The 55,508-nt window shown below is 70.9% G+C and carries 52 protein-coding genes and 2 pseudogenes (1 of these 54 running past the window's edge); 19 read left to right on the forward strand and 35 right to left on the reverse strand.

The genetic code is table 11. From position 1 onward, the window contains the following. Positions 1–95: pseudogene (locus ACWCQ1_RS15420) on the forward strand (carbohydrate ABC transporter permease); the annotation flags it as partial. Positions 96–152: 57 nt separating this feature from the next. On the opposite strand, the gene ACWCQ1_RS15425 reads toward ACWCQ1_RS15420, so the two are convergent. Further along, positions 153–1,031: an alpha/beta fold hydrolase gene (locus ACWCQ1_RS15425; protein WP_358602443.1), complete on the reverse strand. Its 879-nt coding sequence runs from the start codon at positions 1,029–1,031 to the stop codon at positions 153–155. Between the two features lie 128 nt (positions 1,032–1,159). Between ACWCQ1_RS15425 and ACWCQ1_RS15430 the strand changes: the two genes are divergently transcribed. Further along, a complete protein-coding gene (locus tag ACWCQ1_RS15430) occupies positions 1,160–3,085 on the forward strand; it encodes an AfsR/SARP family transcriptional regulator (RefSeq protein WP_451026681.1) in 1,926 nt (641 codons plus the stop codon). A gap of 53 nt (positions 3,086–3,138) precedes the next feature. On the opposite strand, the gene ACWCQ1_RS15435 is transcribed toward ACWCQ1_RS15430, so the two are convergent. From ACWCQ1_RS15435 to ACWCQ1_RS15465, 7 genes are all read right to left on the reverse strand, one after another. Next, positions 3,139–4,176: a cation diffusion facilitator family transporter gene (locus tag ACWCQ1_RS15435; protein WP_133049819.1), complete on the reverse strand. Its 1,038-nt coding sequence runs from the start codon at positions 4,174–4,176 to the stop codon at positions 3,139–3,141. A 195-nt stretch (positions 4,177–4,371) separates the two neighbouring features. Next, positions 4,372–6,219, reverse strand: a complete 1,848-nt coding sequence (locus ACWCQ1_RS15440; protein WP_451026682.1) for an RICIN domain-containing protein — start codon at positions 6,217–6,219, stop codon at positions 4,372–4,374. 38 nt (positions 6,220–6,257) lie between these two features. Further along, positions 6,258–7,991, reverse strand: coding sequence for an amylo-alpha-1,6-glucosidase (locus ACWCQ1_RS15445; protein ID WP_358602451.1), 1,734 nt, complete (start codon positions 7,989–7,991; stop codon positions 6,258–6,260). Positions 7,992–8,081: 90 nt separating this feature from the next. Continuing rightward, positions 8,082–8,906, reverse strand: a complete 825-nt coding sequence (locus ACWCQ1_RS15450) for a carbohydrate ABC transporter permease (protein WP_358602454.1) — start codon at positions 8,904–8,906, stop codon at positions 8,082–8,084. After that, on the reverse strand, positions 8,903–9,886 hold the full coding sequence (locus ACWCQ1_RS15455; RefSeq protein ID WP_133049815.1) for a carbohydrate ABC transporter permease: 984 nt from the start codon (positions 9,884–9,886) through the stop codon (positions 8,903–8,905). Before ACWCQ1_RS15455 ends, ACWCQ1_RS15450 begins: the two co-directional genes overlap by 4 nt. Positions 9,887–9,896: 10 nt before the next feature. Further along, complete coding sequence (locus tag ACWCQ1_RS15460; protein ID WP_358602460.1) at positions 9,897–11,144, reverse strand: sugar ABC transporter substrate-binding protein; 1,248 nt, start codon at positions 11,142–11,144, stop codon at positions 9,897–9,899. Between the two features lie 132 nt (positions 11,145–11,276). Continuing rightward, positions 11,277–12,290, reverse strand: coding sequence for a LacI family DNA-binding transcriptional regulator (locus tag ACWCQ1_RS15465; RefSeq protein WP_358602463.1), 1,014 nt, complete (start codon positions 12,288–12,290; stop codon positions 11,277–11,279). Between the two features lie 293 nt (positions 12,291–12,583). Between ACWCQ1_RS15465 and ACWCQ1_RS15470 the strand changes: the two genes are divergently transcribed. Next, positions 12,584–12,880, forward strand: coding sequence for a hypothetical protein (locus ACWCQ1_RS15470; protein ID WP_451026683.1), 297 nt, complete (start codon positions 12,584–12,586; stop codon positions 12,878–12,880). A gap of 245 nt (positions 12,881–13,125) precedes the next feature. Continuing rightward, positions 13,126–14,892 (forward strand): glycoside hydrolase family 15 protein, encoded by a 1,767-nt coding sequence (locus ACWCQ1_RS15475; RefSeq protein WP_451026684.1) that lies wholly within the window; start codon positions 13,126–13,128, stop codon positions 14,890–14,892. 70 nt (positions 14,893–14,962) lie between these two features. Here ACWCQ1_RS15475 and ACWCQ1_RS15480 read toward each other — a convergent pair whose 3' ends face one another. From ACWCQ1_RS15480 to ACWCQ1_RS15490, 3 genes are all read right to left on the reverse strand, one after another. Then, the gene (locus tag ACWCQ1_RS15480; protein ID WP_451026685.1) at positions 14,963–15,943 is read right to left on the reverse strand and encodes an alpha/beta fold hydrolase; all 981 of its coding nucleotides are present in this window, start codon (positions 15,941–15,943) and stop codon (positions 14,963–14,965) included. 288 nt (positions 15,944–16,231) lie between these two features. Continuing rightward, positions 16,232–16,852: a hypothetical protein gene (locus ACWCQ1_RS15485; protein WP_358602474.1), complete on the reverse strand. Its 621-nt coding sequence runs from the start codon at positions 16,850–16,852 to the stop codon at positions 16,232–16,234. Between the two features lie 101 nt (positions 16,853–16,953). Next, positions 16,954–17,922 carry a Dyp-type peroxidase gene (locus ACWCQ1_RS15490; RefSeq protein WP_358602477.1) on the reverse strand — a complete coding sequence of 323 codons (969 nt, stop codon included), beginning with the start codon at positions 17,920–17,922 and terminating at the stop codon, positions 16,954–16,956. Positions 17,923–18,584: 662 nt separating this feature from the next. Here ACWCQ1_RS15490 and ACWCQ1_RS15495 point away from each other — a divergent pair. Then, the gene (locus ACWCQ1_RS15495) at positions 18,585–19,010 is read left to right on the forward strand and encodes a hypothetical protein (RefSeq protein WP_451026686.1); all 426 of its coding nucleotides are present in this window, start codon (positions 18,585–18,587) and stop codon (positions 19,008–19,010) included. Between the two features lie 7 nt (positions 19,011–19,017). Here ACWCQ1_RS15495 and ACWCQ1_RS15500 read toward each other — a convergent pair whose 3' ends face one another. Continuing rightward, positions 19,018–19,497: an ATP-binding protein gene (locus ACWCQ1_RS15500; protein WP_133049809.1), complete on the reverse strand. Its 480-nt coding sequence runs from the start codon at positions 19,495–19,497 to the stop codon at positions 19,018–19,020. A 238-nt stretch (positions 19,498–19,735) separates the two neighbouring features. On the opposite strand from ACWCQ1_RS15500, the gene ACWCQ1_RS15505 reads away from it, so the two are divergent. Beyond that, entirely contained in the window at positions 19,736–21,649 is a 1,914-nt protein-coding gene (locus tag ACWCQ1_RS15505) for a glycoside hydrolase family 15 protein (protein ID WP_358602484.1), read from the forward strand. 91 nt (positions 21,650–21,740) lie between these two features. Continuing rightward, positions 21,741–23,063: an MFS transporter gene (locus ACWCQ1_RS15510; RefSeq protein WP_451026785.1), complete on the forward strand. Its 1,323-nt coding sequence runs from the start codon at positions 21,741–21,743 to the stop codon at positions 23,061–23,063. Here the strand turns inward: ACWCQ1_RS15510 and ACWCQ1_RS15515 are convergent, their stop codons facing one another. Both ACWCQ1_RS15515 and ACWCQ1_RS15520 read right to left on the reverse strand, forming a co-directional pair. Next, positions 23,064–23,588 (reverse strand): ATP-binding protein, encoded by a 525-nt coding sequence (locus tag ACWCQ1_RS15515; RefSeq protein ID WP_358602490.1) that lies wholly within the window; start codon positions 23,586–23,588, stop codon positions 23,064–23,066. Between the two features lie 128 nt (positions 23,589–23,716). After that, on the reverse strand, positions 23,717–24,952 hold the full coding sequence (locus ACWCQ1_RS15520) for a GNAT family N-acetyltransferase (protein ID WP_358602493.1): 1,236 nt from the start codon (positions 24,950–24,952) through the stop codon (positions 23,717–23,719). Positions 24,953–25,205: 253 nt separating this feature from the next. On the opposite strand from ACWCQ1_RS15520, the gene ACWCQ1_RS15525 reads away from it, so the two are divergent. Together ACWCQ1_RS15525 and ACWCQ1_RS15530 are read left to right on the forward strand one after the other, a co-directional pair. Further along, positions 25,206–25,613, forward strand: a complete 408-nt coding sequence (locus tag ACWCQ1_RS15525) for a RidA family protein (protein WP_133049805.1) — start codon at positions 25,206–25,208, stop codon at positions 25,611–25,613. A gap of 224 nt (positions 25,614–25,837) precedes the next feature. Next, positions 25,838–26,482 (forward strand): DUF1707 SHOCT-like domain-containing protein, encoded by a 645-nt coding sequence (locus ACWCQ1_RS15530; RefSeq protein ID WP_451026687.1) that lies wholly within the window; start codon positions 25,838–25,840, stop codon positions 26,480–26,482. A 39-nt stretch (positions 26,483–26,521) separates the two neighbouring features. Here ACWCQ1_RS15530 and ACWCQ1_RS15535 read toward each other — a convergent pair whose 3' ends face one another. The 4 genes from ACWCQ1_RS15535 to ACWCQ1_RS15550 form a co-directional block, all read right to left on the reverse strand. Continuing rightward, on the reverse strand, positions 26,522–27,493 hold the full coding sequence (locus ACWCQ1_RS15535; protein ID WP_451026688.1) for a threonine ammonia-lyase: 972 nt from the start codon (positions 27,491–27,493) through the stop codon (positions 26,522–26,524). A 59-nt stretch (positions 27,494–27,552) separates the two neighbouring features. Then, positions 27,553–28,539: a L,D-transpeptidase gene (locus ACWCQ1_RS15540; protein ID WP_358602505.1), complete on the reverse strand. Its 987-nt coding sequence runs from the start codon at positions 28,537–28,539 to the stop codon at positions 27,553–27,555. Between the two features lie 111 nt (positions 28,540–28,650). Beyond that, complete coding sequence (locus tag ACWCQ1_RS15545; RefSeq protein ID WP_358602508.1) at positions 28,651–29,073, reverse strand: arsenate reductase ArsC; 423 nt, start codon at positions 29,071–29,073, stop codon at positions 28,651–28,653. Positions 29,074–29,216: 143 nt separating this feature from the next. Next, positions 29,217–29,591, reverse strand: a complete 375-nt coding sequence (locus tag ACWCQ1_RS15550; RefSeq protein ID WP_358602511.1) for an ArsR/SmtB family transcription factor — start codon at positions 29,589–29,591, stop codon at positions 29,217–29,219. A 104-nt stretch (positions 29,592–29,695) separates the two neighbouring features. Here ACWCQ1_RS15550 and arsM point away from each other — a divergent pair, with 104 nt between their 5' ends. Then, complete coding sequence (arsM, locus tag ACWCQ1_RS15555; RefSeq protein ID WP_358602514.1) at positions 29,696–30,571, forward strand: arsenite methyltransferase; 876 nt, start codon at positions 29,696–29,698, stop codon at positions 30,569–30,571. A 26-nt stretch (positions 30,572–30,597) separates the two neighbouring features. On the opposite strand, the gene ACWCQ1_RS15560 is transcribed toward arsM, so the two are convergent. The 6 genes from ACWCQ1_RS15560 to ACWCQ1_RS15585 all read right to left on the reverse strand — a co-directional run bounded on the left by ACWCQ1_RS15560 (position 30,598) and on the right by ACWCQ1_RS15585 (position 35,443). Beyond that, positions 30,598–30,891 (reverse strand): SCO5918 family protein, encoded by a 294-nt coding sequence (locus ACWCQ1_RS15560; protein WP_133049798.1) that lies wholly within the window; start codon positions 30,889–30,891, stop codon positions 30,598–30,600. Positions 30,892–31,084: 193 nt separating this feature from the next. After that, entirely contained in the window at positions 31,085–32,539 is a 1,455-nt protein-coding gene (locus ACWCQ1_RS15565) for a DEAD/DEAH box helicase (protein WP_451026689.1), read from the reverse strand. A 187-nt stretch (positions 32,540–32,726) separates the two neighbouring features. Then, the gene (locus ACWCQ1_RS15570) at positions 32,727–32,930 is read right to left on the reverse strand and encodes a cold-shock protein (protein ID WP_007383480.1); all 204 of its coding nucleotides are present in this window, start codon (positions 32,928–32,930) and stop codon (positions 32,727–32,729) included. Between the two features lie 233 nt (positions 32,931–33,163). Next, positions 33,164–33,502, reverse strand: a complete 339-nt coding sequence (locus ACWCQ1_RS15575) for a helix-turn-helix domain-containing protein (protein ID WP_208777759.1) — start codon at positions 33,500–33,502, stop codon at positions 33,164–33,166. 474 nt (positions 33,503–33,976) lie between these two features. Next, complete coding sequence (locus ACWCQ1_RS15580) at positions 33,977–34,387, reverse strand: (R)-mandelonitrile lyase (RefSeq protein ID WP_451026690.1); 411 nt, start codon at positions 34,385–34,387, stop codon at positions 33,977–33,979. Between the two features lie 39 nt (positions 34,388–34,426). Beyond that, positions 34,427–35,443 (reverse strand): zinc-dependent alcohol dehydrogenase family protein, encoded by a 1,017-nt coding sequence (locus ACWCQ1_RS15585; RefSeq protein WP_451026691.1) that lies wholly within the window; start codon positions 35,441–35,443, stop codon positions 34,427–34,429. 209 nt (positions 35,444–35,652) lie between these two features. Between ACWCQ1_RS15585 and ACWCQ1_RS15590 the strand changes: the two genes are divergently transcribed. Then, positions 35,653–36,543, forward strand: a complete 891-nt coding sequence (locus tag ACWCQ1_RS15590) for a helix-turn-helix transcriptional regulator (RefSeq protein WP_358602533.1) — start codon at positions 35,653–35,655, stop codon at positions 36,541–36,543. 10 nt (positions 36,544–36,553) lie between these two features. Then, positions 36,554–36,688 (forward strand): annotated as a pseudogene (locus ACWCQ1_RS15595) (TetR/AcrR family transcriptional regulator); the annotation flags it as partial. 34 nt (positions 36,689–36,722) lie between these two features. On the opposite strand, the gene ACWCQ1_RS15600 reads toward ACWCQ1_RS15595, so the two are convergent. Then, entirely contained in the window at positions 36,723–38,375 is a 1,653-nt protein-coding gene (locus tag ACWCQ1_RS15600) for an FG-GAP-like repeat-containing protein (protein WP_133049793.1), read from the reverse strand. A 15-nt stretch (positions 38,376–38,390) separates the two neighbouring features. Next, positions 38,391–40,142 (reverse strand): alkaline phosphatase D family protein, encoded by a 1,752-nt coding sequence (locus ACWCQ1_RS15605; RefSeq protein ID WP_451026786.1) that lies wholly within the window; start codon positions 40,140–40,142, stop codon positions 38,391–38,393. A 193-nt stretch (positions 40,143–40,335) separates the two neighbouring features. Between ACWCQ1_RS15605 and ACWCQ1_RS15610 the strand changes: the two genes are divergently transcribed. Further along, positions 40,336–40,983 carry a DUF4232 domain-containing protein gene (locus ACWCQ1_RS15610; protein WP_358602539.1) on the forward strand — a complete coding sequence of 216 codons (648 nt, stop codon included), beginning with the start codon at positions 40,336–40,338 and terminating at the stop codon, positions 40,981–40,983. Between the two features lie 102 nt (positions 40,984–41,085). On the opposite strand, the gene ACWCQ1_RS15615 is transcribed toward ACWCQ1_RS15610, so the two are convergent. The 7 genes from ACWCQ1_RS15615 to ACWCQ1_RS15645 form a co-directional block, all read right to left on the reverse strand. After that, on the reverse strand, positions 41,086–41,880 hold the full coding sequence (locus tag ACWCQ1_RS15615; protein WP_451026692.1) for an enoyl-CoA hydratase/isomerase family protein: 795 nt from the start codon (positions 41,878–41,880) through the stop codon (positions 41,086–41,088). Continuing rightward, positions 41,877–43,127 carry a cytochrome P450 gene (locus tag ACWCQ1_RS15620; RefSeq protein WP_358602542.1) on the reverse strand — a complete coding sequence of 417 codons (1,251 nt, stop codon included), beginning with the start codon at positions 43,125–43,127 and terminating at the stop codon, positions 41,877–41,879. The genes ACWCQ1_RS15615 and ACWCQ1_RS15620 overlap by 4 nt, the downstream gene beginning before the upstream one ends. Before the next feature lie 121 nt (positions 43,128–43,248). Further along, positions 43,249–44,619, reverse strand: a complete 1,371-nt coding sequence (locus tag ACWCQ1_RS15625; RefSeq protein WP_358602545.1) for a cytochrome P450 family protein — start codon at positions 44,617–44,619, stop codon at positions 43,249–43,251. Positions 44,620–44,629: 10 nt separating this feature from the next. Next, on the reverse strand, positions 44,630–45,190 hold the full coding sequence (locus tag ACWCQ1_RS15630) for a GTP-binding protein (RefSeq protein ID WP_133049788.1): 561 nt from the start codon (positions 45,188–45,190) through the stop codon (positions 44,630–44,632). Between the two features lie 3 nt (positions 45,191–45,193). Continuing rightward, positions 45,194–45,583, reverse strand: a complete 390-nt coding sequence (locus ACWCQ1_RS15635) for a DUF742 domain-containing protein (protein WP_133049787.1) — start codon at positions 45,581–45,583, stop codon at positions 45,194–45,196. Further along, complete coding sequence (locus ACWCQ1_RS15640; RefSeq protein WP_207930061.1) at positions 45,576–46,421, reverse strand: roadblock/LC7 domain-containing protein; 846 nt, start codon at positions 46,419–46,421, stop codon at positions 45,576–45,578. Before ACWCQ1_RS15640 ends, ACWCQ1_RS15635 begins: the two co-directional genes overlap by 8 nt. Then, complete coding sequence (locus ACWCQ1_RS15645; RefSeq protein WP_133049786.1) at positions 46,418–47,608, reverse strand: ATP-binding protein; 1,191 nt, start codon at positions 47,606–47,608, stop codon at positions 46,418–46,420. The genes ACWCQ1_RS15640 and ACWCQ1_RS15645 overlap by 4 nt, the downstream gene beginning before the upstream one ends. Positions 47,609–48,070: 462 nt before the next feature. Here ACWCQ1_RS15645 and phoU point away from each other — a divergent pair, with 462 nt between their 5' ends. Next, on the forward strand, positions 48,071–48,745 hold the full coding sequence (gene phoU, locus ACWCQ1_RS15650; protein WP_133049785.1) for a phosphate signaling complex protein PhoU: 675 nt from the start codon (positions 48,071–48,073) through the stop codon (positions 48,743–48,745). 29 nt (positions 48,746–48,774) lie between these two features. Here phoU and ACWCQ1_RS15655 read toward each other — a convergent pair whose 3' ends face one another. Then, a complete protein-coding gene (locus ACWCQ1_RS15655) occupies positions 48,775–50,163 on the reverse strand; it encodes a glycoside hydrolase family 43 protein (RefSeq protein WP_451026693.1) in 1,389 nt (462 codons plus the stop codon). A 262-nt stretch (positions 50,164–50,425) separates the two neighbouring features. Between ACWCQ1_RS15655 and ACWCQ1_RS15660 the strand changes: the two genes are divergently transcribed. From ACWCQ1_RS15660 to ACWCQ1_RS15680, 5 genes are all read left to right on the forward strand, one after another. Further along, positions 50,426–51,847, forward strand: a complete 1,422-nt coding sequence (locus tag ACWCQ1_RS15660) for an amidase (RefSeq protein ID WP_451026694.1) — start codon at positions 50,426–50,428, stop codon at positions 51,845–51,847. Between the two features lie 26 nt (positions 51,848–51,873). Further along, positions 51,874–52,092 (forward strand): hypothetical protein, encoded by a 219-nt coding sequence (locus ACWCQ1_RS15665; RefSeq protein ID WP_207929898.1) that lies wholly within the window; start codon positions 51,874–51,876, stop codon positions 52,090–52,092. Positions 52,093–52,258: 166 nt separating this feature from the next. After that, on the forward strand, positions 52,259–53,746 hold the full coding sequence (locus ACWCQ1_RS15670) for a flotillin family protein (RefSeq protein WP_358602554.1): 1,488 nt from the start codon (positions 52,259–52,261) through the stop codon (positions 53,744–53,746). Between the two features lie 191 nt (positions 53,747–53,937). Beyond that, complete coding sequence (locus ACWCQ1_RS15675; RefSeq protein ID WP_358602557.1) at positions 53,938–54,150, forward strand: antitoxin; 213 nt, start codon at positions 53,938–53,940, stop codon at positions 54,148–54,150. Between the two features lie 43 nt (positions 54,151–54,193). After that, complete coding sequence (locus tag ACWCQ1_RS15680) at positions 54,194–54,640, forward strand: type II toxin-antitoxin system PemK/MazF family toxin (protein WP_208777716.1); 447 nt, start codon at positions 54,194–54,196, stop codon at positions 54,638–54,640. Between the two features lie 249 nt (positions 54,641–54,889). Here the strand turns inward: ACWCQ1_RS15680 and ACWCQ1_RS15685 are convergent, their stop codons facing one another. Further along, positions 54,890–55,508, reverse strand: the 3' portion of a protein-coding gene (locus tag ACWCQ1_RS15685) for a TIGR02452 family protein (RefSeq protein WP_451026695.1). 206 nt of this gene lie beyond the right edge of the window; 619 of the gene's 825 nt are visible here — the last part of the coding sequence; its start codon lies beyond the right edge, outside the window; its stop codon occupies positions 54,890–54,892.

The following is a 55,508-nucleotide window of genomic DNA, read 5'->3' on the forward strand; positions in this document are numbered from 1 at the left end:
GCGCCCTCCTCACCGCCATCCCCACCCTCATCGTCTACTTCGTCCTGCAACGCCAGTTCGTCAGCGGCCTCACCCTCGGCGCCAACAAGGGCTGAGTCACAGGGCGTTCAGCAGGGGCCGCGTGGCGCCGCCCCTCACGGGTGGGCCGGCGATCATCGTTTCAGCAGGCTCAGGATCAGCGTGGTGATGTCCTCCGGCGCCTCCTCCGCCATGAAGTGGCCCGCACGGGTGGTGAAGTGCTGGAGGTCGGTGGTCCACGGACGCCAGATCGCCGTGGCGTCGAACCCCAGCTGCCGTCCCCAGTCCTGCTGGATCACCGTCACCGGCATCGTGAGCCGGTTGCCGGCGTCGAGGTCGGCCTGGTCGTGTGCGATGTCGACGGTCGCCGTGGCGCGGTAGTCCGCGACGATCGACGGAACGGCGTTCCGGCAGGCACGCAGGTACTCGGCGCGCACGTCGGCCGGGATCGCGTCGGAGCTCGTGGCCCAGACGTCGAGGAAGTGGCCGAAGAACGCGTCGGCGCTGCTCGCGATCATCCGCTCGGGCAGGCCGGGCGGCTGCGCCATCAGATACAGGTGGAAGGCCACCGCCGCGCCCACCCCGTGCAGGACGTTCCAGGTGTCCAGCGTGGGGACGATGTCCAGCAGGCCCAGGTGGCTGACCCGGTCGGGGTGATCGAGACCGGCCCGGAAGGCCACGTGCGCGCCGCGGTCGTGCCCGACGAGGGCGAACCGCTCGCACCCCAGGGCGTCGGCCAGACGGACGACGTCCGCGGCCATCGTCCGCTTCGCGTACGTGTCCTCGGTGACCGCCTCCGGTTTGCCGCTGGCGCCGTAGCCGCGCAGATCGGGACAGATCACGGTGTGCCGCTCGGCCAGGGCGGGAGCGACGTGCCGCCACATCAGATGCGTCTGGGGAAAGCCGTGCAGCAGGACGATCGCCGGCCCCTCGCCGCCGACCGCCGCGTTCAGCTCGATCCCGTCCGCCCCTGCGAACGACCGGGTCTCGAACCCCGGGATGGTGATGCTCATCGGTGCCGTCTCCTTCTCCCGCGTCCGAAGCCGTGAGCCACCGCGGCTCACCGGTCGGTGCGGGGACGAGAAGAGCCTCGGCGAGGCCGGTCAGCAGTGGGTCAGCGCCCGCCGATGACAATGGATGCATGAAGATCGTGGTCAGGGTGCTCGGTCCGATCGAGGTCACGGATGCCGAGGGCCGCCCGCTGCCGGTGGGCAGTCGGCGCCGCCGTGAGCTGCTGGGCCGGCTGGTCGCGGCCCGCGGCAGGGCCGTCCCGCTGGCGGTGCTGGCCGACGATCTCTGGGCGGACCCTCCGTCCACCGCGGCCGGGACGATCCGTACGTTCGTGGCCGAGGTGCGGCGAGCCCTCGAGCCGGATCGTCCCCGGCGAGGCCGTTCGTCCGTCATCGAGACCGTCGGCAGCGGATACGCCCTGCGCGTTCCGCGGACGGACATCGACGCCCACCGGTTCGAGGACGCCCTTCGCACGGTGGCCGACGTACCGGACGGCCAGGTCGTCGACGTGCTCGGCGAGGCGCTCACCTGGTGGCGGGGGGAGCCGTACGGAGACCTCGACTCCTCGCCCTGGTTGACCTCGGAGCGTGCCCGGCTGGCCGAACTGCACAGCCAGGCCGTCGAGTTGCGGGCCCGGGCCCTGCTCGACCTTGGACGAGGCGCCCCGCTCGTCCCGGAACTGGAGGCTTTCACCGCCGCGCACCCTTGGCGGGAGCATCCCTGGGGACTGCTGTCCCACGCGCTCTACCAAGCAGGCCGCCAGGTCGACGCGTTGGCGGTCCTGCGTGACGCACGAGCCCGGCTCCTCGAGCAGTTCGGGCTCACCTCGGCGGACGGCCTCGACCATCTCGAACGTGACATCCTCCGGCAGGCTCCCCATCTCACGCCCGCGTCGCGGGACGAGGACCGGTGGCGCCTGCTGACCCGCACGGAGGCGACGGGGACCTACACGCGGCTGCGCACGATGAGCACCGTCGCCGGTGCCGCCGCGATCACCGGGGGCACCAACCTGGTCCTGGCCCAGGAACAGCGCGCCGCGGCCGTCGCGGAGGCGGAACGGACGGGCGATGCCGCCCTCACCGCCCGGGTCATCGCGGCGTACGACGTCCCCACCGTCTGGACGCGCGCCGACGACGCCGTACGCGCCGAGGCGCTGGTCACGACCACCCGCCGCACCCTGCGGCGGCTCGGACCGCAGGCGCCGGCCGCGCTGCGGGCACGGCTGCTGGCCACCCTGGGGCTCGAACATCGCGGGAGCCGGGACCGCTGGGCCGCCGAGGCCGCGACCGAGGCCGAGCGTCTCGCCCGGGAGCTGCACGACCCGAGCCTGCTGGTGCTCGCGCTCAACGCCCGTTTCGTGCAGTCCTTCCAGCGTCCCGGGCGCACCGCCGAACGGGACGCCATCGGCGGCGAGCTCATCGACGTCGCCACGCGGCACGACCTCCCGTTGTTCGAGATCCTCGGCCGGCTGATCCGGATCCAGGTCTGCGCGGCCCGCGGTGACGCCGAGACCGCGCACCACCACGTCGTCACCGTGGAGCGGCTCGCCGACCGTCACGAGACGCCCCTGGTCCACGTCCTCACCGCCGGGTTCCGGACGATGCTGCTGGCGGCGCGATCGAGCGACCCCGCGGAGGTCGCCCACGCCTATCGCGGCCTCGCCGCCGATCTCGCGGGGGCCGGTATGCCCGGAGTGGAGGCGGGCCTGTTCCCGCTGGCGCTGCTGTCGGTCCGCATCCGCCATCGGCGCCCCGCACCGACCGACCCCGGCCTCGACTGGGGTCCGTACCGACCATGGGTCCAGCCGCTCCTCGACCTCGCCCGCGGCGACCGTACGGCGGCCCACCGAGCCGCCGCCGCCCTGCCCGTACCTCCTGCCGATCACCTGTACGACTCGCTGTGGGCCGTGAACGCCCATACGGCCACCCTGCTGGGGGACGGCTCACTCGCCGCCCGGTCGCGGGAGGCCCTGTCGCCCCTGCGCGGCGAGATCGCGGGCGGTGTGACGGCCATGGTCACGTTCGGGCCCGTGGACGACATCCTGCGGCGCGGATGAGCCGTCCGTGCGCCGGTCGGACCGCGTAGGCCCGGACCGCCGCGGGCCCCGGGTCAGTGGTCGTGCGGGCCCGGGCGGTGGACCGGGCCGTGGGCGTCGTCGCAGTGTTCGGGGGCGTCCGCGGTGGGGGCGGTGATCTGCAGCAGGGTTCCGGCTCGGGCTCCCTCGCCGAGGTGGTCGACCTGGAGCGTGGTGTGGGTGATGCCGTGGTCGTGGCGCAGCAGGTCCTCCAGGTCGCGGCGGACGGCGTGACAGTCGCCGCCGGGTTCGACCAGGACGTGCGCGGAGAGCGCGGACTGGCCGGAGGTGATCTGCCAGACGTGCAGGTCGTGCACCTCGACGACGGACCGCTGGGCGACGAGCTGGTCGCCCACGGCATCCGGGTCCATGCCGGCGGGCGCCGCCTCCAGGAAGATGCGGCCGGACTCGCGCAGCAGCCCGTAGCCGGCCTTCACCATGAGGGCGACCACCACGAGGGTGGCGATGGGGTCGGCGCGGTCGAAGCCGGTCAGGACGACGATCAGGGCGGCGACGGCGGTGCCGACGAAGGCGAACAGGTCGTTGAGGATGTGCTGGTAGGCGCCCTCGACATTGAGGGAGCTGCGGTTGGCCCGGGAGATGCACCAGGTGGCGACCACGTTCACGGCGATGCCGGTGAGGGCGGTGGCGAGCATCAGGCCGCCCTCGACCTCGGGCGGGCTGATCAACCGCCGTACCGCCTCGTACGCCAGCCAGGCACCCAGCAGGAGCAGGGTCAGGCCGTTGGCCTGGGCGGAGAGGATCTCGGCGCGCTTGAGGCCGTAGGTGTAGCCGCCGCGGGCCGGGCGGGCGGCTAGGCGCATCGCGATCAGCGCGAGGACGATGGAGGCGGCGTCGGTGAGCATGTGCGCCGCGTCCGAGATCAGGGCCAGGGACCCGGCGATGACACCGACGACGACCTCGACCGCCATGAAGGCCGCGATCAGGGTCAGGGCGATGCCCAGCCAACGGCGGTCCGCGTCCGCCGACACACCGTGGGAGTGCCCGCCGTGCCCGTGCCCGCCGGCCTCGTGGTCGTGCCCCGGCCCGTGACCGTGGCCGTGATCGCTCATGTCGTACGCCTTCCCCCTCGCGGCGGGTGTCCTCGCCGCAGTGAAACTCATGGTGCAGCGAATCACCAAAGGCTGCACCGGTGACCGTTGTCATCATCGTTAAGATGTCGCTGACCTGGGGGAATGCAGGGCGTCTCGGTGGGGATGGGATCGGTTTCCATGAGCGGCGGACCGGGCTGTCCGCGCGGGCGGGTCTCAGCCGGTGATGCCGGAGAGGCGCCAGATCTGGTTCTTCTTGGTGGCGAGGGCGCTCGCGGGATCGCAGGTCCACTGGTGGATCGGGGCGCCGGCCGTGGTGGAGACGTTGCTGACGTCGACGCACTTGCCGCTGTGGACGGCGACCAGCTGGTAGTCCTTGCCGTTGCCGAGCGCGGTGACGGGGTTGAGGGTGAACTGCTGGTTGGTGCCGCCGTTGCAGGTGTACTGGATGACGGCGGCGCCGTCGGCGGTGGAGGCCCCGGAGACGTCGAGGCACTTGCCGCTGAGCTCGTCGACCACGGTGTAGGTGTTGGCCTTGCCGCCGACCGGCTTGAGGTCGAGCATCTGCTGGTAGCCGCCCTCGCAGTACCACTGCTGGTACTGGGTGCCGTTGGCGGTGCTCAGGTTGGTGTCGTCCAGGCACTGGCCGCTGTTCTCGCTGACGGCGACCGTGGAGACGGTGGTGTTGGACGGCGGGAGCAGGGTGACGGTGTAGCCGTCCTTGGCGTTGGACCAGGGGATGGCGACCGAGGCCGCGTTGTTGCCGACGCTCAGCGTGGTGTCGGAGACCGTCTCGGGTCCGGCGACGGCGGCGCCGTTGTTGTAGGGGACGCGCTGGACGACCGCGCGGACCTTGCCGCTCTCCACGACCGACGTGGTGTTCAGTCCGGTGAGGTTGACGGTGACCGTGCCGGTGTTGCCGCTGCTGCCGAGCAGGATCTTCGCGTTCTTCGCGGTGTTGTCCTTGACGGCGAGGCCGTCGGTGCCGGTGCCCGGGACCAGGTTGACGATGTTGCCGGTCTGGGAGCCGTAGTAGCGGTACATGAACCACTCGCCCAGCGGCAGGTACTGGCCCGCGCTGTTCTTGGTGAGCAGGTTGGCCTCGTCGTCGTGCAGGTGGGTGCCGGAGGCCCAGTTGCCGCGCAGGCCGTCGGCGCCGGCGCGCTCCAGACGGCCGATGAACCAGGCGCCGCCGCCCGGGGACTGCATGGACAGGGTGGCGTACTCGTTGATCTGGTACGGCCGCGTGTTGGTCAACCCGGCTGCCGCGAGGGTGGAGTTGGCGCGGCCGACGTCGGTGGCGGGGTCACCCGGTTCGTCGTGCCAGCTGTAGATGTCGGGGGCGACGTTGTTGGCCTTGACGTAGGTCAGGTAGGTGGTCCACCAGGTGTTGGACGGGTTCAGCTGGCCGGCGATGCTGGGGCCGACGATGAGCTGGTTCGGGAACGCGGCACGCACCCTGGCGTAGAAGCGCGACCACATCTGCAGGTACTGCGCCTGCGAGGGTTTCCAGAAGCCGCTGCCGTCGGGCTCGTTCCACAGGTCCCACTCGACGGTCATGTTGTTGGCCTTGACGTCGCCTATGAGCTGGGTGACGAAGGCGTCGAACTGCGTCCAGTCACCGTTGTCGCCGGGCCAGCCCTGGCTGGTGGTGCCGTCGGCGCCCCACAGGTCGTGCGGGAGCAGGACGAAGGTGCCGCCGAGGGCGGTCGTGCGCTTGTACTGGGCGAGGGTCGAGTTCCAGCGGGTCTGGTAGTCGGCGAGGCTGGTGGCGTAGCCGCCGCTGTTGAGCTGTGCGCCGCCGGCCCGCATGAAGTGCCACTTGATGTCCTTGAAGAAGTGGTCCTGCGGGAGTGAGCCGGCGGGCGTCATGCCGTAGATCGTGCCGGAGGCGTGGTAGGCGGGGGCGCCGCCCGCGGTGGCGAAGTCGACGGTGACGGCGGTGTCGGCGGCCCGGGAGGGGGCGGCGGGGATCAGGGTCGTGGCCAGGGCGGCCAGGAGGACGGCGACGGACGAGACGGCTCGGCGGGTGGCGGGTCTGGTACGTGTCCTGGGCGAAGGCATGGTGCGGCTCCTACGGGGAGGGGGTGAGAGGCGGCCGGTCAGCCGTCTCGGTGTGCGTGTGCTTCGGCCAGCAGGAGGTAGCTGCTGGCGGTCCAGGTGTAGGCGCGGTCGCGCAGGCCCGTTCCGGTGAGGGCATCGAAGTTCTCGGCGAAGCCGTGGGTCTCGCACAGGGCGCGGAAGCGGGCGCTGATGTCGTCGGCCAGCCGGTGGTGGCCGGCGCGGCGCAGGCCGTCCTCGACGAGGACGGTGGCGGGGGCCCAGATCGGGCCGCGCCAGTAGCCGTCGGCGAGGTAGTGCGGTGAGGTGGGCAGTTCGGTGGCCAGGCCGTGCGGTGTCAGATGGGCCTTGATGCGGTCGGCCAGCGCGCTGCCGATCTCGGCGGGCAGGTGCTCGCCGAGCACGACGGGCATCAGGTCGAGCAGGCAGTCGCTGCTCCAGGTGTCCCCGGTGGCGGCCGAGCGGGTGACGAACCTGTCGCCGCTCCAGAGCTGGTCGAGCAGTGCCGTCTGGGTCCCCGCGGCCGCTTCGGTCCACCGGCGCGCCTCACCATCCCTGCCCAACTCCCCCGCCAGAGCGGCGAGTTCATGCATCTGAAGGATCAGGAAGGCGCTGAGGTCGGCGGTCACGACGACCCGCTCGGGGTCGAAGGTGGTGGCGTTGTCCCAGCCGCTGTCATTGCCGTGCTGGTAGTGGGGAAGGCGGGCGCCGGGGGCGCGTCTGGCGGTCAGCCAGAAGTCGGTCCAGCGCCTCAACCTGTCGTACGTCTGCGCCAGTTGCTGCCCGCTGGGAGGCGCGGGCAGTCGTCGGCACAGCTGGGAGAAGGCCCAGCCGTGGATGGGAGGTTTGACGAAGTTGTACAGCACCTCCGAGTGGGTCACCGAGTCGGGCAGGGCGCCGCCGGCCTCCTGGTGGTCGAAGGGCAGGGCGAACTGGTCCAGGGCCAGTTCGGGGCAACCGGGTGCCAGAGCCAGGGCGTTGAAGCAGTGGTCCCAGCTCCAGACCTTGTCCATCCAGTGCTTGGACATCAGGACGGCGGGCCGGGTGACCAGGCCGGCCGGCCGTACGGTCGCCGACCAGACGACGTAGGCGGCGAGTTCGGCGGCCGGAGTGTCGCTCGTCCGCCAGGGGGCCACCGCGTCCAGGAAGGCGGCGAACGAGCGCCCCGCGGACTCCACGACGTCGTCGAAGGCCGCCCGGGACCTGTACGGCGGGCGGGAGGTGTCGAGTTCCTCGATCGCGATCTCCCAGGTGCCGTCCGCTCCCCCGGTCACGGTGAGTCCGCGGTCGGCGCCGCCCAGGGCCTGGGATCCGGTCGCGCCGGCGAGCGTGCCGGACAGCACGGTGACGCGGTAGCGGCGTCCTGTCTCGTACGACGTGAACACGTGCGCGTCCGCCGCCGGGTCGTGGAAGAAGTACGTCCCGCTGAACGGGGTGAGGCTGTGTGCGGCGGCGAGGACACCGATGCCGGGGCCGCTCCCCCGCAGGCGGACAGTGTCCGGTGACTCGTAGGCGAGGTCGATGTGTCCGCTGTCGGCGTGCCAGGTGAGCAGGCCGGGTGTCGCCTCGACACGGGTGGGGGCCCGGTCGGCGGTGGCCGGGTCGACGGGCATCAGGCGCAGGACGGCGTGCATGCCGTTCTGGTGCGAGACGAGGTGGAGGTCCTCGGCGTACGTCTTCTCCGCCACCACGGGAGAGACGTCGAACCAGGATCCGTAGGTGCTGAAGGGGATGTCTCGGACGGAGAAGGCCGGGCCGGAGAGGGCGGCGGTCATGAAGGCTGACTCGTTTCTGGAGCGGGAAGGCAGCGGTCGCTGACGTACTAACGCCTCGGCCGTCGTGATGGGCTGTGGGCTCTTCGGGGCTCAGTCCTTGACGGCGCCGGCGGTGACGCCCGCGGCGACGTAGCGCTGGGCGAGGACGAGGATCACCGCGGCGGGCAGCGAGGCGACGACGGCGGTGGCCATGATGGCGTTCCACTGCTGGTTGTTGTTGCCGATGTAGTGGTAGATGCCGAGGGTGATCGGCTCATGGGTGCCGCCGTTGACGAGGGTGCTGGCGAAGACGAAGTCGGACCAGGACCACAGGAAGGCGAACAGGGACACGGTGACCACGGCGTTGCGGCTCATGGGCAGCACGACCGACCAGAAGGTGCGCAGGGCCTGCGCCCCGTCCACCTGCGCGGCCTGGAGGAGTTCGCCCGGGATGCCGGACATGAACGCGGTGAAGATCAGCACCGAGAAGGGGACGGCCAGGGTGGAGTCGGCGACGATCAGGCCGGGGACGGACTGGAGCAGGCCGAGCTGGAGGTAGATGGCGTAGAAGCCCATCGCCATGATGATGCCGGGGATCATCTGGGCGGCCAGCAGCACGAAGCTCAGGATGCCGCCGCCGCGCGGGCGCAGCTTGGCCAGCGCGTAGCCGGCGGGGGCGGACAGGGCGACGGTCAGGACGACGGTGCCCAGGCCGATGACGAGGCTGGTGCCGAGGTAGGGCAGTTGCTCGTCGAGGACGGTGCGGTAGCCGGTCAGGGTGCCGTGCAGGGGGAGCAGGTCGGGCGGGCTCTTGCGCATGTCCTGGTCGCGGGTGAGGGAGACGTTGACCATCCAGTAGACCGGGAACAGCATGATCGCGGTCAGTACGACACCGATCGTGGTCTTCACCCACGTACGCCTGCGTACGCCGCTCATGACAGGGCCTGCCTTCTCTGCACCCGGACGTAGACGAGGCCGAAGACCAGGGCGGCGACCACGAGCAGGTTGCCGACGGCCGCGCCCGGTCCGAAGGCGGGCAGCAGGTTGCCGAAGCCGAGCTGGTAGGACCAGGTGGCGAAGGTGGTCGAGGAGTCCGCAGGACCGCCCTTGGTCATGATCCAGATGATGTCGAAGACCTTGAGCGTGTAGACCAGCCCGAGGAGCAGGGTGATCGCGGAGACCGGCCGCAGCAGCGGGAAGGTGATGGACCAGAAGCGCCGCCAGGCTCCGGCCCCGTCGAGGGCGGCGGCCTCGTACAGGCCCGCCGGGATGGACTGCAGTCCGCTGTGGAGCACGACCAGGTTGAACGGGACCCCGATCCAGATGTTCGCGATGATCACCGAGGTGAGCGACCAGGACGGCGAGGTCAGCCAGTTCACCGGCCCGATGCCGACGGCGTGCAGGACGGCGTTGACGACGCCCGACTCGCTGTTGAGCATCCACGACCAGGTGGAGGCCGACACGATCAGCGGCAGCAGCCAGGGGACGAGGAACAGGGCGCGCAGGGTGGCCGAGAGCCGGAAGTGCTGGTTGAAGAAGACCGCGAGGGCGAGCCCGATGGCGTACTGGAAGAGCAGGCACACGGCGGTGAAGACGGCGGTGTGCAGCAGGGCGGGAGCGAAGGTCGGGTTGTCGAAGACGGTGCGGTAGTTCGCCAGGCCGGTGAAGGGGGCGTCGCCCTGGACGAAGGAGCGGACGGTGTAGTTGCGCAGGCTGAGGTCGAGGTTGCGGTAGAGCGGATAGGCGTAGAAGAGGGCGAGGTAGAGGGTCACGGGGGCGAGGAATCCCCAGGCGGCCCACTGGGTGGAGGTGGGCCGGGGGCGTTTCCCGCGGCGGGCGGGGGGCGGGGCGGTGGCCGCCGCCCCATCCCGGACGGGCACGGACCGGTGGTCCGGCGGACGGGTCGTCTGCTTCACGGTGCTCACGTCACTTGGCCGCGGCCTGAGCGGAACTGAGCGCGTCCTTGGGTGACTTGGAGCCGCTGAGGGCGGACTGGACGGCCTTCCACATCTGCTCGGAGATCTTGGGGTACTTGGTGCCGAGGTCGTCGCTGGTGCGGCCCTTGGCCGACTTGACCGCCTCGACCCAAGGCTTCAACTCGGCGTTCGCGGCGACCTGCTTGTCCTGGACCGCGCTGGTCGGGGCCACATAGGACAGGGTGGTGTCGGTGGTGTAGAGGTTGCCGGTGCTGGTGAGGCAGGTCGCCAGCTTCTGGGAGGTGGCGTAGCGGCCGGTGTCCTGCTGGACCGGGACGGTGACGAACTCGCCGCCGGTGGGGGCCGCGGCGTGGCCACCGTTCGCCCCCGGGATGGGCAGTACGCCGTAGTCGAGGCCGGCCTTCTTGGCGTTCGCGAGCTGCCAGGTGCCGTTCTCGCTGAACGCGTAGTCGCCGCTGGCGAACTCCTGCCAGCTGGTGGTCTGGGTGTTGTTGAGCACCGAGTTGGGGGCGTAGCCGTTCTTCAGCCAGTCCTTCCACAGGGTCAGCGCGGACACGGCCTGGGCGGAGTCGAGTTGGGTCAGCTCGGCGCCGGCGCCCCAGAACCAGGGCAGGAACTGGAAGCTGCCCTCCTCCGTGCCGATCGCTGAGAACGTGATGCCCTTCTTGCCGGCCTTCTTGACCTTCGCCAGGGCCGCCGTCAGTGAGGCCCAGTCCTTGACCGAGGCGATGTCCACACCGGCCGCCTTCAGGACCTTCTTGTTGTAGTAGAGGGCGAGGGTGTTGGCGCCGATCGGTGTGCCGTACGTCTTGCCGCCCGACTGCCCGGCGGCCAGCAGATTGGGGTCGACCTTCGAGGTGTCGAGCTTGTTGTCGGCGGTGGTGGTGAGCACGCCCGCCTCCGCGAGGGTGGAGACCACGGGGTTGTCGACGATGAGCACATCGGGCGAGTTGCCCTGCTGGGCGGCGAGGAGCGTCTTGTTGCCCAGGTCGCTGGTGTCGAAGCCGGTGCGCTTGACCTTGACGCCGGCCTTGGTGCCGCACTGGCCGAGCAGCTTCACCCAGGCCGAGCTCTGGTCGAACTGCGGGTAGGGGTCCCAGATGGTGTACGTGCCGCTGCCGGCGCCCTTGGTGTCGGTGCTGCCGGAGCCGGAGGAGCAGGCGGTGGCCGTGCCGGTGACGGCCAGCGCGGTGAGGGCGGCGGCGGTCAGACGGCGCTGTCTGGAGGGACTGTTCATGGCGGGAGGTCCTTTGTTCAGGGCATGCGGGTGCCGAGGCACGGGGTGGTGGGAGGTGAAACGGGCACGCCGAACAGCGCCGGCGGGCGATCGGCGATGGCGCGGGGTCCCGGGGTTACCCGGGGAAGGCGGTCAGGCGGCCGTGACGGGTCCGGTGCTGGCCCGCAGGGAGATCGGGGGTGCGAGGAGGTGGTGGCGGGGCGGCGCGTCGGGGTGGTCGAGCCGTTCCACGAGCAGGTCGACGGCGCGTCGGCCCATCTCCTCCGCCGGTACGTCGGCGGCGGTGAGCTGCGGGGTCACCGTCTCCGCCCAGCGGCCGGCCACGACCCCGGTGACGGAGAAGTCGCGCGGCACATGGCGGCCGGCCTGGGCCAGCCCCCGGTACAGGCCGCCCAGCGCGGCCTCGTTCAGCGTGACGAGGCCGGTGGTGGCGGGGTCGTCGTGCAGGAGCTGCTCCAGGCAGGCCTGGCCCGAGGCCGCGTCGTCCCCGCAGCAGTAGGTGCGTACGGTCAGGCCGCGTTCGGCCGCGGCCTTGGTGAAGCCGTCGAGACCGCGGAGGGCCGACTCGTATCCGGCGCGGAGCAGTTGCTGAGGTCGGTTGACGAAGGCGATCCGGCGGTGGCCGAGGTCGGCCAGATGATGGACGCAGGCCGCCGCGAGCGCGGTGTGGTCCAGGCCCACCCACCAGCCGCCCTCCGGATGGGCGGTGCGGCCGATGGCGACGGAGGGGAAGCCGAGGTCGGCCAGGTGGTCGACCCGGTCGTCCTCCAGCCTGATCTCCATCAGGATCGCGCCGTCGACCCGCCGCTCCCCCAGCAACCGCTGGAAGGAGCGGTCGCTGTCCACGCCGCTCGGGGAGAGCAGGACGTCGTAGTCGTAGGCCGCGGCAGCCTCCACCACGCTGCCGATGAAGTCCAGTTGCATCCCGGTGTAGTGGTTGCCGGCCGGGGGGAAGACCAGGCCGATGGTGCTGGTGCGGCCGTTGGCCAGGGCGCGGGCGCTGGCGTTGGGGCGGTAGCCCAGCTCGTCGATGACCTCCTGGATCCTGCGGCGGGTGTCGTCCGAGACCGGGCGCTTGCCGCTGAGCGCGTACGAGACGGTGCTGCGCGAGACACCGGCTCGCCGGGCGATCTCACCGATGTTCATGAGGGCTCCTAGGTCGAACCGGTTCGCCGGCGACCGATCGTCGAACCGGTTCGCGTGATGCGAAGGTAGGAACTGCCCGCAGGCGTGTCAACACCTCTCGACGCACTTGTTCTGCGCGGGCGTTGGCTGCCGAGAAGCTTGCGTTGAAGGGATTGCTGGTCAGGATCCTCGGTGCTAGTTTCCCGAACCGGTTCGATGGATTTGATCCGGCTGACCCGCCGAGGAACCGTCCCCGGCTTCCCCAGAAGTACGGGCCTCCCCCCCCTGATGAGCCGCTCGCCCCTCCGACCCCCTTGATCGAACCGGTTCGACGCATTCCGACACTCGACTTCAAGGATCGAGGACGCGATCCATGTCATCCGCGACAGATCCGGCCCTCGCCGGCCGCGACCGCCGTAGCGCTGGCGCTCGGCGCGGGCCTGCTGGCCGTACCGGCCGCACCCGCCCAGGCCGGCGGCCTGCCGCAGTCCACCGCCACGGGCGGCACGGGGACCACCGGAATCGGCGGGATCGACGGGATCGGCGGCGACCCGGGCAGATCGTGCCCGGGGACTGCGGGTGGGCCGGTCGCCGGGCGCGGCATCGGGTGACGGAGTCGGGGAGAGTCGCGGCAGGGGGTTTCAAGTCGGGGAAGGCGGTCACTCCTCGTGCTGGCGGCCTTGCCCGGTGGCGCGGCGGGCCTGTCGCGGTGGCGCGTATCGCTGGGTGCACGAGGACGCGCGGCCGCGGTTCTTCCTGGGAGGCCCGCCGCGCGCACCGGGCAGGGCTGCCGTCGGGGCTCGGCTGTCCCGCACGGGCCGGCTCGCGGCCCGTCCGCCCGGAAAGACCCCGTTCCATGAACGACAGAGACGGTATGCCAGAGGACAAGGACATCTGCCCCCCGTGGGTCCTGCGCGAGTACGCCCTCCTCGCCGACGGCGAGCGGGGGGCGCTGGTGGATCCGCACGGACGGATCGTCTGGCTGTGCGCGCCGCGCTGGCACAGCGACGCGGTCTTCTCCTCCCTCATCGGCGGCAACGGCTACTTCGCGGTCGAGCCCGTGGACCGGTGGCGGGTGTGGGGCGGCTACTACGAGGACGGCACCCTCATCCGGGTCAGCCGCTGGGTGACGGCGGACAGCGTGATCGAGTGCCGCGACGCCCTGGCCATGCCGGCGTCCGCGGACCGACTGGTGCTGCTGCGCCGGATGCGTGTCGAACGCGGCCAGGCGCGCCTGCGGTTGTCGCTCGACCCCCGCCCCGGCTTCGGAACGGACCGGATGCGGGAGCCGCGCCTCCACGGGCGGACGTGGGCGGCCCGGGCGGGCGCTCTGCGGCTGCGGCTCCTCGGCGCGCACCGGGCGTCCTGGGACCCCGAGTCCGGACTGCGCGGGGAGTTCCGGCTGGGCGAGGGCGAGGAGCACGACCTCGTCCTGGAGCTCGCCACCGCGGATGCCGAGGACGCCCTGGACCCGGGTGAACTGTGGCGCCGTACGGAGGAAGAGTGGCGACGCGCGATACCGGACTGCTCCGCGCTGGTCGCGCCCCGCGACGCCTATGCCGTGCTGCGCGGCCTGACCAGTTCGTCGGGCGGCATGGTCGCCGCGGCGACCACGTCGCTGCCGGAACGGGCGAACACCGGCCGCACCTACGACTATCGCTTCGCCTGGCTGCGCGACCAGTGCTATGCGGGCCTGGCCGTCGCGGCCCACGGGCCCCATCCGCTCTTCGACAACGCCGTACGGTTCACCGCCGAGCGCGTGCTCGCCGACGGCGACGGCGTCCACCCGGCCTACACCGTGGACGGCGGTCCGGTGCCCAAGGAGCGGCGACTGCCGCTTCCCGGCTATCCGGGTGGCGGCGACCGCGTCGGGAACCATGCGGCCAACCAGTTCCAGCTCGACACCTTCGGCGAGGCGCTCCAGCTGTTCGCCGCCGCGGCCCGCCTCGACCGGCTCGACCGGGACACCGAGCGCGCGGTGGGAGTGGCGCTGGACGCGGTGCAGGCGCACTGGAAGCGGCCCGACGCCGGCCTGTGGGAGCTGGAGGACCGCTGGTGGACCCATTCCCGGCTGAGCGTGGTGTGCGGGCTGCGCCGCATCGCGGAGGTCATGCCCGGGCCGGTCGGCCGCCGCTGTGCCGAGACCGCCGACGTCGTATACGCCGAGACCCGCCGCCGCTGTCTGCGCCCCGACGGACGCTGGAGCCGGGCGGCGGACGACGACGGCCCCGAAGCGGCCCTGCTGCTCCCCCTGGCCCGCGGCTGCCCGCCCGCCGACGACCCCAGCAACGCGATCACCCGCGCCTACGTCGAGGAAGCTCTGGCGGAGGACGGATACCTGTACCGCTTCGACCACCCCGGCATCCCGCTCGGCGAGGCCGAGGGGGCCTTCCTGCTGTGCGGGTTCACCATGGCGCTGGCGACCCACCATCTCGGCGACCGGGAAGGCGCGCTGCGCTGGTTCGAACGCACCCGGTCGGCATGCGGACCGTCCGGGCTGTTCGCGGAGGAATACGACGTACGACAGCGCCAGTTGCGCGGCAACCTGCCCCAGGCCTTCGTCCACGCGCTGCTGCTGGAGTGCGCGGTACGGCTGAAGGACGCCTCCGGCACCGAGCGCTGAGGCAGGACGGCACACCGGGTCGGAGGCCGTTCTCGGCGAGCGGTTACGGCCGACCCGGACCGCCAGTTGCCTATGGCGCGGCGGCGCGGGTGTGCGCGAGGGCTTCCACGGCCGCCGCGACCTGACGGGGGCTGGAGATCATGGTGAGGTGGCGGGCCCCGGGGATGAGGGTGGGCGGGGGTGCGCCGATACGACGGGCGGTCTGCCGCGGGGTCTGCTCGCTGAACACGTCGTCCTGGGCGCCGAAGACGACCGACTTGGGCATGTGGACGGCGGCGAGATGGGCCACCTGATCCGCGGGCAGGCCCGGCACGCCCTGGCCGAGCATGTCCCACAGCGCGGTCTCCGCCCCCGGCACCCGCAACGGCCGCCGCCACTCGTCCACTCCGGCCGCGTCCAGCCGCGGACAGGCCGGCCCGCACTGGGCGTCGTAGAAGGAACGGATGAGCCAGTCGACGCCGAGGCCGAGGCGCAGCAGGCTGGTGCGGTAGGGGTCGATCAGCAGGTACTTGAAGGCGGACGGCGGACCGGCGCCGGTGTTCAGGGCGTCCCCGTCGAGCAGCATCACGCCGGCCAGCCGGTCCGGGGCGCGCAGGGCCGCCTCCGTGACGACCGCGGCCCCGCTGGAGTGGCCCACCAGCAGGGGGCGTTCACCCGGCCCGCCCAGGTTCAGGGCGTCGAGGAAGCCCAGCAGCTGGCGGGTGAAGTGGTCGACGGTGTAGGGGCCACGGCGTTGGCTGTAGCCGTCTCCGGTCAGGTCCAGCGCGTAGACGCGGTGATCGCGGGCGAGGAGCGGCGCGAGGCGTGACCAGGTGTCCGCCTGCTCGAAGGCACCGTGGACGAGGACGACCGGCGAGCCGCTCGTGCCCCAGGTGCGGTACCGGGTGCGGACGTCGGCCGCCTGGACGTACCGCAGGCCCTGGGGAGGCGCGGCCCGCCCCGCCGTGAACGCGTTGAACACCAGCGAGGCCGTGGTGACGACGGCCAGCAGGACGGTGCAGGCGATCACCGCGCGCCGCATCCACCGCCTGAGTCGCGACTGACCCCGCACGGGTGTGCTCCCTACGGTGTCGGTGTCCGCCGGCCGGGGTTCGACATCCACGTACGCTTCCCTTCTCTCCCTGACCTCCGCTCCACAGCATCGCCCGGTCGGGGAGGGGGATCATCCACCGCAGGTCGTCATCCCGCGTACTCCCGTGGGCGTAAAGGCCCGTCCCCGAGACCCTCGCGTTCAGCCCGCCGTCCCGTAGACCCGGCGCCGGTCGAGGACGTTCGCGGTGACCGTGAGTCCCGCGGAGGCGGCCTCGTCGGGCTCAAGGAGCGGGTGGAGTGGGCGTTGTCAGTTCCAGCTGCCGAGGAAGCCCGAACTGAGCTGGGCGTCGCAGATGTTGTACCCGCCGGACGCGTGCCCCTTCTTCGTGTGGCCGTCGACCGTCACCGAACAGTTGATGTCGCCGGAACCCTGGAGCTGGGCCGTGACGGTGTAGTACATCGCGTCCTTGTGCAGCGGCAGCGTGGCCTTGAACTCGCCGTTCCTGAAGGTGCCCTTCCGGGTGTCGGAGTCGGAGCCGTAGCTGATGTCCAGCGGTCCGAGCGCACCGGCGGGTGCGGTTCCCCACACCTTGAAGGTGACGACCTTGCTGCCGGTCTTCTTGGTGTCACCGGTCTTCTGCCCACTGCCCGTGCCGGTGTCGCCCGCCGGCTTCCCGCCCGTCGACACGGAAGCCGTTGTCTTGGAATGGCCGGAACCGCCGGAGTTCTCCGAGCCGGAGCCGCCGCCCAGGGCCGCCGCGACGACGCCGATCACCACGACCAGGCCGACGATGCCGAGGCAGCCGAACCCGAGGATCCTTCCCACGCCCGTCTTCTTCGGCGGCTGCGGCGGGAACGGCGGCTGGCCGTAGGGCTGCTGAGGACCGCCCCAGCCGGGTTGCTGCGGCGGGTACTGCTGGTTGCTCATGGTTCCCCCTGAGTCAGATGCAGATCTGCTGAATGCGAGGTATGTGACTCGCAGGGGGCCGCGTGAGGTTGCCGTGGATCACGCGGTTCACTCGAAGGTGTTCAGCGGGAGTGCTCGGTGCCGGGCGGTTCGGGCAGGTCCTCGAGGAAGTCCGCCGTGGGGACGTGGAAGAGGGTTCCGGTCAGGGCGGTGGAGAAGTCGAGGATCCGGTCGTGCGGCGCGTCCGGGGTGCCCAGGAACATGCGCTCCAGCATCGTCTCCGTGACCCTCGGCGTACGGGCGTAGCCGATGAAGTACGTGCCGAACTCGCCCCGGCCGACGGTGCCGAAGGGCATGTTGTCGCGGAGGATCTCGTGCTCCGTGCCGTCGGCGTCGGTCACCTTGGCCAGGGCGGTGTGGGAGTCGGCCGGCTTGACGTCGTCGTCCAGCTCGATGTCGTTCAGCTTCGTCCGGCCGATGATCTTCTCCTGTGCCTCGACGGGGAGGGCGTTCCACGCGTCGAGGTCGTGCACGTATTTCTGCACGATGACGTAGCTCCCGCCCGCGAACTCCGGGTCCTCGTCCCCGACCAGGACGGCGGCGCCCGCTCCGGCTCCGACCGGGTTCTCCGTGCCGTCGACGAAGCCCAGCAGATCCCGTTTGTCGAGGTACTGGAAACCGTGCACCTCGTCCCGTACCGTCACCGCCCCGCCGAGCCGGGCCATGATCTCCGTGGCGAGCGCGAAGCACAGGTCCAGACGTGCGGCGCGCAGGTGGAAGAGCAGGTCACCGGGTGTGGCCACGGCGTGGTGCACGGGTCCGTGCAGCTCGCGGAAGGGGTGCAGCTCGGCCGGGCGGGGGCCTGCGAAGAGACGGTCCCAGGCCTCCGAGCCGATTCCGGTGACGCAGCTGAGCCTGCCCTCCGGCTCGGCGCGGAAGCCGACGGCACGCTGCAGGGAGCTCACCTGGGACAGCACGTCCCGGGTGAGGGCCTCACCGCCCGGGTCGATCGTGGCGACCAGGAAGATGGACGCGCTGGTGAGAGGGGACAGGACCGTCTGCGGAGTCGGTGCCGAGGCGTCGTAGGCCATGCGCGCTCCCCTTCCCGTCGTCGTCTGCGGTTCGGCGGCGGACGCACACCACGTCTTCTGCCGGAACGGAGGCGTCGGGGGCAGGGCCTCCTCGCTCCTCGCCGACTCTATGACCCGGAGGTCGCCACCGCAGCCGGACGGAGGGGAAGCGGGAGACCTCGTGATCTGGCACTGTCGGGACAGCACCGCCGCACAAGAAAGCTGGTGTAGCCCCGCGAGGTGGGGGTAGACGTGCGCCTGGCGGTCGGGAAGGGCTGTGACCTGGGGAGGTTGAGCAGCCCTTCCCGACCAACTTACTTCGGCGGCTCCGCCGTTGACCGGAGCGACTTCGACGTAGTCGATGTCCGGTGCCCAGGAGGAGGAGTTGGAGAACTTCTGGGTGTTGGTGCCGGAGTTGAGGGTGACGGTGGTCGGCAGGGTCCAGTAGTCGTTCCAGCTGTCGGTGTTGCGGAAGGTCAGCGTGGTGGCGCTGTCGCTGCCGATGTGGCCGACGTTCTTGCCGCCCGAGGCCCAGCTGTCCGACTGCGCCTTCGCCTGGCCGGCCAGAGTCGCGTTCTCCGCCTCGTACTTGGTGACGCCTGTGGTGTCACCGGAGCCGCGTCTACGGCCTCGGCCTGCGCCGGGACATCTGCCGGGAGATCCGCCGGTTCAAGCCCGACGCGGTGCTGGGCGGGGGGTATGCGGTCGAGGCGCCCTACGGCTTCGACCAGGCCGACCACCGTGCGGCCGGGCCGGCGACTCTCGACGCGGTGCGCGACGCGGGCAACCGGTGGGTCTTCCCGGAGCAGATCGACGACGAGGGCCTCGAGGCGCACACGGTGCGCCGGCTCCTCCTTCCCGGACTCCCCGGCTTCGGCGCGACCCACGGCGTCGAGGTCACGGGTGAGCCGCTGCGTCGCGGTGTCGCCTCGCTGGAGGCCCACGCCGCGTACCTGGCCGCCCTCCCGGACCATCCCGCGCCCGAGGACTTCATTCCGAAGATCACCGCGACGGGCGGCAGGGCCTTGGGCGTCGAGCACGCCGTCCTCTTCCGCGCCCACGACCCGCAGGCACCGCCGGACTTCCTCAATGAGGCCGGGCGGGAGTGACGCGAGGTCAGCCGACCTGATCGCCGACCACGTCGCCCACCGCGTTCTCGGTCAGCAGCACGGCCGCCATGATCCGCTTGCCCACGGGTTCGCGGTGCATTTCCAGGCTCCGGCACAGGGCCGTCACGATCTCCAGGCCGTGTTGGCCGACCCGGCCCGGATCCGTGGCCTGGACGAGCGGCAGCTGCGGTTCGCTGTCCCACACGGTCACCTCCACCGCCCCGTCGCCGACCTCCAGCGTCAGCAGGCACGGGCCCGGCGCGTACTTGTGGGCATTGGTCACCAGCTCGCTCACCACGAGCTGGACGGCGCCGACGGCGCGGGGTGAGACCGTCAGGCCGTGCAGGTCCTGGAGGTCGACGAGGAAAGAGCGGGCCAGGTCACGGGCTTCGGCGATCTCCTCGTGGCCCTCGAAGGCGACGGCGGCGGAGATCCGGCGCTCCAGCAGGGGTTGCGGACCCTCCTCGTCCTGCCCAGGCAGCTCCATACACAGTCCGCCTCACGTCCGAAGCGCCGCTTGCCCACCCCATCTACCCCCGGCGCATCACCACATTCGTCATATAGGTGAAATCTATTTGAGGTAATAGCCCCCAACGGGCCACGGCCCGCTTTCACCCGCGGTGGGTGATGTCCCCGGCATGGCGCGGCCGAAGACTTGTCGTGCACAGATCTGTGGCGGCTCCCGCCCTGCCGCCACGGCGTCCCGGACCCGGCAGGGGGATCACGTGAACCGGTACCCGCCCATCGCGGAACACGGCATGGTCGGCGACCTCCAGACCGCCGCCCTGGTGTCGTCCGGCGGAACCATCGACTGGTGGTGCACGCCTCGCTTCGACTCGCCCAGCGTCTTCGCCTCCCTCCTGGACGCCGAACGCGGCGGGCACTGCCATCTGGCCGCGGAGTTCCCGGACGGGAACTCCATGACCGTACGACAGCTGTACCTGTCCGACACGGCCATCCTGGTCACCCGCTTCATGGCTCCCGACGGAGTGGGCGAGGTCGCCGACTTCATGGTCCCGAACCCGTCCAGGACACCGACCGACGTGCATCAGCTGGTGCGGGTGGTCCGGGTCGTCCGAGGCCGGCTGCCCTTCGCCCTCACCTGCCGGCCGCGCTTCGACTACGGCCGCGGCAGGCACACCCTCTCGCTCGCCGACGAGCACTCCGCCGTCTTCCACGGCCCGGGCGCGGACCTGCATCTGCAGTCCACCGCCGGCATCGCTTTCCACGAGGACGGCGACGACGTCACCGCACGCTTCACGCTGCTCGCGGGCCAGGCCGCCGCCGTGGTGCTCACCAGCGCGCCCGGCGACTCTCCCGCTCCGCCCGTGCCCACGCTGGAGGGCGTCGGGGACGCCATGGAGACATGCCGCGCCTTCTGGCTCTCGTGGCTGCGTTCGTGCACCTACCGGGGCCGCTGGCAGGACATCGTGAACCGCTCGGCGATCACGCTCAAGCTGATGACGTACGCGCCGACCGGCGCCCCCATCGCCGCCGCCACCATGGGACTGCCCGAGCAGATCGGCGGTGAGCGCAACTGGGACTACCGCTACACCTGGGTCCGTGACGCGTCGCTGTCCGTGCGCGCGCTGATCGACCTGGGCTTCGAGGACGAGGCGTACGCCTTCCGTCGCTGGCTGCGCGATCGCATCGAGACCAGGGACCGGAGCTCGGGCGACCCGCTGCAGATCATGTACCGGATCGACGGCGACCCCCATCTGACCGAGGAGACACTCGACCATCTCGAGGGCTACCGGGGCTCCCGACCGGTGCGGGCCGGCAACGCGGCGGCCGACCAGCTCCAGCTCGACATCTACGGCGAGGCCTCCGACGCGCTGATCGTCGGCGGGGACATCGGAGCGATCCGCGGCTGGCATGCGCTGAGCGAGGTCCTGGACTGGCTCGCCGGGCACTGGGACCAGCCCGACGAGGGGATCTGGGAGACCCGTGGCGGACGCCAGGACTTCACCTACAGCAGGCTGATGACCTGGGTGGCGTTCGACCGCGGCGTCCGCGCCGCCGCCGAGTTCTCCCGCCCCGCCGACATCGCCGGCTGGACCGGCGCACGGGACGCCGTCTTCCGTCAGATCGTCGAACGCGGCTGGCACGACAAGCGCCAGGCCTTCGTGCAGCACTACGACACCGACGTCCTGGACGCCTCACTGCTGCTGATGCCGAGGGTCGGCTTCGTCTCGCCCCACGACCCCGACTGGCTCAGCACCCTCGACGCCATGGACGAGGAACTCGTCAGCGACAGCCTGGTCTACCGGTACGACCCGGCGGCCTCCCCCGACGGCCTGCGCGGTTCGGAGGGCACCTTCAACCTGTGCAGCTTCTTCTACGTCGAGGCACTCGCCCGCAGCGGCAGGCTCAACCAGGCCCGGTACGCCTTCGACAAGATGCTGACCTACGCCAACCACGTCGGCCTGTTCGCGGAGGAGATCGGACCCTCGGGCGAGCAACTCGGCAACTTCCCGCAGGCGTTCACCCATCTCGCCCTGGTCACCGCGGCCATGGCACTCGACGAGGAACTCGAGAAGGCCAAGACCGGACCCCGGCACGGCGACAGCGGCCACCCCGTCACCCATGGCCTCACGGTGCCCCACGCGGACACGGGCGGGGGCGGCACCGGTGGCTGAGACGGCCTCGGCGGCTCCGTCGCCGGGGCACGACAGGGTGCTCGCCGCCCTCGCCCTCGCGCAGTTCATCTGCAGCTTCGCCGGCTCCAACATGAACGTGATGATCAACGACATCAGCGAGGACCTGGACACGAGCGTGCAGGGCGTACAGGTCGCCATCACCGTCTTCCTGCTGGTCATGGCGGCGCTGATGATCCCCGGCGGCAAGCTCACCGACCGCTACGGCCGAAAGCGCTGCTTCCTGGCCGGTCTGATCGTGTACGCCGTCGGGTCGCTGCTCAGCGCGGCCGCTCCCGGACTCGGCGTACTGATCCTCGGCAACTCCGTCCTCCAGGGCGTCGGCACGGCCCTGCTCATCCCGCCCGTGTACATCCTCACGACGCTCCTGCACCCGGACCTGACGTCCAGGGCACGGGCGTTCGGCATCGTCATGGCACTGGGCGGCATCGGCGCGGCCGCCGGCCCGCTGATCGGCGGGCTGATCACCGAGGGGATCAGCTGGCGTGCCGCCTTCGTCTTCCAGGCCCTCGTCATCACGGTGATCGTGACGCTCGGACGGCGCCTGGAGGACCCGCTGCCGCCCGACCCGACCCGGTCCTTCGACACCGGCGGGGCGATCCTGTCCGCCCTCGGACTCGTCCTGGTCGTCATGGGCATCCTGGCCGCCGACAACAACGTCTGGCTGATGATCGGCCTGCTCGTGCTGGGCGCCCTGGTCCTGCTCTGCTTCTTCCGCTGGGTGGGCGCCAAGGAACGGTCCGGCGGGCAGCCGCTCCTGTCCCTCAGCCTCTTCCGCAACCGCACCTCCAACCTGGGCCTGGTCACCCAGAACACGCAGTGGCTGCTGCTGATGGGAACCTCGTTCACGGTCGCGGCGTACCTCCAGGTCGTACGCCACTACAACGCCATCGAGACCGGTGTCATCTTCACCGCCGCCACTCTCGGGCTGCTGATCTCGTCGCTGTCCGCCGCACGACTCGCGAAGCTGCGCCCCCAGCGCACCCTGATCATGGCCGGCTTCGTCGTCGCCATCGCCGGCGTGGCCCTGCTGATCGCGCTGGCCGCCGCGTACACCACCGCCTGGGCCTATGTCCCCGGGCTGCTCCTCATCGGCCTGGGCCTCGGCGGGATGCTGACCCCCTCGGTCAACGTCGTCCAGTCCAGCTTCCCCGAGGACCGACAGGGCGAGATCTCGGGCCTGTCCCGCAGTGTCTCCAACCTCGGCTCCTCCTTCGGCACCGCCATCGCCGGCACGATCCTGGTCTCCGGCCTCACCAAAGGCGCCTACGCCGCCGCGATGATCACCCTCGCCGTCACGGCCCTCATCGGCCTGGCCGCAGCGACCCGCCTCCCGAGGACCACGGCCGCCGGCGACCGGCAGCCGGCCCGGCCCGCCTCACCGGCGAGCCACTGATCACGAGGTCTGCTGTGTCCGGCCCGAAATGGACGAGGACAACACCGTCCTGTCGGCCGTGCCGAGTTCGTCGCCCGTGACCAGCCGCAGGTGGGCGGTGATCTCCTTGCCCCCGCCGCGGGGAGTGACGACGACCTCGTCACTGACCGAGTGCACCAGGCGCAGTCCGTGTCCGCCGACGCGGCCGCGGTCGGGGGGCCTGACCGTCGGAGCCTGGGGCGAGGTGTCGTACAGGCTGATGGCGAGGTGTGTGCCGGTCAGCTGCACCGTGAGGGCGCAGGGGCCGGGTGCGTGCCGCAGGACGTTGGTGACGAGTTCGCTGACGACGAGTTCGGCGTCCATGGCCCGGGACGCGGGAACGGGTGCGCGGCCGGCGCGCGGGACATGGGCGAGGACGGCGCGCAGGTCGCGGCGTGCCTGGGCGGCGCAGGCCGTGGTCGGGCCCCACGCTGCGGCGTAACGCAGCGGGGCGTGCCCGTTCCAGCCCGGCTCATCCTCCGCCTGCTTCATAAGCGGGATGACCATGTGGAGCTCTTTCGTTGTTCACCACTCGTGACCGATTGCCGCTCTTGCGGCTACCCGTGCACAGGCCACGTACACGGCCCCACACGATCCCGGCTGCCCTGAAGCCGGGAGCGGCGTCGTGGCGACGGTCAGAACCAGTGCAGGCAGTGCGGGGCGCGGTCGGCGCGGAAGAGGGCGTCCGCCCGGCCGGCCGCGTCCGGGTGGTGGGCCCGGATGTGTCCGGCGCGCACGAGGGTGCTCGGGGTGGTGCCGCCGAGGTAGACCGAGCCGAGGTCGCTGACGTCCAGGGACAGGTCCGGCTCCCGGTCCGTCGGGACGCACTCGGCCTTGCTGTCCCGGACGGTCAGCAGATGGCGGCCGCGCTCGCCGAGGAACTCGTCGGTGACGTCGAGGACGAGCTCGCCGTCGGTGGACCAGCCGCGCGCGGTCAGCGCACGCGGTATGTCCAGCAGCCGCACCCAGAGCCAGTCGGTGTGGTCGCCGACCTGCCCGGCCCGGAAGTCCTGGAGCTGCCAGCGCAGCGGATGCTCCGGCGGGACGTGCTTGAACACCACCTCGGTGACCAGGTCGTGGCCGAGCAGGAACCGGGCCAGGGCGGTGAAGACGGCGTCGTCACCGGTGATGATCTCGTCGACCGTCAAGGTGGCGGGATCGGCGAGCGAGTAGCTGGCGTATCCGTCCGCGACGCCGTCGGCGTCCCGGTGGACGGCGAGGTAACGCGGCGCGGGAGAGATCGGCGGCTGCCCGGCGCCCACGGCCCACCAGCGGGGCGGCCGGGACAGCGCGCCGGGCTGGGCGCGGCGGTAGCGGTCGTACACCTCTTCGAGGAGTTCGCCGCATGCGGCCCGTCGCAGCACCTCGACCGTGCCGGTGTCGGAGACGCTCGCCGAGGAGTCGGCCCTCGTGCGTGCCCGGGCGGGGGCGAAGGCGCCCCGGTGGCGTGGCACCGTCAGCCGCTGGGTGTAGGTGGCGGGTCCGTACCCGAAACGGCGGTAGATCAGCGCCTCGGAGGCCAGCAGCACCGACAGGAACTCGCCCCGGGCCCTGAGTTCGGAGAGCTGATGCCGCATCATCGCGGTGAGGACGCCGCGGCGTCGGTGCGAGGGCAGGACGCCGACGGCGGTCACGCCGGCGGCCGGGACGAGGATCTCCCCGGGCAGGGTGAGCTCGAAGGAGTACGCGCCGGCGGTGCCGACCGGGCGCCCCTCGGCGGTGACGGCGAGCAGGTTGCGGTCCATCTCGAGCGCCGACCACCAGACCCCGCCACCGGACTCGTTCGGGGTGTCCGGGAAGCGTCCGAACGCGGCGTACATCGTGTCGACGAAGACCTCGAGGTCCTGGTCGGTCGTGGAACGGATCTCCATGCTCCCGCTGCCTCCCCTGGCCACCGCCACCACGATGTGTGATGCCACGCCACCATGCGGCGTCAACCCGTGCCCGGGTCAAGCGAATTACGTCCGTACCCGGTGCCGGTCGGCCTCGGTCGCGCAGGGTGGTCACCATCCGGTTACCCAGTCACCGAAAAGTGCGTTCTTCCACGTCAGTCCTCACTCTCTTATGGTTGCCGAGTAACCGAAAGAGACCACGAAGGTCTGACATGAATGAAAGGCGGACACCATGGCCATCACTCTCAGGAACCCCGAAGGACTGCCGAAGATCGACGTCTACCGTCAGGTGGCGATCGCCTCCGGTTCGCGGCTGGTCTTCGTGGCCGGGCAGGTCGCCTGGGACGCCGAGGGGACGACCGTCGGCAAGGGGGACCTCGCCGCGCAGGTCGAGCAGAGCTATCTCAACGTCGCCACCGCGCTGGCCGAAGCCGGGGGCTCCTTCGACGACGTGGCGAAGCTGACCTTCTACGTCGTCGACTGGAACCCCGACAAGATGCCCCAACTCCTGGACGGCATCTCGCGGGCCACCGCGAGGCTCGGGGTCACCCCGGTCCCGCCGACCACACTGATCGGGGTCGCGGCACTGGACGTCCCGGAGCACCTGGTCGAGATCGAGGCGACCGCAGTCCTGGACTGAGCATGTGCCCGCCCTGAGCAACTGGCCCTCGGGGCCCGGTTGTTGCCCCGCCCACGTCTCGGCATGATGGATGTCGTACGCCGTGAGTCACCACCGGCCACCGCCCCTCCGGGACGGCACCCGGCCGGGTTCCATGTCGCGATATAGCGTTGGTCTTCTCGTCGCGTCGCTGCTCGCGTCGCACCAAGACGTCGGACGACGTTCGACAGGACCAGGACGGAAGCATGTCGGGAGAGATGTCGCCCACCCCAAAGGGCTCCGACCTCGGGTCGCCGCCCGAGTTGCGAGCCTCCCACGCGGACCGGGACCGCGTGGTGGACGTGCTGCGCATCGCGGCCGGGGACGGCCTGCTGACCTCGGACGAGTTGGACGAGCGTCTGGAGGTCGCCCTGTCGGCACGGACCCTGGGCGAACTGTCCGCGCTCACCGCCGACCTGCCGAACGTGTCGGCCGGGGCGGAGGCCAAGGACGTGGTCCGGATCGAGCAGGTGCACAGCGGCGCGATCGAACGCGTGGGGCGCTGGGTGGTACCGCGCAGAATGGAACTCGCGGTGTACTGGTGCGATGTGACGCTCGACTTCACCGAGGCCGTGATCACGCACGACACCTTGCGGATCGACCTGGAGACGGCGGGAAAGACCCTGACGCTGATCACGAGGCCGGGCGTCGTCATCGACACCGACGGCCTGCGACTGCTCCACAGCAAGCTCAAGTACCGTCGGGCTCCTGCGGATCAGGACGCTCCGGTCACCCTGCGCGTGGAGCTGGTCGGCCAGAAGGCGCACGGCCGCGTGGTGGTACGGCCCCCTCGGCGCACCTTCGGTCAGTGGCTGCTGCGCAGGCCCACGTCCCCCGGCGCAGGCGCTTGAGCCGCTCCCGCCGGGGCGGCGGTCGGCGTCTGCGCAACGTCAGAGGGAAGGCGTACCGACCCAGCGGTGGTACGCGTCCATGTCGACGTTGCTGCCGCAGATGACGGTCACCACGCGCCGGCCGGCGAAGCGGTCCCGGTTCTCCAGGAGCGCCGCGACGCCGAGCGCCGCCGACGGTTCGACGACGAGGCTGGCGTGGTGGAGGAGCATCCGCATGCCGGCGACGATCGACGCCTCCTCGACCAGCAGGGCGTCGTCGGCGACGAGGAGGAGGTCGTCCAGGACGGCCGGGATGGGGTAGCGGCCCGCGACGCCGTCGGCGATCGTGTCGGTCGAGTCGGTGGTGACCACGCGCCGGCTGTGCCAGGAGCGGGTCATCGCCGGCGCCCCCAGCGGCTGGACGCAGATCACCTCGGTCCCGGGCGCCAGGTCCTTGACCACATGCCCCACACCGGTGGCGAGCGCCCCGCCGCCGAGCGCGATCAGGACGGCGTCGAACGACGGCTCGGCGTCCACGAGTTCCAGGCCGATGGTCGCCGCGCCCTCGCAGGTCTCGATGTCCAGGCTGTCCTCGACCAGCCGGATGCCCTCGTGCCGCGCGACGGCCGCCGCCCGCTCACGCGCCGACTCGTGATCGCCGTCCACCAGTTCCAGCCTGGCGCCCAGCGCGCGGATGCGATCGAGCTTGGCCACGGTCGCGAAGCGCGATGCCACGACGGTGACGTCGAGCCCCCGCCCACGGCCGGACCAGGCGAGCGCCTGGCCGAGATTGCCCGCGCTGGCGCACGCCACGGCCCGCGGACCGTGCTCGGCGAGCCGGCTCGCGACCACCTCGGTGCCGCGGGCCTTGAAGCTGCGGACGGGGTTCGCCGTTTCCAGCTTGACGCTCACCGCGCAGCCGAGGTCCGCCTCCAGCGCCTCGCAGCGGTACAGCGGCGTGTCGAGGAACACCGGGTCGATCACCTGGCGGGCGGCCCGGATCCGGGCGGTGTCGAGTCGCGTCAGCCGCACGACGCAGCAGCGTACCGGTGACGGCCGGGACGGCGGCCGTCACCGATGGGCGCGCCGGGTCACAGCGTCGCGGTCGTCTGCTCCCCGGCCCCGCTGCCCGCGAGCCACTGGCTCCAGGAGAGGTTGAAGTCGGCGTAGCCGTTGTCGGCCGGGGCGTTGCCGCGGGGCGAGCCGGTGACGGTGACGGGGTCGCCCTGCTTGATCTGGCCGTAGAACCACTTGGCGTCGGCCATGGACAGGTGGACGCAGCCGTGCGAGCCGCGGGCGCTGCCGCTGCCCGGATTGGGGTCACCGGTCGAGTAGTGCACGTACGTGCCGGACTGGGTCAGGTGCACGTCCCAGGGCAGCGTCAGGTCGTAGTAGTTGGGGCTGCCCTTGTCGCAGCTGATGCCGACGCTGCAGGAGGTCATGTGGACCTTCTCCTGCTTGTCGATGACGGCCATCGTGCCGTCCCACGTCGGGTACTGGGCGCTGCCCGCGTTGATGGACAGGGTGCGCACCAGCTTCCCGTTGCGGGTCACCTTCATGGTGTGGCCGGTGACGGAGACGTCCGCGCGGACGTCGTCGCCGATGGTGAAGGTGTGCGTGTAACCGTGCACGCCGTAGCGTCCGTTGCCGTTGCTGACGCCCTTGAGGTCGGCGTCGATCTTCACCTTCGTACCCGAGGGCCAGAAGGTCTTGGGCCGCCAGTCGGCGCGCCGGTCGCCCATCCAGTGCCAGGCACCGGCCACCGGCTGGGAGGCGCTGACCTTCATGTGCTTCTCGACCGTGGCCCGGGCCTTCTCCGCGACCGGGTTCGTGAAGATCACCGAGATCGGCATGGCCACGCCGACCGTGGTGCCCGTCTGCGGGGTGATGGTGTCCAGCAGCATCGGTGGGCCCGCGGGCTTCGTCGGCGTCGGCGAGGCACTCGCGCTCGCCTTCCCCGACGCCTTCGCGTCGGTGCCGCTCGCCTTGTCACTGCCGCCCGCGCCGCAGGCGCTCGCGCCGACGAGCGTCGCGACCGTGACGAGTGCGATCCCTATGCCACTTGTGCGCCGTCCCACGACCTGTCCCGTTCTCTCCACTGCCCAGCCCCTACGGGCCCCGACTCCTAGTCAGATGACTACGGCATGCGTCTCAGTTGCGTGCGGTGGGCAGATTTTTGGTGATCCATATCACTCCTCGGTCCCGGATGTCACCTCCCCGATCAGCGCGCGGACGCGGGTCTCGATCTCGTCGCGGATGGGGCGTACGGCCTCCACTCCGCGCCCGGCCGGGTCGTCGAGCCGCCAGTCGAGGTACCGCTTGCCGGGGAAGACGGGGCAGGCGTCGCCGCATCCCATGGTGATGACGACGTCGGAGGCCTGGACGGCCTCGGTGGTGAGGATCTTCGGGGTCTGAGCGGAGATGTCGATGCCGACCTCGCTCATCGCCTCGACGACGGCGGGGTTGACGGCGTCGGCGGGGGCGGACCCGGCCGAGCGGACCTCGACCCTCTCGCCCGCGAGGTGGGAGAGGAACGCGGCCGCCATCTGGGAGCGGCCGGCGTTGTGCACGCAGACGAACAGCACCGAGGGGCGAGGGACGGAAGTGCTCATGGCGGGGCTTTCTCGGAAGGTGGAGTGCGGTCAGGAAGAGGCGGGTTGGGCTTCCGCGGGCTGGACGGAGGCGGGCGCGACTCCGGCGAAGACGCCGACGCCGGTGATCGCCTCTCGCGCGAGCCGACGGCCGAGGGAGGACTTCACGCGGTGGTCCCGGCGGGTTGCGGGGTGGTCAGGAAGGCCGCGAGCCGGTCCAGGACGCCGGGCAGCACCCAGTAGTACACCCAGGTGCCGCGCCGCTCGCAGTCGATGAGCCCGGCCTGTCGCAGCAGCTTGAGGTGGTGGGAGATCGTCGGCTGGGAGAGGTCGAAGGCGGGGGTCAGCTCGCACACGCAGACCTCGCCGCCCTGACCGCGCGCGGCGATCATCGACATCAGGCGCAGTCGGACGGGATCCCCGAGCGCCTTGAAGACCTTGGCCAGGTCGGTGGCCCGGTCCTCGTCCAACGGCGCGGCGGACAGGCCGGCGCAGCAGGCGGCGTCCTGCCCGAGCACCTGGAGCTCTTGTTTCGACATTCCTCTATGTTGACGCCTTTCGAATCAAGGCGCAAGCTTGCATCAATGAACGTCAATACAAGCCGTTCCGGGCCTGTGCTGGGCCCGTCACCCAGGAGTACGTCATGAGCGAGCAGTCCACCGACCTGCGCGAAACCGTCCGTCAGCGGTACGCGGCGGCCGCCACCAAGGTCACCGAGGGAAGTAGCGCGTGTTGCGGGCCCGAGCCTGTCGAGGCCGACGAGAACTTCGGCTCTACCCTGTACGCCGCCGACGAGCGCGACACCCTGCCCGCCGAGGCCCTGGCCGCCTCCCTCGGCTGCGGCAACCCGACGGCCGTGGCCGAACTGCGCGAGGGCGAGCGCGTGCTCGATCTCGGTTCCGGCGGCGGGATCGACGTCCTGCTGTCCGCCCGCCGAGTCGGCCCGGCCGGCAAGGCGTACGGACTGGACATGACCGACGAGATGCTCGAACTCGCCCTGGCCAACGCCGCGAGGGCGGGCGCGACGAACGTGGAGTTCCTCAAGGGCACCATCGAGGCGATCCCCCTGCCCGCGGGCACCATCGACGTCGTCATCTCGAACTGTGTGATCAACCTGTCGGTCGACAAGCCCGCGGTGTTCGCGGAGACGTTCCGTGTCCTCAGGCCCGGCGGCCGGATCGGCGTCTCCGACGTCGTCGCCGACGACACGCTCACCGTGGCGCAGCGGGCCGAGCGCGGCGACCACGTCGGCTGCATCGCCGGCGCGCTCTCCTTCGGCGAGTACCGCGCGGGCCTGGAGTCCGCCGGGTTCTCGGACATCGAGATCACCCCGACGCACGCGGTCGCCGACGGCATGCACTCCGCCGTCGTCCGTGCCACCAAGCCCGCCGCCGTCACGGACCCGGCCGGCTCCTGCTGCGGAGTGAGCGCCTGCTGCACCCCGGCGGAACAGTCGGCCGACCCGTCCGTCACCGTGAGCGAGGCCAAGAGCGCCGCCGGGTGCGGGTGCCGCCACTGATCGCCGTCAGGGCCTTGGCGTACGGCTCAGGTCCACGGCGTGGCCGTCGTCTGCCAGGGCGCGGGCAGTTCCACGGACGGGGCCGGCGGCGCCTCGTGGCAGGTGAAGCCGAGGCGGACCAGCGCCCTGCGGACCTCCCCCGCGGTGAAGTCACGGCGGTCCTGCCGGGTGATCACCTCACCGACCTGCATGACGGGGTAGGTGCGACGGCCGATGGTCACGGACACGCCGGTGACCTCCTCGGGCTTGATGCCCCGCATCGACTGCTCGACCTCGCTCTTGGTGAGGTCGAAGGGGTAATGGGCGATGACACAGCGCATGGTGCCTCCACGGGGCTGAGACGGGGCCGCCGGGCGGGCCGACGACGTACGGGCGGTCAGGGCAGAGGGTCGAGGACGCCCAGGGTGCGGCCGTGTTCGCCGATCACGGGTGACACGTCCGGCGCCCGTGGTCGCATGGCGGCCGTTCTCCTCCGGGACGGGTCTTCGACGGGGCGCACGGGGAGACCGGGTCTCATCCGGTCCGTCGGGCCCGGGCGGGCTGCCCGGCTCGGCGGCGCCCGGAGGAGCGGGTGCGTCCCGGTCCGGCGGTGACCGGGACGGGGACGGTGACGGGCGTGCCGGACGGCGCCCGGGCTCCGGTGATACGGCTGAGCTCGGCGTCCCCCGAGCGGGTGCGGACGGTGCGCGCGGTGACGCCGGCGTCGGCCAGCAGACGGCTCATCGCGCGCCGTTGATGCCCGAGGACCAGCGTGACGACGGTGCCGGACGCGCCGGCCCGTGCGGTACGGCCGCCGCGGTGCAGGTAGTCCTTGTGGTCGCCGGGCGGGTCGACGTTGACGACCAGGTCGAGATCGTCGACGTGGATGCCGCGGGCCGCGACGTTGGTGGCGACCAGGGCCGTGACCTGGCCGTCCTTGAACTGGGCGAGCGTGCGAGTGCGCTGCGACTGGGACTTGCCGCCGTGCAGCGAGGCGGCGCGCACCCCGACCGCCAGCAGCTTCTTCGCCAGCCGGTCCGCCGCGTGCTTGGTGTCGAGGAACAGCAGGACCCGCCCCTCGCGGGCCGCGATACGGGCCGCGGTGGCGTGCTTGTCCTCCTCCTCGACGTGCAGCACGTGGTGCTCCATCGTGGTGACCGCGCCCGCGGCGGGGTCGACCGAATGCACGACGGGGTCGTGCAGGTACCTCCGCACCAGGCGGTCGACGTCCCGGTCGAGGGTGGCAGAGAACAACATCCGCTGGCCGTCGGCGGGCACCTGGTCGAGCAGGGCGGTGACCTGCGGCATGAATCCCATGTCGGCCATCTGGTCGGCCTCGTCGAGGACGCTGACGGCGACCTGGTCCACACGGCAGTCGCCCCGGACGATGAGGTCCTTGAGGCGCCCGGGTGTCGCGACGACGACCTCGGCGCCGGCGCGCAGCGCGCTCGCCTGCCGGCCGATGGACAGACCGCCGACCACGGTCGTAAGCCGCAGGTGCAGCGCCCGGGCATAGGGGGTGAGCGCGTCCGTGACCTGCTGTGCCAGTTCTCGGGTGGGGACCAGGACGAGGGCCAGCGGCCGGCGAGGCTCGGCCCGGCGCCCGTGGATGCGGACGAGCAGGGCGAGCCCGAAGGCGAGTGTCTTGCCCGAACCGGTACGTCCACGGCCCAGCACGTCACGGCCTGCCAGCGAGTTCGGCAGGGTCGCCGCCTGGATGGGGAACGGCGCCGTCACCCCCTCGGCCGGCAGCGCGGCCCGCAGCGCCTCGGGCAGATCGAGGTCGGCGAAGGAGTCGACAGGGGGCAGAGACGGGGTGGCGGCCGACGGCGCGACCTCTTCGCCGGACGCGGCGGAACGAGACACGGTGGAACGGCTCCTACGGCCGCTCCGTCCGCTCTCGGCCGGACGGGAACGAGTGTTGCGGCGCGCCGGCTTCTCACGCTGGGAGCGGGCGGCGTCATCACTCGTGCGACTTTTGCGGTCCATGCGGAACCTTCCTCGATGCGGCACGTGTCGAGGAATTCCGGGAGGCGGCGCGGTGCCGTACCGAGATTCGCAAGAATGGGCCTGCCCGGGTGCCGTGGATCTGGCGTGGTCTGCCGTGAAAATGCAATGGATCGGGGCCCGCACCCAGGGTGCGGGCCCCGATCACGTGGAACGCGACGCGTGTGTGTCAGGCGGGAACGATGTTCTCGGCCTGCGGGCCCTTCTGGCCCTGCGTGACGTCGAAGGTAACCTTCTGGCCTTCCTGAAGCTCGCGGAAGCCGCTGGTGGCGATGTTCGAGTAGTGGGCGAACACGTCAGCGCCGCCACCGTCCTGCTCGATGAAGCCGAAGCCCTTTTCCGCGTTGAACCACTTCACGGTGCCAGATGCCATATTGAATCTCCCTTTGGGGGCAGTGCCGGGTTCCGCACTTTACGGAATCCGAGTCGCCGCGATGATCACCCCTCCGGAAAGATCCGGAAAGCTCTGCAAAGAAACAAGTCTCTGGCAACCAAAACTGCAACCGAAGTCACGCTAACACAGGTGGGACGGGGACACGTCCTGGGTTTTGGCGGGCATCCAGCTATTCTCACCCTGCCACGACCCGCATTTCTGTTCCGGCGGTACTAGATATTCGCGCCGTCCTCGTCCAGCTTGCGGCGCAGCTCCCGGTTCAGCCGGAGGGCGTCGTCGAGTTGGTCCTCGAGGGAGACGATGCGGCAGGCGGCCTCGATGGGCGTGCCCTGGTCGACGAGCTCGCGCGCGCGGGCGGCGGTGCGCAGCTGGCGTCGGGAGTACCGGCGGTGACCGCCTTCCGACCGCAGCGGAGCGATCAACTCGGCTTCACCGACGGCACGCAGGAAGGCGGGGGTGGTGCCGAGAACGTCGGCGGCGCGCCCCATGGTGTACGCGGGGTAGTCGTCGTCGTCGAGGTTCCCGGCGACAGGGGCGTTCTCAGCGGGCATAGCCGCCTTTCGTTTCGGGGCTCCGAAGGAACCGGCACGGGCGGCCGAGGGAATCGGCGCCAGGTTCCTGGTACCCCCAACCCTAGTCCCGCAGCCCCGAAGATCTGGCCTCGCCGTGACAGATTTTCCACGGCGAGGAGCCGGCCGCTGACGCCCCGTCGGCGGCCCTCCGTTCAGGCGATGGTGCTCGTGTCGACGACGAAGCGGCGGCGGACACCGGAGGCCAGGACCCGCCCGCAGGCCTCGTTGACCCGGGTCCGCGGAGATCACCTCGCCCGTGGGCGGTCTTCACGGCCATCTGGCCGAGACCGCCCACGACCGAAGGCCGCGACCTTGCTGCCGGGACCGTACGCCCCACCGGCGCAGCGGGGCGTAGGGGGTGATGCCCGTCCACAACAGCGGCGCGGCGGCTGCCGCGTCGACGCGCATCCTCAGGCGCACCTCGGGGAGCGGGTGGCTGGTTCGGGCCGGGGGTCAGTCGGTGGGCGGGGCTGTGGCGTATTCCTCGTCGGTGACGGGGGTCAGCCAGTGGACGACGTCGTGGTCGGTGTCGCTCTCGTTGATGGCGAGGTGGACCATGAGCCGGTCGGGCGCGGCGCCGTGCCAGTGCTCCTCGTCGGCCTCGAACAGGACGCGGTCGCCGGGCCGGATGACCTGGATCGGCCCGCCCCGGCGTTGGCACAGGCCGACCCCCTCGGTCACGAACACGGTCTGGCCGAGCGGGTGCCGGTGCCAGTGGGTGCGTGCGCCGGGCATGAAGTGCACGAGGTTGGCGCTGACCCGGGACGGCTCCGGTGCGGCGGCGACGGCGTCGATGTAGACGTCACCGGTGAACCAGTCGGCGGGACCCTTGGCGGTGGCGATCGAGCTGCGGGTGATCTGCAAGGCCGTTTCCTTCTGTGTGGTTCCTGCGCTGCGGTCGTTTCACGGCTTGAGCAGGGTCTTGACGGCGCGGCGTTCGTCCATGGCCCGGTAGCCCTCGGCGACCTGGTCGAGGGGAAGGGTGAGGTCGAAGACCTTGCCCGGGTTGATCTTCCCCGTCAGGACGCGGTCGATGAGGTCGGGCAGGTAGCGGCGTACGGGGGCGGGGCCGCCGCGCAGGCCGACGTGGGAGAAGAACAGCTCCTGGCCGTCGACGGCGACCTCGTGGGGGACGCCGACGAAGCCGACGTTGCCGCCGGGCCGGGTGGAGTGCAGGGCCTGTCGCATCGACTGGGCGGTGCCCACGCACTCCAGCACGCTGTCCGCGCCGATCCCGCCGGTGAGGTCCTTGACGCGGGCGACGCCTTCCTCACCGCGCTCGGTGACGATGTCGGTCGCGCCGAACTCGCGGGCCAGCTTCTGCCGCGACTCGTGCCGGGACATGGCGATGATCCGCTCCGCGCCCATCTCCTTCGCGGCGATCACGGCGCACAGGCCGACCGCGCCGTCGCCGACGACCACCGCGGTGGAACCGGGCCCGACCTCGGCGGCGTCGGCCGCGTACCAGCCGGTGCCCATCACGTCGGACACGGCCAGCAGCCCCGGCCAGAACGCCTCGCCCGGTACCTCTCCGGTGGCGACCAGGGTGCCCTGGGCGTTGGGGATGCGCACGTACTCGGCCTGGCAGGTGCTCATGAACTCGCGGTTCAGGCAGTTGGACTGCCATCCGTTGCGGCAGTTGGCGCAGACGTTGTCGGAGGTGGCGAAGGAACCGACGACGAACTGGCCCGGCCTGACCGCCGTGACCTCGCTGCCGACCTCCTCGACGAAGCCGACGTACTCGTGGCCCATGGGATGCGCCTCGTCGGTCGCGTCGAGGCCGCGCCAGGGCCACAGGTCGGAGCCGCACACACAGGTGACGGCCGTGCGGATGATCGCGTCCGTCGGCTTGAGGATCTTCGGGTCGTCCAGGGTCTCGAAGCGCACGTCGCCGGGGGCGTGGATCACTGCTCCGCGCATGGGGGATTCCTAACGTTCTCGATCGGGGTCTGGGCGGGCGCGCCGTTGACTTCGCGCGCCGCCGGGCCGGTCATCCCGGGGAGCGGCGGTGCCGCTGGGGATCACCTCTGTCTCAGGTAACCGCGCATCCCGGCGGTAAGCGAGTCACCGGTGAAGGGTGTACCGGCAGTACATCCCTTGCGTGGCGGGCAGGCCGTACGGTCGAGGACATGGACAACCGTGAGGAGGTCCGCGAGTTCCTCACCTCGCGGCGAGCGAAGATCACCCCGGACCAGGCCGGCCTGCCTGCCGGTTCCCGACGCCGGGTGCCCGGGCTGCGCAGGAGCGAGGTCGCCGCGCTGGCCGACATGAGCGTGGAGTACTACGCGAAGCTGGAGCGGGGGAACCTCGCCGGCGCCTCCCCCGCCGTCCTCGAGGCCGTGGCCCGCGCACTGCGGCTGGACGACGCCGAGCGTGCCCATCTCCTGCACCTGGCCCAGGCCGCCGACGGCTCCGACGCGCTCACCCGCCCGCGCCGCCGTACCGCCGCCCGGCAGTGGACCCCGCACCGCAGCCTGCAGTGGACGCTCGACGCGATCACCGCGGGGCCGGCGATCGTGGGCAACGGCCGTATGGACATCCTGGCCGCCAACTCCCTCGCCCGTGCCTTCTACACCGACCTGTTCGCCAACCCGGACAACCAGCGGAACCTGGCCCGCTTCAACTTCCTCGACCCGGCCTCGCGCCGGTTCTACCCGGACTGGGAGCTGTTCGGGGACATGGCGGTGGCCATCCTGCGCCGAGAGGCCGGACGCGATCCCCACGACAAGGACCTGCACGACCTCATCGGTGAACTGTCCACGCGCAGCGGCGACTTCCGTGCCCGGTGGGGCGCCCACAACGTCCGCCGCCACGGGACCGGCACCAAGCGGTTCCGCCACCCGGCGGTCGGTGACCTCACCCTCGCCTACGAGTCCCTGGACCTGGCCGCCGAACCCGGGTTCAGCATGACGATCTACACCGCCGAACCCGGCTCGCCGTCGGAGGAGGGCCTACGCCTGCTCGCCTCCCTGGCGGCCACGGAAGCCGTCAGCCCGGCAGAGCAGCACCCGACCGCCTGACCACCGTCAGAGCCGGCGCGGCCTGAACGCGGCCGGCATCCGCGACAACGCCCAGCACGCCAGGGCGCCGCTCGGGTCGACGTACCCCTACTTCCCCGAGGGCAGGCAGCAGTTGGCGACGGAAGCCGTCCGCCTCAGCGGCGAAGGGCTGATGACCAGGGCGGGGCGGTGGCCCGGGGTCACAGCAGGTCCGACCAGCCGCTCCAACCGCTCGTCGCCTTCGTCACGCGGCCCTTGAAGGTGCCCGTGCCGGTGCCGGCGTAGAAGTACAGCGCGCCGGAGGAGTTGGTGGCCATGAGGTCGGCCTTGCCGTCACCGTTGGCGTCCCCCGGCGAGAAGAGCTTCTTGTACTGCTGCCAGCCGGTGCCGATCTTGACGCGGGCCGAGAAGGGAGCGGACGCGCTGCCCGTGCCCGAGTAGCGCCACAGGGTGCCGGAGGAGTCGCGGGCAAGGAGGTCGGGGCGGCCGTCGCCGGTGATGTCGCCGCCGCCGACCAGGGCGTTGTACTGCTGCCAGCCGGTGCCCAGCTTCACCCGCCCGGCGACGGAGGTGCCGGAACCGTCGCCCGCGTAGAGGTAGAGCGTGCCGGTGCTGGTCACGGCCAGCAGGTCGCCCTTGCCGTCCCCCGTCACGTCGCCGGGGCCGACGATCCGGCTGTACGTCGTGGAGCCGGCGGCGATCAGCGGGTCGGTGAGGGCGTAGAACGCCGGGTTGGTCAGCTTGCCGCTGCTGACGGAGTGGACGACCAGGTCGCCCAGGCCGCCGTCGCGCAGGGAGGAGGCGTAGGCGAGGCGGGTGGAGGACGTCGGCCAGGACGAACCGATCAGCAGCTTGCCGCTCAGGTTGCCGGTGCCGGTGACCTGGTAGCCGTAGACGGACCCCGACGACGTACGGGCCATGATCCCGTACTTGCCGAAGTGCGGGGTCTCGCCCGCCCCCGCGAACTGCGTCACCGCGCCCCAGCCCTTGCTGCGGGCCGCGCGGGTCGCGAAGGTGCCGTTGCCGTTGCCCGCGTAGAACCAGAGGTTGCCGGAGTAGTCCCGGGCCAGCAGGTCGGTCTTGCCGTTGCCGTCCCAGTCGCCGCCTCCGACGATCTGGTTGTACGACCCCCACTCGGTCCTGGAGTCCTTGACCTTGGCGTTGAAGGTGCCGCCCTTCTTGCCCAGGTACCGGTAGAGGACGCCGGCCGGGGTACGGGCCAGCAGGTCGCCCACGCCGTCGCGGTTCAGGTCGCCGGCGCCGATCAGTTCGTCGTACTGCTGCCAGCCGGTGCCGATCTTGACCCGGCTGCCGAAGGCCCCGGTGCCCAGGCCCGGATAGAAGTACAGGGTTCCGGCGGGGGTGCGGGCCAGCAGGTCGACCTTGCCGTCGCCGTTCATGTCACCCGGAGCGGCGATCTTGTTGTAGACCTGCCAGCCGGTGGCGACCGTCTTGCGCGAGCCCAGACCGCCGGGGACGCGGGCGTAGATGCCGTAGTGGAAGGACAGGACGCCACTGGAACTCAGGCTGAGCACGTCCTGGACGCCGTCACCGTCGAGGTCGCCCGGGGTCAGGACGTCCTTGACCTTGGAGACGTCCGCGTCGAGGGCCATGGTCTCGGCCGAACCGGTGTTGATGTACAACTGGCCCGCCACATTGCGGTAGACGAGGTCCGAGGTGCCGTCGCCGTCGAAGTCGCCGCGGGCCGGCCCGCTGGCGTCCGCGTCGGAGGGCAGCACCGTCAGCACGCCGGCCACGAGCACGGCCGCGGTGCCGGCCAGCAGGGAGGCCTTGACGGCGACGGGGCGCCGGTGTCCGTGGTTCCCGTCGCGCCGGGATCGAAGGGTGAGCACGTTCTCTCCCGGGAGTCAGGCGGTGGTCGTCACGTCGGTGGGTGACACCTCGGTGGAGGTGCCGGTGGAGCTGTCGGCGGGGCTCTCGGTCGGCGATTCGGTCGTGTCCGTCGGGCTCGCCTGATCCGGGGGGCTCGCCTGATCCGTCGGGCCCGAGGATGCGTCCGCGCTCTCGCTCGCCGGTGCCTCCGGCTGCGCGTCGGCCCGGTGGACGCCCGGCACACCGCTGTCGACCCGGAAGGTCGCCGCCGTACTGGTCGTGCCGTTCTTGGTCAACACCGTTGAGACGGCTCGCAGTTGGGCGTCGATGCCGGTCGGGGTGATGTCGAGGAGAAGATAGCCGCGGCGGGCGTCGATCATCTTCCAGTGCGGGTTGTCCGCCAGCTTGGGCGCCCACTCGGCGGCGAAGGCCTCGAGGTCCTCGTCGCCGTTGCTGGAGATGGAGGTGCCGACGAACTCCGCGCCGACGACCGTCGAACCCGGGTCGGAGTAGTCCAGTTTGAGGTCGCTGACGATGGTGCGGTGGCGGTCGCCGGAGAGCACGACGGGGTTGCGGACGTCCTTGAAGTCGGCGAGCAGTGCGTTGCGTTCGACCTGGTAGCCGTCCCAGGCGTCGTAGTACCACTCCTTGCCCTCGCCGGCGAGGAGGTCGGTCTCGGCCATCATCACCTGGGAGGCGACGAGGTTCCACTGCTTGCCGGAGGTGCGCATGCTGTTGACGAGCCAGTCGCGCTGGGTGTCGCCCATGATGACGCGGCCGCTCTCCATGGCGCCCTGCTGGGTGGTGGCCTGGTCGTCGCGGTACTGACGGGTGTCCAGGACGTGCAGTCGGGCCAGGGAGCCGAAGTCGAGCTTGCGGTAGATCAGGACGTCCGGGCCGCTGGGCTTCTGCGCGGCGCGGATCGGCATGTGCTCGTAGAAGGCCTGGAAGGCGGCGGCCCGGCGGGCCAGGAACGTGGCAGGGGGCTCGGCGACCGGGTCGTTGGCCTTGTCCCCGGCCCAGTCCTGCTCGACCTCGTGGTCGTCGTAGACGACGACGAAGGGCGCGTCGGCCCGCATCGCCTGCAGATCCGGGTCGGTGTTGTACTGCTCGTGCCGGGAGCGGTACTGGGCGAGGGTGACGGGCGAACCCGAGCCCTCGTGACGGCGTACCCGGTAGGAGAAGGCGGAGCTCTCGTAGATGTAGTCACCGACGAACAGCACCAGGTCGGGCTTCTGGGCGCGCATGTCCTGGTAGGCGGTGAAGTAGCCGTGCTGCCAGTTCTGGCAGGAGGCGAGTGCGATCCGCAGCTTCTCGGGAGTGCTCCCGGCGGCGGGCGCCGTGCGGGTGCGGCCGGTGCGGGAGGTGTGACCGAGCGCCTTGAACCGGTACCAGTAGTCGGTCGCCGGGGTGAGGCCCGTCACGTCGACGTGGACGCTGTGCGCGAGGCTGCTGCTCGCCGTCGCCGTACCGCTCTTGACGATCTTGGTGAAGCCGCTGTCCGAGGCCAGCTCCCAGGTCACCGGGACACTGGGCGGCAGGATGCCGGAGTTGCCCTGGTTGACGGGGGTCACCCGGGTCCACAGCACGATCGCGGTGGGCAGCGGGTCACCGGAGGCCACGCCCAGTTTGAAGACCGTGCCGGAGACCGACGCACCGGCACCGGCCGGTGCCGTCGAACCGCCCACCGAGGCCGAGGCGTTCCCGGTCAGGAGCTGTCCGCCCGCCACCGCGCCCGCGGCTCCGAGCGTGAGAGCTCCCGCGCCCAGAAAGCGCCTTCTACGCATCCCGTCGGTGCCCGTGGCGTCGCTGCTCGACTGCACGCGCGAACCTTCCCCCCGTGGCGGTGCGCGCTCCGCAGCGCCGGTGAACGTGATCGGCGAGGATTCTATGCAATACGCTCACCCTTGCGAGTCCCGGGCCGTCAATCTGCTCGAAACCGTCCGTTCAACAGCGTCCGTCCGACAACAGGCAGGAGCCATGCGCCGACTACCGATCGCCGTCACCGTCCTGCTGCTCGTCGGGGCGGCGGGGTGTTCGTCGGCCTCCTCCTCGTCGTCACCCGGGTCGGCGGACCGTCCGGAAAGCGGTTCCGCTTCGAGCTCGCCGGGCTCGTCGAGTTCGTCGAGTTCGTCGGGTACGGAGACCAAGGGCCGGGCCGACAGCGGTGGTACGGCCTCCCCGTCGGCCGGGGTGCTCTTCGGAGCGGACTCCCTGCCGAGCCCCGCGGCCGACCACTGCCGCACGAAGGACCTCATGGGCACGGCCGTCAGCACCGGTCAGGGCCGGGCCTCGGTCGTGATCACCAACAAGGGGGACGGCTCGTGCACGGTGCGCGGCTTCCCGTCCCTCATGTTCGTCGGGACGGCCGGCCGCATGGAACTCCCGGTCGACTGGGCCGGGTCGGCCGCCGACGCGGCGAAGGTCAGCCTCTCCCCCGGTGATTCCGCTTCCGCCGCGCTCACCTTCACCAGCGTCGAGGACTGTGACGTCGTCGCGGGCGTCGACGTCGTCCCGCCCGGCGAGTCCCGCCCCCTCAGCCCGGCGTTCACGGGCGGCGGCGGGAAGAAGACGACCGTGCGCATCTGCGACACGGGTGTCCGCGTGAAGGCGTTCACGGCGTCGTAGGACCGGCTCGCTCCGTACGGACACGCGATCGCCGCGGGCGACGAACTCGGGTCGTCGCCCGCGGCGATGTGCGTCCTTTCGGCCGCGCCCTTCGAGGAGTTCTCAGTCGGCGGCCGGACCCTGGTTTCGGATCGGGACGAGATACGGGGTCAGGAGGTGGGAGTCGAGCAGGGACAGGTCGGCCGTGCGGTCGGCGCGTGCGTAGCCGGCGAGCATGCGTTTGGTCAGGACGAGGGCCTCCGGCGAGCGCCTGAGCAGGGGCCGCGTCCACGCGCCGACCTTTTTGTCCAGTTGGTCGAGGGGCGCGATCTCATGGACCAGGCCGAGCCGGTGGGCGGTGTCCGCGTCGAACACGTCGCAGGTCAGCAGGAGTTCGCGGATCCTGGCGACGCCCGCCTCGGAGATCAGACGGCCCATGGCTCCGCCCCAGGCCGGCGGGAGGCCGAGGCCCACCTCCGGCATCCGGAAGCGACAGGTGTCGGCCGCTGCCCGCAGGTCGCAGAAGGCGGCGAGCGCGAGACCGGCACCGATCACCTTGCCGTGGAGGCGGGCGATGGTGATCGCGTGAGTGGTCTCCAGGGCGTTGCACAGCCGGTGGGCCCGGTCCGTGATCCGCCGCAGTGCGGCGCCGGTCGGGTCCGTGGCCAGCGCCGTCTCGTATTCGGTGCGGTCGGCTCCCAGACAGAAGTCGTCCCCCTCGGAGGACAGCACCAGAACGCGGATGTCGGGCCGCCCGTGGAGGTCGTCGAGAACGGCGATCAGGTCGTCCAGGACGGCGACACCGAGCGTGTCGTCCTGCCGGGTGGGGTTGAGGCGTACGTGGAGCACCGGGCCGTCCTGGTCGACGGCCACGGTCTTGTGCGCGCGGGCGAGGAGGGTGTCGCCGGTCTCGTTCATGCGAAGGTGACGTCCAGGTTCAGCAGACGCCGGAACGCGACCCGGGGCGCCCAGGACGGGCGTCGTACCAGGGTGAGGCGGGGCAGGCGTCTGAGCAGGTGGTGGAGGAGGGTCTGCGCCTCGAGGCGGGCGAGGGGTGCGCCCAGGCAGTAGTGGATGCCGCCGCTGAAGGCGAGATGGTCGGGCCGCTCGCGCCGGAGGTCGAACCGGTCCGGATCCGGGTGCCGGGTCGGGTCCCGGTGTGCCGCGCCCACCATGAGGTGGATCATGTCGTCCTTGCGGACGGGGAATCCGCCGATCGTGTTGTGGGTGGCGGCGATCCGGCTGATCACGTGCGTGGGCGGGTCGTGGCGCAGGGTCTCTTCGACGAACGCGGGGACGAGGGAGGGTTCGGCGGCGAGCTGCTCCCAGCGCTCGGGATGCTCGACGAGCCTTAAAACCATCGTCGACAGCAGCGTCGAGGTGGTCTCGAGTGCGGCGAGCAGGACGAAGAGGGCGATGAAATAGACGGCTTGGTCGGCCTTGTCGCGGTCGGGTTCCAGGGTGTCCCAGGTCTGGATCCACATCGACACGGGATCCTCGCCCGGGCGTTCGCGCCGCTGGCGGACCAAGTCGGTGAAGTAGGCCCGCAGTTCGGCCGTGGCCGCGTCGGAGAGCGCCAACTGGCTCGCTGTCGGCAGCAGTTCCTGGGTGAAGACCTGGTCGTGGGTCAGTTCGCGCAGTCGTGGCCGGTCGGCGGCCGGCACCTCCAGCCAGTCGCCGATGGCGGCCACCGGGAGTTCCTCGCTGACGAGGGCTACGAAGTCCGCCTCCCCCTGGTGGAGTTGCTCGGACAGGGAGGTCAGGAGCTGATCGGTCGCCTGGCTGATCATCCGGCCGATCCGGTGCATGGCAGTGCGGCCGAACGTGCCGGCCGCCCTGCGTATTCGGGTGTGTTCAGGGGGATTGAGCGCGGGCATGGTATTGCTCATCTCCCGCGAGGAGGGAGCGCTCCAGCGGGTGCGCGGGCCTTGGCTCTCTCGCCAGCGTTTGTCCGGCTCGAGCCACTCGCGGTCGCGCAGTACCTGGTCACACATGTCGAAGCCGGTCACGAGCAGGCCGCCCCACGGGGCCGGGGTCACCGGGCCCATGGAACGGAGTTGCGCATAGAGGGGGAAGGGGTCGGCCTGCCCCTTCGCCGTGCGGAGACGGGAGAAGAGGGCGACGGCCGAACGGCGGTCGTGCGACGGGTGTGCGTCAACCACCACGATGACGGCTCCTTTTTCTGGGGAATCAGCCGCCATACGTACCCATGGGTAAATTGAACCATCCACTAAAGCGAGTTAAGTGAGGGTTACCTTCGTCACTTGTGTTCGTCAATTCCCTTGGTCATTCCCCTCTGGTCCATGCCAGGAATCGGCTGAACAGACCTCGGGGCTGCGCGGGGGCCTTGGGTGCCTGAGGCGTCGGCGTGGCGGTCCGCTGGGGAGCGGCCGCGGTGGGCTGCGCCGTGTGGACACGCGCCGGATCGGCGGCGGCCGCCGCGCGCAGGGTCCGCGGCGTGAACCGGACCGGAAGGGTCACCAGGGAGCGGCTCCAGGGGGAGGGTGCCCAGGTCAGGTCCTTGAAGGGGACCCGCATCTCGATGTCCGGCAGCCGGTTGAGGAGGGACTCGACGGCGGTGACCGCGATCATGAAGGCGGGGTCCTTCGCGGGGCACGCGTGCGGACCCGCCCCGAACGCCAAGTGCGCCTTGGTGCTGAGCTGTTCGCGGTGCTGAGCCAGCTTCGGGTCGGTGTTGGCCGCCGCGAAGGAGATCAGGATGGGGTCGCCCGCCTTGAGGACCCGGCCGCCCAACTCGACGTCGTGGGTGGCGTAGTGGCCCGCGTAGTTGGCGATCGGCGCGTAGTTCCACAGAGTCCGGGCGACGGCGTCCTCGACCGGCAGCGCGGCCTGGCCGTCCTCGCTGAGGAACAGCGCGGCGCTGGTGCCGATGGCGGCGGCCAGCGGCGCGGTGCCGCCGGACAGCAGGGTGACCAGCTGGTGCAGCACCTCCTCGTCGGTCAGCTGCGCGGGGTGCTCCATCAGCTTCGTCGTCAGGTCGTAACCGGGCCTGCGGTGCTTGAGGGCGATCAGCTCCGCGAGGGCCCCACCCAGCACCTCGTCCGCGCCGGGGGTCCCCTCGAAGATGCCGCTGATGCCGACGATCACCCGGTCGCCGAGTTCCGGCGGGCAGCCGAACAGATCGCTGAAGACCAGCAGCGGCAGCGGCTGGGCGTAGGCGGCCATCAACTCGGCCTGGCCGCGCGGCTCGGCACCGAACTGGCTGATCAGGTAGTCGGCGGACTGCTGGGTCTGCCGTACGAGCTTGAGTTCGTTGACGGTGGCGAGACTGTCGACGACCGCCTGACGCAGACGGGCGTGCGCAGCTCCGTCGCTGAACAGCGCGTTGGGCCGGTATCCCATCATGGGCAGCGCCGGACTGTCCTCGGGCACGCGCCCCTCGTTCAACGCGTTCCAGCGGCGCGAGTCACGGACGAAGGAGCCGGGGTTCTGCAGGATGTACAGGGCGGCGTCGTAGCTGGTCACCAGCTCGACCTCGACGTCGGGCGCGATGTCCACGGCGGCGCTGGGGCCGAGGGAGCGCAGGTAGGCGTAGGTGGCCTCGGGGTCGGAGCCGAACTGGGGGCCGTACAGCGGGACCTTGCCGTGGGCGGGGCACCCGGGCGGTATCTCCTGCGCGTCGTGCTGCTGGTGCATGGCGGGGCTCCTAGGCGAGAAGGGACTTCAGGTGCTGCACGAGGGTGATGAGGGCCTGGGCCGCCGAGTGCTGGTCGCGCACGTCGCAGGCCACGACCGGGGTGTCCACGGGCAGGTTCAGCGCCTCGCGGACCTCGTCGAGCGGATACGTGGTGGTGCCCTCGAAATGGTTGACGCCGATGGCGTAGGTCAGGCCGAACCGTTCGACCAGGTCCAGCACGGGGAAGGACTCGTCCAACCGCTGGGGGTCGACGATGACCAGCGCGCCCAACGCTCCCCGGGAGAGTTCCTCCCACATCTCCTTGAAGCGCTCCTGTCCGGGCGTTCCGAAGATGTAGAGGACCAGCTCCTCGCTGAGGGTGAGCCGGCCGAAGTCCATGGCGACGGTGGTGGTCGTCTTGTCGGGTGTGCGGGAGAGGTCGTCGAAGCCCACGCTGGCCTCGGTGATCTCTTCCTCGGTCTGCAGGGGTTCGATCTCGGAGATGTTGCCGATGTAGGTGGTCTTGCCGACTCCGAAGGGCCCCACGACGAGGATCTTCACCGAGCGCAGGACGTCTGGATCCAGGTACACGGGCTACGCTCCGAATCGGGATTTCAGGCCATCGAGGACGGCACCGAGCAGTTCTCGGTCGAGGGGATCGGCGCGCGGCACGGGCTTTCTGACGAGGACGAGACCGCTCTCCTCCAGCTGTGCCAGGAGAATGCGCACGACGCCCAGGGGCAGGTGCGTATGGCCGGCCACCTCGGCCACGGACAGGAAGCCGTCGGCGACCAGGTCCATGATCACCTGGCCTTCCGGGGACAGCGTGCGGGCCGCGGCGGCGCCCTCCTTGCGCGCGGTCACGAGAGCGGTGCGCTCGTACTCCTGGTCCGGAGGCAGAGCACGCCCGTTCGTGATCACGAACAGTGGCACTAATGAGGACGTCAGTTCCAGATGCGGCTCCTGCCCGTACTCGTCAGACATCGCTGCGCACCCCCTCCCGCGGCATCCGGTACTCGCCCAGCCGGGCCACCGCCTGGTGCAGGCGAGTGGTGAACTCCTCGATGTCGGTGTCGTGTTCGGCGGCCGCGGCCAGCAAGGAGCCGCCGCTGGCCGCGATCAGGAAGATCCAGCCGTGCTGGAACTCGATGACCGTCTGCCGCCACCCGGCGTCGTCTTGAACGCCCGCGAACCGCGACGTCACACGGCTGTAGGCGTGAATGCCCGTCATGGCCGCGGAGATCGTGTCCACGAGATCCCGGTTGATGCCCGAAGTCGCCCCGCGCGGCAGGCCGTTGACCCCGAGGAGCACGGCGTGCCGGGCCCCGCGCACGTCCGCGATCACCTCGTCGAGGTCGTCGAGGACCAGTCCCGAACGGTCGGCGCCCGCGTCCCGGGCCGTGCCGGCCGCGCCCTGGGGCGGCTCCTCCGCCTCCACGCGCGGCGGCGCGGTCAGGTTGTTTCCCAGCCGGGCGACGAGCCGGTGCATACGGAAGGAGATCTGCTGGATGTCGACGTCGGGTTCCGCGGCGGCGGCCAGGTAGGCCCCCTGCCCCGCCCCGATCAGGAAGATCCACCCGTGGGAGAACTCAATGATCGTCTGGTGCCACTGCGGGTCCTCCACCGGCTCGATGAAGTGCGCCGTGGCCCGGCTGAGCGACTGCATCCCGGCCATGGCGGCGGAGATGGTCTCGACATCCCTCTCCAGCAAGCCGTCGGTGGCCCCACGGGGGATGCCGTCCGCGGAGAGCAGGACGACGTGACGTGCCTTGGGCACATTGGTCACGATGTCCGTGAGCATCCACGACAGGTCGGTGGTCATGCGTCTTGGGACCCTTCGCTGGACGCGGAGTCGAGGTTGCGGCCCGAGAGCGTGCCTCGCTGCAGGGCACCGAGGGCGCCCAGACTGCGGCCGGAGGCGCGGCCCGCGTCCTGGCCCGCCCGGGACGGCGCACGCCCGTCCTGACCCGAGACGCCCGCGACGGGGGTCTGCCGACTGGCCCGCTTGGGCAGCCCGTGCACCGTGCGGGGCCTGTCACCCGTCCCGCCGTCGGCCCCTCGGACGATGCTCACCGGGGTGGCCTGGTCGACCGGGGAGGGCTGCTCCTCCGTCCACAGCTCCTCGGGCAGCAGCACCACGGCACGGACTCCGCCGTAGCGGGAGACACCGGTGACGTCCACCCGGAAGCCGTGCTGGCGGGCGAGGAGGCCGATCAGGGGGAAACCGAACTTCGGCTGGGTGCCCAGCTGCGACAGACGCGGGACGAAGTCACCGGACAGCAGGGCGCTGGCCCGCTGCCGGTCCTCGTCGTTCATGCCGACGCCGGCGTCGTCGATGATGATGCACAGGTTGCGCTGGACGCGCTGGAAGGTCACCTCGATCGGCGCGTCCTGCTGCGAGAAGCTCGCAGCGTTGTCCAGCAGCTCGGCCACCGCGAGGGAGACCGGCGAGACCGCGGACGCCTTCAGCGCGAAACCGGTCTGCTGCATGATCTCGACGCGGCGGAAGCTGCGGATCTGCGACTGCGCACTGCGCACCACGTCGTAGACGCTCGCGGCCCGGTTGCGGCGGCCGACCGGCGCACCGCACAGCACGGCGATGCCCTGCGACTTGCGCTGCATCTGCGCGTTGGCGTGGGTCACTTCCAGAAGATCGCCGAGCACCGCGTGGCCGCCGTACTTGCGCTGGAGGTCCTCCAGGACCGCCATCTGCTCGGCGGCCAGACCCTGCAGGAAGCGGGCCGAGCCCTTCAGTACCGCCTTGGTGCTCTCCTCGGATGCCTCCTCGGCCTCCCGGATCGTGCCATCGAACTCCTGCTGGTACTTCTGCAAGGCGGCCTGGACAGACAGCACTTGGGTCTGGGCGGCGTTGAGCTGGCTCGTCAGCGATGCCTCGGTCTGTCGCTTTCTCTCCCCCAGGGCCCTGTTGCGGACGACGAGCACCACGATCACCGCGACGGCTATCGCCGTCACCGCAACCAGGCACCACGCAAGCACGTCTCGACTCATGGAAACCTTTCCCGACGCATGAAATGCAGACGTAGACGGATGCACTCCCCCGCGAGTACGCACCCGCGACACACACAGCGCCTGCCCGAGCGCGGTGGCGCGGAGAGCAGGCTGACCTCAAGTCAGCGCCTGAAGTGAGTGGATCAAGGTCGCAGATGCGGGGATGCTACCACCGGAAGCCACGCGTCCAAGAGCCGCCCTCCCCTTCCTCCGCAACTTCAACACGCCGTCTAATAGGCCAAGTTGGGGGACACGGAGAATGCTGCGGGAATGCGTCGACGCCACCGGGCATCGTTCACGGAGAATTCACGCGGGAACGTCGGGTCGACCTCCCGTATTGATCAGCGGTGAGGAGCCGTTCCGGTGCCGCGGGTCTTGACCGGTCCTTTCGCCTCCGGGCCGGTGCGATGTGCGAGGCTGACAGGGGTGGCACGGGCCCAGGAACGGGATGGTGAAGATCCAATGCGCGAGGCGTATCACAAGGAACTAGAGTCGATCACCGAGGCACTGGTCGAGATAGCGAACCTGGTCGGTTCGGCCATGGGGCGCGCCACCGGTGCCCTGCTGGACACCGATCTGCAGGTCGCGGAGCAGGTGATCTCCACCGAGGAGCGGATCGAGGAGCTCCAGCGGGACCTGGAGGAACGGGCGATCGCGGTACTGGCCCGCCAGCAGCCGGTCGCCACGGACCTGCGGATGGTGGTCACCTCGCTGCGGATGAGCGCGGACCTGGAGCGCTGCGGTGTGCTGGCCCGGCATGTCGCCACGGTGGCCCGCCGCCGTCATCCCGCGCACGCCGTGCCGCAGGACCTTCGTCCCACGATCCTGGAGATGGGCCAGCTCGCCCAGCGGCTGATGGCCCAGGCGGCCGACGTTCTCATCACCCAGGACGTGGAGGCGGCCCTGCGGCTCGAGCAGGACGACGACCGCATGGACGAGCTGCACCGCATGATCTTCCACCACCTGATGGACGACCGCTGGCACCACGGCGTCGAGACGGCCGTCGACGTCACCCTGGTCGGCCGCTACTACGAACGCTTCGCCGACCACGCCGTCTCCATCGCCCGCCGTGTGGTCTACCTCGTGACGGGCGAACGCGCCGACGACTACCTCCCTGACACTCCCCTGATGCCCTGACCTGCCTCGCTGCCGCGGAGGGGGTCGGCTCAGGCCCAGGCCGTGACCGGCACGAACGAGCTGTCCTGGCGGAACAGGTCCGTCCCGTCCGTCACGTCCAGGCGCAGCTGGTAGTCGTAGTGCCGCAGGTAGTAACCGGGGTAGTTGTACGACTCCCAGCGGATCGAGCCCGACGTCGCCCCCGTCCGTGCGATGAACGTCGCGTCCCTCGCGAACGTGGACGTGCCGTCGTTCGCGTCGAAGCGGCCCCGGAAGCCGTAGTGGCGCAGGTGGTTCCCGGAGGCGTCCCGGAAGGAGAAGGCGTCGGAGTCGGCGAGACCGGAGACGACCGTGAAGGTGGACGCCGTCTTCTCCGCGCTCGTGCTGGACGCGGTCACCACGGGGAGGTTGAGGAGGGAGGACTGCTCCTGCCAGTAACGGGTGGTGTAGTTCGCCGACCGGAAGGAACGCGTGACGTTCTTCGACAGGCTGGGACCGCCCGACACCGTCTCCTTGATCACCGTGAAGTGGCGTGCCGTGCCGGAGATCGAGGGCAGGGCCTTCGGAGCGGTCCAGGTGGCGAAGGTGTCGTAGCTGTCGCTGTAGTAGTAGGCGCCGTCGCCGTAGCCGTCGAAGAAGATCCGCCAGGCGCCGTTGTCCAGTCGGATGACGGAGGGGCCCTCGCGGTAGCTGCCCCAGCCGGCCCAGTCACCGGTTTTGGAGATCGTGTAGGGGCCGGTGAGACTGGTCGCGGTGCCGTACTCGATGTACTTCGCCGTCTCGTTCTTCGTGAACGCGTGGTACGTCGAGCCGATCCGCACGATGTACGTGTCGATGTGATTGCTGCCGATGCCGGAGAGTGTGGTCGGTGAAGTCCACGCAGTCAGAGCGGAGTTGGTGGCCCTCAGGACGTACGGGGTGAAGATCCACTCGTCGTCGGTCGTCGAGCAGGAGACGATCACGTTCACGCTGCCGTCGCCGTCGACGAACCACTCCGGCGCCCACGCCCGGGACAGGTCGGCGATCGGCACGGTGTAGTCGTACAGGAACGTCCAGGTGGCCCGGTCGGCGCTGCGCGCGAAGCCGATCGTCGTGCTGACGTCCTGCCAGGTGTGGGTGGTGTAGGTGAGGTAGTAGTAGCCGTCCGTGTGCCTGAAGACGCTCGCGTCGCGGATTCTGTTGCTCGGGGGTGTGTACGCCGAGGACCGCACGAGGCGGAAGTCGGTGGCGTCGTCGGACTCATAGACGTTCACCGTGCCGTCGTCGCTGTCGAGGAACGGGACGATGGTGCAGCGGGTGGCGGAGCGGGGCGCCGGTGCGGCAGCGGCCGCCGTGCCGAGCAGGCCCGGGAGTTCGCCCAGGACGAGCGACGAGGCGGGCAGGGCGGCCATCGCGCGCAGGAGGGCGCGGCGGGACGGGGCGGGGCGTCGAGTGCTCACGTGCGGCTCCTTGGGCCAACCGAGAACCAGGGCGTCCGATGTGCAATTTTTCGAACAAGGTTCGGCACGTCGGTCAGAAGGTAAGGGTGAGGCAAGGGGGCGTCAATGGTTCGAGCACGACTTGCTGTTGCCTGTGGGGCGGCTGTGCCCCCGCCGAGTGGCCACTCAAGTCCCTTGCGGCAGAGGGATGTTCGAGATTCCGTACCGCTGCGGGGCCGCGGACGTTACCGTTCGGTAGACAGACGTTCGCGGAGGTGGCCCCATGACGTTCGACCGTGCCGCAGGACTGGCGGAGTCCGCACGGGCGCTGGCCGCCGGTGAGGTGACCTCCCGTGCGCTCGTCGAGCAGGCGCTGGCACGGATCGACGCGACTCAGTCCTCCCTCAACGCCTTCAGGGTCGTCCGCGGCGAGGCCGCCCTCGCCGAAGCGGACGCAGCGGACCGGGAGTTGGCCGCCGGCGTCCGCAAACCGCTGCTCGGCGTGCCCGTCGCCGTCAAGGACGACATGGATGTGGCCGGCGAGCCGACCGCCTTCGGGTGCGAGGGGAAGTTCCCGCCGGTGGCCCGGGACGGGGAGGCGGTACGGCGGTTGAGGGCCGCCGGGGCCGTCGTCGTCGGCAAGACCAACACCTGCGAGTTCGGGCAGTGGCCCTTCACCGAGGGCCCCGCGTTCGGCGCCACCCGCAACCCGTGGAATCCGGAGCACACGCCAGGCGGCTCCTCCGGCGGTTCGGCCGCCGCCGTCGCCGCCGGGCTCGTGCCCGCCGCACTGGGCTCCGACGGCGCCGGATCCGTCCGCATCCCCGCCTCCTGGACCCATCTGGTCGGCATCAAGCCCCAGCGCGGCCGCATCTCCACCTGGCCCCGCGGCGAGTCCTTCCAGGGCATCACCGTCAACGGCACCCTCGCCCGTACCGTCGCCGACGCGGCCCTGCTGCTCGACGCGGCGAGCGGCAACCACGACCTCGACCCCCACCGCCCGGCCCGCATCGACGCCTCCGAGGCGGTCGGCCGCGATCCCGGGCGGCTGCGCATCGCTCTCGCCCTCAAGCCGCCGTTCACCGCGCTGCCGGCCCGTCTGCAGCCGGAGGTGCGCCGACGCGTCGTCGAACTCGCCGAAAAACTCGGCTCCTTGGGGCACCTGGTGGAAGAGGCCGACCCGCCGTACGGCCAGATCGGGCTGACCTTCATCCCCCGCGCGACCGTCGGCCTCGCCGAACGCGTCCGCGAGGCCCCCTTCCCCGCCCTCCTCGACCGGCGCACCCGCGACGCCGCGCGGCTCGGCCGGCTGCTCGGTGGGGCGCCGCTGCGGGTGGCGCGGCGGCAGGAGGCGGTACTGCACCGTCGTATCGGCGCGTTCTTCCGCTCGTACGACGTCGTGCTCGCGCCCACCACGGCCGCTCCCCCGCCGCGCATCGGCGCGATGCTGCCGCTGAGCGGGCTCGCCACCGACCGCGCGATGATCGCCGCCTGCCCCTACGCCTGGCCGTGGAACGTACTGGGCTGGCCCGGCGTCAACGTCCCGGCCGGCTTCGTCGACGGACTGCCCGTCGGCGCCCAACTCCTGGGCCCCGCGGGCAGCGAGCCGCTGTTGATCTCCCTCGCGGCGCAGGCGGAGGCCGAGTTGCGCTGGCACGAGGCGTGGCCGCCGCCGCAGGTCGTCACCGATGCAACGGCGGCGTAGGCGGGACGGGCCCGTACCCTGTGACCATGGACGATGCGTCGATGGTCGGGCTCATGGGGCGGGTCACCGGCACGGTCGGGCCCGGGCTCGTCGGCGAGGTGATCGTACGGGTGCGCGGCGGGGCCGAGCACTTCCTCGCGTATCCGGCCACCGGGACGGCGCGGATCGAGCGGGGCACGGTGGTGATGGTGGTGGAGTACCTGCCGCCGCGGACGGTCTACGTGACCGAGGCGTACGACGGCTGAGCCGTCCTCTTACCTCACGTGAGCCCGCTTCCGCGCAGGTGAGAGCCTGTTCAAGGGGGCCTGCGTCAAGAAAACGACAAGGATTCGCAGGCGTCTTCACCCCGGCGCCGCGCGGGAGCACACTCCCTTCGTTCGGTGCCGAGAGGGCACCATGCAAAGGGGGCGTATGCCGATGGTTGTCGGCGTCGTTGCGGGAGTGGTGGTCGCCGCCATTCTCGTTCTGGTCGGTCTGTTCAAGGCGATGTGGCGTGTCGCGGAACCCAACGAGGCGCTGGTCATCTCCGGCTCCAAGCACCGTACCGAGGGCTTGGAGGAGGGCATGGGATTCCGCATCGTCACCGGGCGGGGCACCCTGGTGCTGCCCGGTGTGCAGGCGGTGCGCAAGCTCTCGCTCGATCTGAACGAGACCGAACTGCACGTGGACTGCGTGACCCACCAGGGCATTCCGCTCAAGGTGCGGGGCGTGGTCATCTTCAAGGTGGGCGACGACTTCGTGTCGATCGCCAACGCGTCCCGGCGGTTCCTGGACCAGCAGAAGCTGATGGCGGAGCGGGTGCACAACGTGTTCGCCGGTCATCTGCGGTCCATCGTCGGCGGGTTGACGGTCGAGGACATGATCCGCGACCGGGAGAAGCTCACCGCGCAGACCCGGGCCGCCTGCGGCACGGAGATGGAGAAGCTGGGGCTCATCGTCGACTCCCTGCAAATCCATGAGATCGAGGACCCGACCGGGTACATCCAGAACCTGGCGATGCCGCACGCGGCGGCCGTCCAGCGGGACGCGCGCATCGCGCAGGCGGAGGCGAACCGGCTGGCCACCGAGGCCGAGCAGCAGTCGTTCGCGCGGATGGCGGAGGCGACCCGGGACAGTGAGATCCTGCAGGCCGGCTACCAGGCCGAACGGGACAAGGCGGCCGCGAAGGCGCGACAGGCCGGTCCGCTGGCGGACGCGGCCGCACGGCAGGAGGTCGTCGTCCAGGAGACACGGGTCGCCGAACTCGAGGCGCACCGGCGGGAGCAGCAACTGCAGGCGGACGTCCGCAAGCCGGCGGACGCGAAGGCCTACGAGAAGCGCACGCTGGCCGAGGCCGAGCGTGACGCGCGGATCTCGGCGGCGCAGGCCAAGGCGAAGGAGACGGAGCTCGCGGCGGCGGCCGAGGCGACCCGGGTCAAGACGGCCGCGGGGGCCGAGGCCGAGGCGACCAAGAGCCGGGGTTCCGCCACGGCGGCCGCCACCCGGGCCACCGGTGAGGCCGAGGCGGCGGCCGCGCAGGCGAGGGGTCTGGCGGACGCCGAGGCGACCAAGGCCAAGGGTCTCGCCGAGGCGGAGGCCATCAAGGCGCGGGCCGCCGCCCTCGCCGAGAACCAGGAGGCCGTCGTCGCGCAGCAACTCGCCGAGAACTGGCCGGAGATCGTGAAGGCGGGCGCGTCCGCCTTCGGCAGCGTCGACAACATGGTGGTGCTCAACGGGGCCGACGGCATGGCCGACATGCTCGCCAAGGCACTCACCATGGGCGGTACGGGCCTTGGCCTCGCCCGCCAGCTGCTCGCCTCCATGAACCAGAACTCCCAGCCCGCGAACGGCACTTCCCCCTCCCTGAACGGCATCGTTGCACCGCCGTCGCAGAAGGTGCCGGTGGAGAAGGAGGGTTAGCGGACGGGGGTCCGCACAGCACATCCCGGGGGTCCTCGGCTTCGAGGGCCCCCGGCCCGTGTGCGCCGCCGGTGCTCGCGGTTCGTGCCCCGTGTGCATCACGCGCCCTCTTGTCCGCAGCCGTCGTACCCGGCGAGCATCGCCCTGTATCCGGTCACGCGGTCACGGCCGCGACTCGAGGAGGACGCCCGATGTTCGAGTCCCTGAAGAACCTCAAGGACAAGGCGGAGGACATCGTCGAAGCGCACGGCGAGGCCGTCGGAGAAGGGCTGGAGAAGGCGGGCGACATCATCGACGACCGCACGGACGGCAAGTACGGAGACCAGATCGACACCGGCGTGGAGAAGGCCAAGGATCTGGTGGAGCGGCTGCGTCAACAGGCTGCGGAGGAGTCCTCCGACTGAACCTGCCGGCGTACCCCGCGCGGACAGACCTTAAGGTGCGTGCGTGACTGCGTTTACCGATGAGAACGTTCCCGGGCGCTTCGGCGCCAGTGCCACCACCGAGGCCGATCCGCGCCGGGTGGGCACGGTGCGTACCGAGTACTCCCCCGCGCATGACGGCGACCCCGACCCGGGCGAGATCGTGTGGACGTGGGTGCCGTTCGAGGAGAACGACGGCCGCGGCAAGGACCGCCCCGTCCTGGTCGTCGCCCGCGAGGCCACCGGCACCCTGCTCGCCGTCCAGCTGTCCAGCAAGCGGCACGACGGCGACCGCGAGTGGGTCGCGATCGGCAGCGGGCCCTGGGACCGCTCGGGGCGTGACTCATGGGTCGACGTGGACCGGGTGCTGCGCCTGCACGAGGAGGGAATGCGCCGCGAGGCCTGCGCGCTGGACCGGGGCCGGTTCAACCTGGTGCGGCAGCGGCTCGCGGAACGGTACGGGTGGAGCTGACCGAGCTGCTCCGAGCGGGGCATTGGCTTCCTCAGGGCTCCACCCGCGGCCTCACGGCCGGTGCCGTCGGCCTCGCCCGGCTGACCGTCCACCGCCGCCGCCCCGGCATGCGGATCGGCCGCGCCCGCTGCACAATCTCGCCGACCCTGAACAATCTCGCCGACGCGGGAACTCCGCCCGTCCTTCGTCCGTCTAGCTGGGTGAGTCCCCCGCAGCATCCCCCGTCTGCGGGGGACTCGCCGGCTTCGGCTACGGCTGGAGCTGGCGCTGCGGGAACGCCCGTACGAACGTCGCTCGGACCGTCTGACCGGCCGTGCGGTCCAGAATGCCGAACGTGACGTGCTCGAAGGTCGCGGCGAAGCGGCCGCCCGGGCCGAACAGCGCGCGGAAGGCCCCGGCCACCTGGGCCGGGTCGTTCTGGAAGACTCCGCAGCCCCAGGCGCCCAGCACCAGGCGGCGGTAGCCCTGGGCCGCGGCCGTCTCCAGCACCCGCTCGGCGCGTGTCGTCAGGGCCTGCGGCAGCTCGGCGGCCCGCTCGGGCGTCGTACGGCGGACGACGCCGGCGTTCGGGGCCGCCGCCGTGAGGAAGCCGGCGGTGAACGGCTCGTCGAGCAGGCGGCCGTGGTCGTCGCGGAAGACGGGTACGGCCGGTGAGTGGATGACACGGTCCGTGTAGAACGGGTCGCGGTGGGCGCGGTGGTGTTCGTAGAACTCCGGCGCCTGAAGCAGGCACGTGTAGAGCGCGGAGGCGCGGCACAGGGCCTCCTCCTGGGCCTGCGCGCCTTTCAGGAAGCCGCCGCCGGGGTTGCGGGCCGAGGCGAAGTTCAGCACCGCGACCTCGCCGCCGACCCGGCGGGCCGCCTCCAGG

Source organism: Streptomyces sp. NPDC002144 (genome assembly GCF_053593695.1).

Excerpts from the sequence above, each read along its gene's own strand:
- ACWCQ1_RS15425 (WP_358602443.1), bottom strand. The coding sequence starts at position 1,031 with ATGAGCATCACCATCCCGGGGTTCGAGACCCGGTCGTTCGCAGGGGCG.
- ACWCQ1_RS15430 (WP_451026681.1), top strand. The coding sequence starts at position 1,160 with ATGAAGATCGTGGTCAGGGTGCTCGGTCCGATCGAGGTCACGGATGCC.
- ACWCQ1_RS15435 (WP_133049819.1), bottom strand. The coding sequence starts at position 4,176 with ATGAGCGATCACGGCCACGGTCACGGGCCGGGGCACGACCACGAGGCC.
- ACWCQ1_RS15440 (WP_451026682.1), bottom strand. The coding sequence starts at position 6,219 with ATGCCTTCGCCCAGGACACGTACCAGACCCGCCACCCGCCGAGCCGTC.
- ACWCQ1_RS15445 (WP_358602451.1), bottom strand. The coding sequence starts at position 7,991 with ATGACCGCCGCCCTCTCCGGCCCGGCCTTCTCCGTCCGAGACATCCCC.
- ACWCQ1_RS15450 (WP_358602454.1), bottom strand. The coding sequence starts at position 8,906 with ATGAGCGGCGTACGCAGGCGTACGTGGGTGAAGACCACGATCGGTGTC.
- ACWCQ1_RS15460 (WP_358602460.1), bottom strand. The coding sequence starts at position 11,144 with ATGAACAGTCCCTCCAGACAGCGCCGTCTGACCGCCGCCGCCCTCACC.
- ACWCQ1_RS15465 (WP_358602463.1), bottom strand. The coding sequence starts at position 12,290 with ATGAACATCGGTGAGATCGCCCGGCGAGCCGGTGTCTCGCGCAGCACC.
- ACWCQ1_RS15475 (WP_451026684.1), top strand. The coding sequence starts at position 13,126 with ATGAACGACAGAGACGGTATGCCAGAGGACAAGGACATCTGCCCCCCG.
- ACWCQ1_RS15485 (WP_358602474.1), bottom strand. The coding sequence starts at position 16,852 with ATGAGCAACCAGCAGTACCCGCCGCAGCAACCCGGCTGGGGCGGTCCT.
- ACWCQ1_RS15490 (WP_358602477.1), bottom strand. The coding sequence starts at position 17,922 with ATGGCCTACGACGCCTCGGCACCGACTCCGCAGACGGTCCTGTCCCCT.
- ACWCQ1_RS15500 (WP_133049809.1), bottom strand. The coding sequence starts at position 19,497 with ATGGAGCTGCCTGGGCAGGACGAGGAGGGTCCGCAACCCCTGCTGGAG.
- ACWCQ1_RS15510 (WP_451026785.1), top strand. The coding sequence starts at position 21,741 with ATGAACGTGATGATCAACGACATCAGCGAGGACCTGGACACGAGCGTG.
- ACWCQ1_RS15515 (WP_358602490.1), bottom strand. The coding sequence starts at position 23,588 with ATGGTCATCCCGCTTATGAAGCAGGCGGAGGATGAGCCGGGCTGGAAC.
- ACWCQ1_RS15520 (WP_358602493.1), bottom strand. The coding sequence starts at position 24,952 with ATGGAGATCCGTTCCACGACCGACCAGGACCTCGAGGTCTTCGTCGAC.
- ACWCQ1_RS15525 (WP_133049805.1), top strand. The coding sequence starts at position 25,206 with ATGGCCATCACTCTCAGGAACCCCGAAGGACTGCCGAAGATCGACGTC.
- ACWCQ1_RS15530 (WP_451026687.1), top strand. The coding sequence starts at position 25,838 with ATGTCGGGAGAGATGTCGCCCACCCCAAAGGGCTCCGACCTCGGGTCG.
- ACWCQ1_RS15545 (WP_358602508.1), bottom strand. The coding sequence starts at position 29,073 with ATGAGCACTTCCGTCCCTCGCCCCTCGGTGCTGTTCGTCTGCGTGCAC.
- ACWCQ1_RS15550 (WP_358602511.1), bottom strand. The coding sequence starts at position 29,591 with ATGTCGAAACAAGAGCTCCAGGTGCTCGGGCAGGACGCCGCCTGCTGC.
- arsM (WP_358602514.1), top strand. The coding sequence starts at position 29,696 with ATGAGCGAGCAGTCCACCGACCTGCGCGAAACCGTCCGTCAGCGGTAC.
- ACWCQ1_RS15560 (WP_133049798.1), bottom strand. The coding sequence starts at position 30,891 with ATGCGCTGTGTCATCGCCCATTACCCCTTCGACCTCACCAAGAGCGAG.
- ACWCQ1_RS15565 (WP_451026689.1), bottom strand. The coding sequence starts at position 32,539 with ATGGACCGCAAAAGTCGCACGAGTGATGACGCCGCCCGCTCCCAGCGT.
- ACWCQ1_RS15570 (WP_007383480.1), bottom strand. The coding sequence starts at position 32,930 with ATGGCATCTGGCACCGTGAAGTGGTTCAACGCGGAAAAGGGCTTCGGC.
- ACWCQ1_RS15575 (WP_208777759.1), bottom strand. The coding sequence starts at position 33,502 with ATGCCCGCTGAGAACGCCCCTGTCGCCGGGAACCTCGACGACGACGAC.
- ACWCQ1_RS15585 (WP_451026691.1), bottom strand. The coding sequence starts at position 35,443 with ATGCGCGGAGCAGTGATCCACGCCCCCGGCGACGTGCGCTTCGAGACC.
- ACWCQ1_RS15590 (WP_358602533.1), top strand. The coding sequence starts at position 35,653 with ATGGACAACCGTGAGGAGGTCCGCGAGTTCCTCACCTCGCGGCGAGCG.
- ACWCQ1_RS15605 (WP_451026786.1), bottom strand. The coding sequence starts at position 40,142 with ATGCGTAGAAGGCGCTTTCTGGGCGCGGGAGCTCTCACGCTCGGAGCC.
- ACWCQ1_RS15610 (WP_358602539.1), top strand. The coding sequence starts at position 40,336 with ATGCGCCGACTACCGATCGCCGTCACCGTCCTGCTGCTCGTCGGGGCG.
- ACWCQ1_RS15615 (WP_451026692.1), bottom strand. The coding sequence starts at position 41,880 with ATGAACGAGACCGGCGACACCCTCCTCGCCCGCGCGCACAAGACCGTG.
- ACWCQ1_RS15625 (WP_358602545.1), bottom strand. The coding sequence starts at position 44,619 with ATGCACCAGCAGCACGACGCGCAGGAGATACCGCCCGGGTGCCCCGCC.
- ACWCQ1_RS15635 (WP_133049787.1), bottom strand. The coding sequence starts at position 45,583 with ATGTCTGACGAGTACGGGCAGGAGCCGCATCTGGAACTGACGTCCTCA.
- ACWCQ1_RS15640 (WP_207930061.1), bottom strand. The coding sequence starts at position 46,421 with ATGACCACCGACCTGTCGTGGATGCTCACGGACATCGTGACCAATGTG.
- ACWCQ1_RS15645 (WP_133049786.1), bottom strand. The coding sequence starts at position 47,608 with ATGAGTCGAGACGTGCTTGCGTGGTGCCTGGTTGCGGTGACGGCGATA.
- phoU (WP_133049785.1), top strand. The coding sequence starts at position 48,071 with ATGCGCGAGGCGTATCACAAGGAACTAGAGTCGATCACCGAGGCACTG.
- ACWCQ1_RS15660 (WP_451026694.1), top strand. The coding sequence starts at position 50,426 with ATGACGTTCGACCGTGCCGCAGGACTGGCGGAGTCCGCACGGGCGCTG.
- ACWCQ1_RS15665 (WP_207929898.1), top strand. The coding sequence starts at position 51,874 with ATGGACGATGCGTCGATGGTCGGGCTCATGGGGCGGGTCACCGGCACG.
- ACWCQ1_RS15670 (WP_358602554.1), top strand. The coding sequence starts at position 52,259 with ATGCCGATGGTTGTCGGCGTCGTTGCGGGAGTGGTGGTCGCCGCCATT.
- ACWCQ1_RS15675 (WP_358602557.1), top strand. The coding sequence starts at position 53,938 with ATGTTCGAGTCCCTGAAGAACCTCAAGGACAAGGCGGAGGACATCGTC.